The following is a 56,350-nucleotide window of genomic DNA, read 5'->3' as shown; positions in this document are numbered from 1 at the left end:
AAGACACGTCGGAATGTTAAATTGCATATGCCAGTAACTGTCTGGTGTGAGTAGAATTTAACGTATGTTCCTACATTGCCCCCCCTGTTTCAATGCTAGTGTTTCAGCGAGTAGTAGATTTTTTCCGCCAGCGCGAAGGAAATCCCCGGCACTTTAGCAATCTCATCCACGCTGGCATTCATCAGGGGTTGCAGGCCCCCCATGTACTTAAGCAGCTGTTGGCGCCGTTTTGGCCCGACCCCTTCAATGCTTTCAAGTGCACTGGTGTTCTTCACTTTCGCACGTTTTTTCCGGTGCCCCGAAATTGCATGATTGTGAGAGTCATCACGAATATGTTGAATCACATGCAGTGCAGGCGAGTCCGGCGGCAGCGAAACGCCTTCCCCTTCCGCCTCAAAAAACAGCGTTTCCAGGCCCGCTTTACGGTCAGTGCCTTTTGCCACGCCCAGCAGAATGGGATGATCTTTATCCCAGGGCACATCCAGCTCTGCAAACACCTGTTTCGCCTGTGCCAGCTGCCCTTTACCGCCATCGATGATAATCACATCAGGGATTTTGTCCTCCTCCAGCGCTTTACCATAACGACGACGTAATACCTGGTTCATCGCGGCGTAATCATCGCCAGGCGTGATGCCTTCAATGTTATAGCGGCGGTAATCCGAACGCAGCGGTCCATCGCGGTTAAAGACCACACACGAAGCTATCGTCTGCTCACCCATGGTGTGACTGATGTCGAAACATTCCATGCGCTTGATGCTGTCGAGTTCGAGAAAGACTGCCAGCGCCGCCAGTCGCTGCTGAATAGTGGAGTGCTGAGACAGTTTAGTGGTCAAAGCGGTGGCCGCATTGGTGCGCGCCAGTTTAAGGTAGCGTGCCCGATCGCCGCGCGGTTTGCTTTGAATATTGACCTTGCGGCCGGCCAATTCACTCAAGGAATCGGCCAGCAACTCACGTTCGGGCAGACTGAAGTCCAGCAGAATATCAGCTGGCAAAGTGCGAGCTTCGCTCCCCTGCAGATAAAACTGGCCGACAAAGGTTTGCACCACTTCGGTGAGATCGGTATCAGCAGGCACTTTCGGGAAATAACTGCGGCTACCCAGCACTTTGCCCTGCCGAATAAACAGCACGTGCAGACAAGCCATACCGGCGTCGAATGCCACCCCCATCACATCAAGGTCATCCCCCTGATTGGAGACAAACTGCTTCTCAGTGACACGTCGTACCGCCTGAATCTGATCGCGCAGACGCGCCGCTTCTTCGAAGCGCAATCCATAGCTGGCCTCTTCCATGCGTTTGACCAACTGGTTGATTACTTGATCATCTTTGCCGGCGAGAAACAGCCGCACGTAATCGGTTTGCTGCGCATACTCATCTTCACTGACCAAACCCGCTACACACGGCCCAAGGCAACGGCCAATCTGATATTGCAAACAGGGGCGAGAGCGGTTGCGATAAACACTGTTTTCACACTGTCGAATCGGGAACACTTTCTGCAACAGCGCCAGGGTTTCACGCACCGCATAGCCATTAGGGAAAGGCCCAAAGTATTCCCCTTTCGCGTGTTTGGCACCACGATGCATCGCCAGTCGCGGATGCGCGTCTGCACTCAGAAATATATAGGGATAGGATTTATCATCACGCAGCAGCACGTTATAGCGAGGCTGATAGAGCTTGATGTAATTGTGTTCAAGCAGCAACGCTTCGGTTTCGGTATGCGTCACCGTCACGTCGATGTTTTGGATGTTACTGACCAGGACTTCAGTTTTTCGGCTGCCCACCTGAGTGCGGAAATAACTGGTCAGGCGCTTTTTGAGGTCTTTCGCTTTACCGACATAGATCACCGTGCCTGTCGCGTCATACATGCGGTAGACGCCGGGCTGACTGGTCACGGTGCTCAGAAAGGCTTTGGAATTGAAAACGTCACTCACTACTGATTAACGGCTCCGCATTATAGAGACCATGTCGAATGGCCAGATGCGTTAACTCTACGTCGCCACTGATGTTCAACTTACTGAACATACGATAACGGTAACTGTTAACGGTTTTCGGGCTGAGATTAAGCTGCTCGGAAATTTCCGTCACCTTTTGCCCTCGGGTGATCATCAGCATAATCTGCAATTCCCTTTCCGACAAACAGCTAAAGGGCGATTCGGCTTTTTGCGGCTCGATTTGGCTAAGCGCCATTTGCTGCGCAATATCTGATGCGATATAGCGCTGACCTGAGTGCACCGAACGAATCGCACTCACCACTTCCTGCGGGGCCGCACCTTTGCTCAGATAACCCGCCGCACCGGCTTGCATTACTTTTGCCGGCAGCGGATTTTCGGTATGGATGGTCAGCATGATAATGCGGATGTCAGGATTGAAGCGCACAATTTTTCGCGTGGCTTCCAGACCGCCGATGCCCGGCATATTCATGTCCATCAGCACCACGTCGACCGGATTGCTGCGGCACCATTTCACCGCGTCTTCACCACAAGCCACTTCCCCGGCAATTACCAATCCCTTCATATCTTCCAGTATGCGGCGAATACCGGCGCGTACCAGTTCATGGTCATCAACAAGAAGCAGACTGATCAACGGGACGTACTCCGCAGGTTAGTGAGGGGAAAAATATATTTCAGGAGGGCCATCTTACCGGGTTTGACGGTGAAAAAACATCTGGCTACGCAGATAAATCTCAAATGAAATGATACACATCAAATTGAACTCAATCCCAGATATCTTTTGAGTGAAACGCTTAGCATGCAAGAATTAAAATGTGAAATTGTGACTAATATCATTATGTTATAATTTATGCTCTTTTCATTGACCGCTGGGCTTTGCTTAATAAAAATAACTTCAACGCCTGATTTTTCCTGCCTGTTAATAACGCAAACATCCATTTAATGTTGGTTTAATCTCCACCGCTTCGCCTGGGATAAATTCCTCATTCAACCATATGATATACTCTGTTTTTTACACACAGATATTGTGTCTACATTCAGTAACACCACCAAGGAGTCAAAGATGAGTGATGAAGACTTTTCAACATCGCGGGATACCCAGGCATTGGCCGATGAAGTCGCTTGCCTGAAAATGATGGTGACGCTGATTCTGAAAGGGATGGGTCAGGCGGATGCCGGTAAGGTGATCATTAACATGGAGCGCTATGTGCAAAGCGCGTTAGCGGATAAGCCGCAGGCGGAAGTGTTCAGCAACACCATTCGTCAGATTAAAACCGCCTACCGTCAGTAAGCGGTGAAGCCCCGCGCGATGCGCGGGGTGGTCAACTGTGTGACTGCCAGTTCACTGAAACACCCAGTGACGGCAGCACCTCTTCCGGACTAAACCGGCGTGTGCCACGATACTTGTCCGCCAGTGCCGGCTGATGAACCGGAATACGAATGGCAAACAGATTATCCTCAGATTGAATCAACCCGGGTGATAAAGGTTCGTACACGACGTGGTGCTGCTCAAACATTTTTTCCAGCATCGGCGTTGCTGAACTGATCAGGTACTCCATACCGCTGAGTTCCGCCAACTGCACCGCATGCCACAAAATCGTCAGTGGCAGTTCTGCATCCACCTCAAGGCGTGCTGAAAAGCGTGACATTTCCCAGACTTTTTCCTGATCGAACGGCAGCACCATGCCTTCAGGCACTTCTGGTTCATGCCAGGGCAACAAACGTGCACAGCCGCAAATCCCCTGGCGCGCATTCCAGGCGATCATCCAGGTGACATCGGAGCGATCAAAGCGATCATACTCCTGTCCGGGCGTACTTAAGCGCGGCGGGATAGACCAACCTTCACCCCGCGCAAAAACGCTATAGCGATACGTTCCTAATTCTGCCAACAGAGAGGACGGCATATCCTTAAGCTGTGTTTGAATTACTTTCATCATGCGCCCCTGACATCCCCATGTTTGCAATGATTTCTTTGCGCCAGCCTGGCAAAGTTCCGGCGCAGGGTAGACAACTGACTAAAGAGTGGGAACTACTAAAATTAGTAGTTGCCTTTTTGCTATATCAGGCCAATTGCCGCCGCATAACACGCAATCTGCGTTTTATTGGAAACATTAAAACGCTTTTGCATATTCTTTTGGTGAAAATTCACCGTATGTTCTGAAATCGCTAAAATCAGTGAAATTTCCGCAGAAGTTTTTCCTTCCGCCGTCCATTTCAAAATTTCCAGTTCGCGTTGGCTAAAATCATTAGATAAAACCGCCATTGAACTATCATTTAGCCGCTCCAGCACGCGCAAACTCAGTTCCGCCAGAAGGTGCAGTTTCACCTCTAGCTGAACGCGTAAGTGTTGAGTCTGACTGTGAAGCGATGATGCTATAGATAATATACCAATGGCACGATTTGGCGCCATTGCCGAACAAGAAAAGCCGCTGTTGAGCCCTGCCGCATTCGCTTCAGCCCATAAATTACCGGCACCGGTAAATAAATCCCGCGTCCATTCCACGCCTCGTCCCGGCCGCTGACAAAGCAACAGCACCGGATCGACAGCATAATAATTTTCGCTTTCATAGCGCTTAACCCAGCTTTCCGGGTAAGTACTGAACAAAAACACGCGCGGCCGGGTAAAAGGCACGGGATGTTGAACCAGGAAAGCGAATGAATCGAAACCCATCGCTTCAATGTGTTTTTGTAATAGCGTTTTTACTTGAATCACTTCCGTCAGCGCCTGAAATTCATTTTCAGTTTCGCCACGCCAGACGAAATAATTATCGGTCGTCATTATTGCCTCAGCGTTGTTTCACGCTTTAACTTGTTATTCGTTCTGATAAACACAAAAAATAAATTAACTAGAGAAAAAATATTGATTGAAATGAGAGCAGCCCGCGGGGTAACAATCATAACCATCCTGATGTCAATGCGTTACCATTATGGGGAACTGAAAGCAGATACATTTTGCCAACAGCTTCACAACTTTAATCCTCTTTCCTGATTAGAATAGGATTTTTCCGAAGGAGTTTCAATCACCCTATTCATCGAAAATCATCATTAGATTGATAAATTTTTAGCATCGTCATTAACTAAAATCACTCACTTTGAAAGCGGTTACTGAGGGTAATAGCGGTATTTGTGGAACGAAGGCTATTCGGTTCATTCTTAATCCCAGTGATTTCTGTGGTGAGCGGTATAACGTGATTTCCGTCACCCTCTTTTCCAGCTACGCTTAGAGGATGTGCGGGGGATGACGCTGCGGACTTTTCAGGGGAAGACGTTGCGCCCTCAACCATACTGGCGCATTGTCATGCGTATTCGAGCATCATAACGGGGCTGACTATGATGAACCAACTGGCATTACCTTTCCTTGTACTGGGCGGTTGTACAGCGCTGATGATCTTAAAAGATCTTTTCCGTCACCCGCATCCGGTGGCCATCATGAATATCATCTGGCCACTGACCGGCCTCTATATGCCGTTCATCGGATGGTTAGCCTGGTGGTATCTGGGCCGTAAACCTTCACGTCAGGTAAAACTTGCGCTGCTGGTTCCACAAAAAATTCAGAGTAATGCCAGCTGGCAAACAATATTTATTTCCACCTCATTATCTGCCGCGGCCTGTATATTTGGCGACATAATGACCCTACCAATAATCACCTTGCTAAATCAGTTCGCCATTATGCCAACGCTCTGGATGCAGGCAATTATTTGCTTGATAGTTTCTCTGGTGGTGGGTTTATTTTTCCAGTTCCTGGCTATCCGCCAACGTGAAAAACGTTCATTTGGCCGGGCGTTATTATTAGCATTTAAAACCGAAACGTTTCCCCTGCTGATTTATCAATTAGGTATTTTTATCTTTATGGCACTGGCACTAAAATTTGTTCTCAACCAACAAATCAATCCATTGCTGGTGGCTTTCTGGTTTATGTTACAACTGGCCATGATCATCGGTTTTCTATTCTCCTGGCCCGCTAATCATTTCCTGATAAAACGAGGGCTTAATCCCGCCGTCTGACTAACGACAGTATCCGGCGCCGCGCATGCCCAGGTGAAAATGTCCGGCATGCGCGGCGTTGTAATCCGGTCCTAACGCATTACCAAAGGTCGCACAGCCGTTGTGCCATAAAGCGCGAAGCCCTGCTGCCGCATCCTCAGGTTGATGCCAGTTTTTTGCCACCTGCAGCCAGCGTCCATCTGCAAGCTGAAACCCAGTCACATCCCATGCATCTGCTGTTGCATGCTCGCTTAAACGCCCCTGCTGGCGATGATAGATATTTCGACAGGCGTAACTGCCGACGTGGGTGATTCGCCGAATCGGGCTGTTGATACCTGCCTGCTGAAGGGCGTGAGTGCTGTTGAGGACAAACATTGTGCTGCTCACCGCCATCGGGCAACTGGCAAGAAAGCTGCTGCTCAATGTCACTTCACCAAAACCACTCACGCGCAAAGGCTGTTCAATAGGGCAATCACCTTGCAGTGCTGGCACGGCGCGAAATTGTACCCACCCCTGCTGACTGGCTCGATGCATCACCGCCATACAGGCCGCAGGATCGTGACTCAGGCGCTGCAATTTGTAGCGCATCATCCATCCTGGAGGGTCAGTCACCGACAGCGGTGTAAATGGATTCCACTGCGGCGGCAAATGCGTTTTCAGCCACGGCAAACTCCACCAGCCACATAATGCCAACAGAGCAATCGCTAATAATGCGCGCATCACACCTCACGTTTACTCATAAAAAGAAGACGTAAGTGTAGGTGGCAAAATGGAGAGATAACGCAGAAAAGGCTTAATTGCTGAAGATTTACGCAAATTCACCGTGGATTATGCCATGTAAATATTTACTGACAGAGTAAACCCCGCAAAAGGTCACAATTGTAAAAAAACAATTACCGAGAGTTGCAACCTTTCCACTATCTTATGCCACTTGCCCTATCAAACGGCACGTTATCTAACAGCCAGTAGAGCTGACACAACATCAAAACAGGAAAGATATATTTATGGTTGATCAATCCAAAGAGGCGCTTGTTGAGGCTGAACAGCCGGATAAGCTCCAGCGTAATCTGCATAACCGCCATATCCAACTGATTGCCATCGGTGGCGCGATCGGCACCGGGTTGTTTATGGGCTCAGGTAAAACTATCAGCCTGGCCGGCCCCTCGATCATTTTCGTTTATATGATCATCGGCTTTATGCTGTTCTTCGTGATGCGCGCAATGGGCGAATTGCTGCTCTCTAATCTCGAATATAAATCCTTCAGCGATTTTGCCGCCGATTTACTCGGCCCATGGGCGGGCTATTTTACCGGCTGGACTTACTGGTTCTGTTGGGTGGTGACGGGGATTGCTGATGTGGTGGCCATTAGTGCCTATTTCCAACTCTGGTTCCCCGACTTCTCCATCTGGATGAGTGCACTGCTGTGTATATTTGTGTTCCTGGCACTCAATATCGCGACGGTGAAATTGTTTGGTGAGATGGAGTTCTGGTTCGCGATTATTAAAATCGTGGCGATTGTTGCCTTGATCGTGACTGGCATCGTGCTGGTGAGCATGCATTATCCTTCGCCCAGCGGCAGCGCGGCAGCCCTGAGCAATATCTGGGATCACGGTGGTATGTTCCCGAAAGGATTGAGCGGCTTCTTTGCTGGCTTCCAGATTGCGGTGTTTGCCTTCGTCGGCATTGAGTTAGTCGGCACGGCCGCAGCGGAAACCAAAGATCCGCACAAGGTGCTGCCACGTGCGATTAACGCTATTCCGGTGCGTATCATTATGTTTTACGTTCTGGCACTGCTGGTGATCATGGCGGTGACGCCGTGGAATCAGGTCATGCCGGACCGCAGCCCCTTCGTTGAGATGTTTGTGCTGATCGGATTACCCGCCGCCGCCAGCATCGTTAATTTCGTGGTGCTGACTTCTGCTGCATCATCCGCCAACAGTGGCATTTTCTCCACCAGCCGTATGTTGTACGGTTTGGCAGAACAAGGCGTGGCACACAAAGCATTTGGCCGCCTGTCGGCACGCGCGGTTCCCACTACCGGGCTGTTTTTCTCCTGCTTCTGCCTGCTGTGCGGCGTTGCGCTGATTTACCTGATCCCCGATGTGATGACGGTATTTACCATGGTCACCACGGTATCGGCGATTCTGTTTATGTTCGTCTGGACCATCATCCTGTGCAGCTACCTGGCTTACCGCAAACAGCATCCGCAACGTCACGCTGAGTCGAAGTTCAAGATGCCGCTGGGCAAGCTGATGTGCTGGGTGTGCATGGCGTTCTTCGCCTTTGTGATTGTCCTGCTGACCTTGCAGGATGATACTCGTCAGGCGTTAATGGTCACGCCGCTGTGGTTCGTCATTCTCACCATGGGCTGGTTGTTACGTCGTCGTAAAGCCTGATAACCCTGCCAACAAAAAGCCCCGAAAATTCGGGGCTTTTTTTATAACCTTTCGCGTAGTTTATGCCATGCCTGTACCAGTGAAGGCCGCACCGAAGGCTCTCTTTCTGGTGCCGGTTCGGGAACATGTGCCGATCCCAGATTGAAGGTGAAGGTGTAATTGGGCGCTTCTCCCATCCTTAAATCCGAAATCAAGGTCTCTTCACCCTGCTGGCGCATGGCGTAAAAGCCATGGCTGAACCACGCCACTCGCTCGGCATACCAGTCGCCTTTAAACGCATCGAACAATTGCGGGTGGCGCGGATGCCAATGAATTTCCAGTGCTCGATCGGGTGACAACAGTGACCAATAGGCCTCACCGTAACGATCGGGGGTCATAATTACGGTTCGCCACACCAGAGTATTAAATGCCGTTGGCGTCACCAGCACCTGCTGCGGCTTGATGGATTGATCAGTTAAATCACGATCGATATGCTGCCTCGCCACGCCCTGCACCACCATGCTCCAGCCAAGATACAGCGTACTGATCAGCAAACCCGCCTGATTCCAGCGCAGTCCGACTCCATCACGCCGCCATAGCGCCACCCCCAGCGCGATCAGCAACGGCAAGGTATACAACGGGTCGATGATGTACATGCTGCCAATCGCGTAGGGGAAATCGGTAAACGGCAACCCCAGCTGCGTGCCGTACACCGTTGTCAGATCAAGCAACGGATGCGTGATCAGGGCCAGCCAAATTGCCAGACACCAGCCGCGCCAGTGGGAGCGACTGCGTGTTGCACCTGCAATCAGCCAGGCCAGCAGAGGCGCAACTAGCGTGAGCCATATCAGCGCATGACTCTCAGTTCGATGCAGCGTCATATTGCGAATCGCATCGCCATGATCGATAAATACATCCAGATCGGGCAAGGTGCCGGCAATCGCACCCACCAGCGCCGATTGCCATAGCGGCACGCGCTTGCCCATCACCGCGACGGTGATCGCCGCGCCCAACGTCAGTTGTGATAGCGAATCCATGCACTCTCCTGGCTAAAGCGGGATCAACGCACGCGGATCCCTTCAATAATCATGCGCTGAACATTCTCCAGCGTTTGCTCGAAAAATTCCGGGTCACTCAGGGTCTGGCCGGTGATCGCCTCAACTTGTGACGCAAAATCCGCGTAATGTTGCGTGGTGGCCCACAGCAGGAAAAACAGATGCTGCGGCTGTACCCCGGCTAACCGCCCTTCCGCAATCCACTGCTCGATGATCGCCGCCTTCTCATCCACCAGCGCTTTTAAATCCCCGGCCAGTTCACCTTTGAGTAACGGCGCACCCTGGAGCATCTCCAGACAGAACAAGCGCGAGGCTTGCGGGTGATCGCGCGACACCTCCAGCTTAAGACGGATATATTTCCGAATGGCGGTCAGTGGGTCCTGATCGTGGCGCAGTGCGCGCAGTGGAGCCAGCCAGACATCAAGGATCTCCTTCAGAACCGCGATATACAGCACCTCTTTTGAGGGATAGTAGTAAAGCAAATTGGTCTTGGAGACATCGGCACGCTCTGCCACTTTATCGAGACTGGTACCGTGAATTCCGAACTGCGAGAAGAAGCTTAACGCCGCTTCCAGTATCGCAGCCCGTTTTGCGGCAACGGCACGTGAACGTCGGCCCGGTTGTTTTTCATCGCTTTTCACACTGTTACCTCTTCAATCCTGCCTGTTCGCATCATAACAAAGCCCCTCTTTCCTGCCTAATCGCTCTCCCTGCACCTTTTTTGACCACCGCGCGCATGAAAAACGTGCAAAAAGTTTTGACCAAACGGTCTGATTTAGACCAACCACTCCACTTTCATCCTTCCATGGTTTTTAACACATTGTTGTACAAGGTATTTAAAAATGTGGCACAGGCTTTGCAATTTTGTGACTGAGCGCCGCGTGCAGGAAGCAGTGCAGCGCGTAAAGCAATGCCCGTTCAATGCAGAGAGGTTTCACATGAAAATTGGCGTATTTATCCCGATTGGCAACAATGGCTGGCTCATCTCCACCCATGCGCCGCAGTACAAACCGACTTTTGAACTGAATAAAGAGATTGTGCTGAAGGCCGAGCATTATCACTTCGACTTTGCGCTCTCGATGATCAAACTGCGCGGCTTCGGGGGTAAAACCGAATTCTGGGATCACAATCTCGAATCCTTCACATTGATGGCGGGGCTCGCGGCGGTGACCTCAAGAATTGAAATCTATGCCACGGCAGCCACTCTGACGCTGCCCCCAGCAATTGTGGCGCGCATGGCCGCCACCATCGATTCGATTTCCAATGGTCGTTTCGGTGTCAATCTGGTCACCGGCTGGCAGAAACCCGAATACGAACAGATGGGATTGTGGCCGGGTGATGAATACTTCTCCAGCCGTTACCAATACCTCACCGAGTACGTCACCGTGCTGCGCGATTTATGGGGCACCGGTCAGAGTGACTTCAAGGGTGAATTTTTCACCATGAACGACTGCCGCGTGAGCCCGCAACCGCAGAAACCGATGAAGGTGATCTGCGCCGGTCAGAGCGATGCCGGCATGGCGTTCTCCGCGCAGCATGCCGATTACAACTTCTGTTTCGGTAAAGGGGTCAACACGCCTACCGCCTTCGCCCCGACCGCCAGCCGCATGAAAGTCGCAGCAGATAAAGCCGGACGGGATGTCGGTTCCTATGTGCTGTTTATGATCATTGCTGCCGAAAGCGACGAAGCCGCACGCGCCAAATGGGAGCATTACAAAGCGGGTGCTGATGAAGAAGCGCTTGCCTGGCTCACCACACAAAGTCAGCAGGATACCAAGTCCGGCAGCGACACCAACGTGCGTCAGATGGCCGATCCCACATCAGCCGTGAACATCAATATGGGCACCTTAGTGGGTTCATACGCCAATGTGGCACGAATGTTGGATGAAGTCGCTGAGGTTGACGGCACACAGGGCGTGCTTCTGACCTTCGATGACTTCCTGCAAGGTATTGAAGATTTCGGTGAGCGTATCCAGCCATTAATGCAGTGTCGTCAAAACGTTATCACTTCGCAGAAGGAGGTTGCCTGATGAGTACCGTGACTTGCGCCCATACGTCGAGTTTGTCCAATATCACCCTGCCCGCCCGACCAGAAGCGATTGCACTGCCGTCGACGCAAAGCGCCTTGATCGTCGTCGATATGCAGAATGCCTATGCCACCGAAGGGGGTTATCTGGATCTTGCTGGCTTTGATGTCTCCGCCACAAAACCAGTGATCGCCAAAATTCATCAGGCGGCAACCGCGGCGCGCGCCGCTGGCATGCAGATTATCTGGTTCCAGAACGGCTGGGATGACCAATACGTTGAAGCGGGTGATGCCGGCTCGCCTAACTTCCATAAATCGAATGCACTGAAAACCATGCGTAAGCACCCGGAGTTACAGGGCACGCTGCTGTCGAAAGGCGGCTGGGATTATGCGCTGGTGGATGAACTGGTGCCGCAGGCAGGAGACATCGTGCTGCCCAAACCGCGCTACAGTGGCTTCTTCAATACGCCACTCGATAGCATGCTGCGCAGCCGCGGTATCCGCCACCTGGTGTTCACCGGCATTGCCACCAACGTGTGCGTTGAGTCGACACTGCGCGATGGCTTCTTCCTCGAATATTTTGGCGTGGTGCTGGAAGACGCCACTTATCAGGCCGGACCGGCATTTGCCCAACAAGCGGCGATTTTCAACATCGAAACCTTCTTTGGCTGGGTTAGCGACACGGACACTTTTTGTGAAGCTCTGAAAGCTTAGGGTCCATCTCACCTGCAAAACCATAACGATAAGGAACTGCGACGATGCCTAAAAGTGTGATTATTCCTGCCGGCAGCGGCACCCCGATTGCGCCCTTTGTGCCAGGAACCCTGGCCGATGGCGTGGTGTACGTGTCAGGCACGCTACCGTTCGATGCCAGTAACAATGTCGTCCACGTCGGCGATGCCGCGGCACAAACCCGACACGTACTGGAAACCATCAAAAAGGTGATCGAGACCGCCGGTGGCAGCATGAGTGACGTCACTTTCAACTCTATTTTCCTCACCGACTGGAGCCATTACGCCGCGATTAACCAGGTCTACGCCGAGTATTTCCCCGGCGACAAACCCGCGCGCTTTTGCATTCAGTGTGGATTGGTTAAACCAGATGCGCTGATTGAAATTGCCAGCGTCGCGCACATCGGGCCGCAGGAGGCGTAATGCACCTTGAGATTCATGGTTTAACCGCTGCCGACGCGCCAACACTGGTGCTGTCGTCCGGCCTGGGTGGCGTGGCGGGCTTTTGGCAACCCCAGCTGGCGGCGCTCGCTCCCCATTATCGCGTGGTGACTTACGATCAGCGCGGTACCGGTCGCAGTGCCGATACGCTGCCTGAAGGCTACAGCATGGCGATGATGGCCGCCGAACTGGCTGAGCTACTGGCGCAGCATGACATTCACCATTACGACATTATTGGCCACGCACTGGGTGGCCTGATTGGCCTGCAGCTGGCGCTGGATTATCCCGATCGTGTCGGCCGCGTCGTGGTGATTAATGGCTGGCTCTCGTTGGATCCTCACACGCAACGCTGCTTCCAGGTGCGGCAGGATCTCCTGCTCAACGTGGGCGTTGAAGCCTTCGTGCGAGCGCAGCCACTGTTCCTCTATCCGGCTGAATGGCTGGCGCGCCATCAGGCGCGCATCACCGCTGAAGATGCCCATCACGTGACCCATTTTCAGGGCATGGAAAATCTGCTGCGCCGCTTGCATGCATTAATGAACAGTAATTTCCGTCCGTATGCGGCGCGGATTCATCAGCCTGTGTTAGCCATTTGTAGCCAGGACGATTTGCTGGTGCCGTGGAGCTGCTCTCCACAACTGGCCCAGGCGCTGCCGAATGGCAGTCTGATTGAAATGCCGTGGGGTGGGCATGCGATGAGCGTGACCGATGCCGATAAGTTTAACGCTCTGCTGCTGCGGTGGCTGGCCGAAACGGCTGCACCTGCACAGCGCGCCGCCAGTTTAACAGAGGAGTGAAACCATGAGTGTGCATGAACTGCCGCTGCTACCGAATGTAGATCGCGATGCTTTCCGCCATGCCATGGCACGACTGGGCGCGGCGGTCAATATTATCACCACCGACGGTCCGGCTGGTCGCGTCGGATTCACTGCCTCAGCCGTCTGCAGCGTGACGGATACGCCGCCCACTTTGCTGGTGTGTCTGAATCGTTCGGCCTCAGTCTGGCCGACCTTTCGGGACAATGGCTATCTGTGCGTCAACACCCTGGCGGCCGGTCATGAAGATCTTTCGACACTGTTTGGCGGGAAGACGCCGATGGAACAGCGTTTTGCTGCGGCTAACTGGCACACGCTGGCCAGCGGTTCACCGCTGCTGGAGGGTGCCACCGTGTCGTTCGATTGCAAAATCACCCAGGTGGTCAGTGTTGGCACACACGACGTTTTGATGTGTGAAGCACTTGCGCTAGTACGTAACGATGATTCCCATGGCCTGGCGTGGTTTGACCGTGGATATCATCACCTTTTACGGCAGGACGCCCGCTAACGCCGCTCTGCGCGGCCCGGTTCCACCGATATCCTGGAGAAAACGATGGCGAATTCCTGGTTCCCCCGCTGGCAGAAAAAGTCAGCCATGACCGAAGATGGGCTGATTGCACCGGATGAAACCCTGCCGTTCGGGCAGACGTTTGTCATGGGCCTGCAGCATGCTGTAGCAATGTTTGGCGCGACGGTGCTAATGCCGTTGTTGATGGGACTCGACCCCAACCTGGCGATTCTGGTTTCCGGTATCGGCACGCTGCTGTTCTTTGTGGTCACTGGCGGACGCGTGCCGAGTTATCTTGGATCCAGCGCCGCCTTTGTCGGGGTGATTATCGCGGTGACCGGATTCAACGGCCAGGGGTTGAACCCCAATCTGGCCCTCGCGCTGGGCGGAGTCATCGCGTGTGGCGCACTCTATACACTGATTGGCTTGATCGTAATGAAAGTCGGCACGGGCTGGATTGAGCGCCTGATGCCACCCGTCGTCACCGGTGCGGTGGTGATGGCGATTGGCCTGAATCTGGCTCCGATCGCCGTGCACGGTGTATCTGCATCGATGTTTGACAGCTGGATGGCGGTGATGACGGTGTTATGCATTGGCGTGGTTGCAGTCTTCACACGCGGTTTGGTTCAGCGCTTGCTGATTCTGGTTGGCCTGATTGTCGCCTGGGCGATCTACGCCTTGCTCACCAATGTGTTTGGCCTCGGTAAGCCAGTCGATTTCAGCGGTGTCGCCAGTGCGCCCTGGTTTGGTTTACCGCACACCACCGCACCGGTGTTTGATATGCAGGCGATAGTGATGATTGCCCCTGTGGCCATCATTCTGGTGGCTGAAAACCTGGGGCATATTAAAGCCGTCGCCGGTATGACGGGACGCAATCTGGATCCCTGGATGGGACGTGCGTTTGTCGGGGATGGCCTCGCCACCATGCTGTCAGGTTCAATGGGAGGCAGCGGCGTGACAACTTACGCAGAGAATATCGGCGTAATGGCGGTGACCAAAGTCTATTCGACACTGGCGTTTGTCGCGGCAGCAGTGATTGCGCTGATACTCGGCTTTTCACCGAAGTTTGGTGCCTTGATCCATACCATTCCCGGCCCGGTGATTGGCGGTGCCTCTATTGTCGTATTCGGCTTGATTGCCGTGGCAGGTGCGCGGATCTGGGTGCAAAACAACGTTGATTTCAGTCAGAACGGCAATTTGATCATGGTGGCCACCACGTTAGTGCTGGGTGCTGGTGATTTTGCTTTAAAGATCGGCAGTTTTACCATTGGTGGGATTGGCACCGCGACTTTCGGTGCCATCATTCTTAACGCCATTCTTAAACGTCGGGGCGCCGCGCTGGCAGGCCAGGCGGCACGACAACATCCTTAAGGCTCCAGCGGTGCCTGCTCAGGCACCGCTTTCTTGCGGCGAAGTCGTAACTCGCTGACGATGACCCCACAGACGATCAGCGCACCACCCAACAGGGCTGCGGCCGGTAAACGTTCACCTGCAATCCGTCCTACTACCCCTGCCCAGACCGGTTCACCCGCGTAAATCACTGTGGCACGTGTCGGTGACACGCTGCGCTGTGCCCAGTTCATTGTCACCTGAATCAGTGCACTGGCCGCACCCAGACCCAGCGCACTTAACAGCAATGGCGTTGAGATCGTTGGGATCGATTCGCCATTAGGGATCATAAAGACAAAAGCGCAAGCCGATGCGACCATCAGTTGGATCAGCGTCACGCGACGCACATCAACCTGGCCTGCAAAGCGACTGATCAGAATAATTTCAGCCGCAATCGCCAGTGTACTGAGTAACGTCGCTATCTCGCCCGCGTTCAACGTCAGGCTACCGTCTTGTGGCCCGGCCACCAGCACTAAACCGGTAAACGCCAGCATAATGCCAATCCATGCCATTAACCCTGGCGGACGGCGCAGAAATACCCATTGCAGTAACGGTACCACCGGCACATACAGCGCGGTCAGAAACGCTGACTGGCTGCTGGAGATGGTTTGCATCCCCCAGGTTTGTAAGCCGTAGCCACCCGCAATCGACAGGCCAATCAGCGCACCGGCTTTCACTTCGAGCCATGTCATGTGTTTCAGGTAGCGACGAAAGAAGAAGGCCAGCAATAGCGATGCCGTGGCAAAGCGCAGCCCCACAAAGAAAAAGGGACCGGAATGTGCCATCGCCCGGTGCACCACCAAAAAGGTGCCACCCCAAACCATGGTAATGAAGATGAGAACGAGTTCCTGACGCGTAATACGCAGGCTGAGACGGGAGTTTGAAGCAGACATAATGCACCAAAATAATCGATTGGCGATCATTTTTGCCTGGTCAGGAGGGGAAAAGCAATCTTTGTTACCGCCGGGATAACCCGGCGGAGGGGGGAATCAAACACAATCACATTATTTCTTGCTGCGACTGCGTCCCCCTTTTTCACCTGCTTCGGAAGCGCGTTGCGGGTCATTCCTGAAATTACCGCCGCTATTTTTTCCGCCTTTACGACCGGCTTCCGCGGCTCTCTCGCGGTCTTCCGCGAAATTGCCTGATCCTCCACGATGTTGTGCCATCATTTCCTCCAGGGATTGAGCATCTGTGGTTAGGCCTTTTCATCCAATGTGGTGAAAAGCAAGGCGGCGGAGTATTCGCGCCACCTGATAAAAGGATAGCCAGGCCAGTCTGATATTCGGCTAATATTCATACTTTGAAACATATAATTCACTTATTTTTCTATCATAAACCAGATTAACATCCAGCTTACAAGCGGTTAGCCCGGCAAAAAGCGCAGCGCTAGACGTACCCATCTATCCTCCCTTCCGGCACCTTACGCAGTCTCTTCTATACTTCTGAATACTCATCACCCTCAGCAGGATAGAAAACCATGGCAAAAGTTTTGGTGCTTTATTACTCAATGTATGGACATATCGAAACCATGGCGGAAGCCGTGGCTGAAGGCGCAAAGAGTGTGAGCGGTGCGGAAGTCACCATTCTTCGTGTACCGGAAAGCATGGATGCGGAGAGATTTGCGCAGGTGGGCGGCAAGGTGAATCAGCCAGCGGCTGAAGCAAAACCTGAAGATTTAACCCAATACGACGCCATCATCGTGGGTACGCCAACCCGCTTTGGCAATATGGCCGGTCAGATGCGTAATTTCTGGGATCGCACCGGCGGATTATGGGCCTCAGGCGCGCTGTACGGCAAACTCGCCAGTGTATTCGCCTCTACCGGCACCGGTGGCGGTCAGGAACAAACCATCACCTCCGTTTGGACCACCCTCGCCCATCACGGCATGGTTATCGTGCCTATCGGTTATGGCACCAAAGAACTTTTCGATATTTCTCAGGTTCGGGGCGGTACGCCTTATGGCGCCACCACGATTGCTGGCGGTGATGGCTCACGCCAACCGTCAGCAGAAGAACTGGGAATTGCCCGCTATCAGGGCCAATACGTCGCCGGACTGGCGGTAAAACTGCAAGGATAAATCCACAACAGGAGACCTTTATGGCCACAGAACAGTCGAAAGCTCACCACGTGGGCGAATGGGCCACGCTGCGCCACACCTCACCTGAAATTGCTGAAGCCATTTTTGAGGTGGCGAATTATGACGAACGACTCGCGGAAGAAATCTGGCGTCAGCAAGGTAGCGACGATGTGCTGCTCCGCGCTTTTGATAAGACCGATCAGGACGTTCTGACGTGGGACGACAAAACAGTCGAGCGTAAAAACGTTTAACACGCAGGCGGGCATGTCCCGCCTTTGTCATTTTTTCTGCCAAGGAGCCCTTTATGTCAGCCTACCAAAGCATCAACCCGGCCAATAATCAGTTGCTGAAATCCTGGCCTAATCACGATGACACCTATATGCAGCAGGCACTCAGCGCGGCTGACGAACTCTACCACTCTACGTGGTGTAAAGGCGATATGCAGCCACGTCTGCAGGTGCTGCACCGACTGGCCGATCTAATTGATCAGCGCGTTGACGAATTAGCTGAGATTGCCAGTCGTGAGATGGGCAAGTTAATCGGGCAGAGCCGGGGGGAAGTAAAAATCTGCGCGCAGATCGCTCGGTACTATGCCGAACATGCGGCTCACTTATTGCAGGCACAACCTTATCCCAGCACGGTGGGCGATGCCTGGCTTGAGTATCACCCGATTGGCGTAGTGGTCGCCGTCGAGCCCTGGAACTTCCCATATTACCAGCTGATGCGCGTGCTGGCGCCGAATCTGGCACTGGGAAATCCGGTGCTAGCGAAACATGCCAACATTGTGCCGCACTGTGCGGATGTCTTCGAAAAACTGGTTGAAGAAGCGGGTGCGCCAAAGGGGGCGTGGACCAATCTGTTTGTCTCGAATCAACAGGTCGCCGATCTGATTGCCGATCCGCGCGTGCAAGGTGTCGCGCTGACGGGCTCTGAACGTGCCGGTAGCGCCGTGGCGGAACAAGCAGGTAAACATCTAAAAAAATCCACGCTGGAGCTAGGCGGCAATGATGTATTCGTGGTGCTGGACGATGCCGATATCGACGAAGCCGTGCGCCAGGGCGCGCAGGCGCGATTAAGTAACTGTGGTCAGGTATGTACCGCAGCGAAGCGCTTTATCCTGCACGAAAAAATCGCGACGGAGTTTATGGCAAAGTTTAGCGCGGCCCTGCAATCAGCTAAACCGGGGGATCCACTGGATGAAAGCACCACGCTGGGTCCGCTTTCATCGAAAGAGGCTCGCGACCGTTTAGTGAAACAGGTTGAGGATGCGGTTAAGCAGGGTGCGCATGTTGAAGTGGGCGGAAAAGTGATAGAAGGCGTGGGTTGTTATTATCAGCCGACGATACTGACTGGCCTCACACCGCAAAATCCCGCCTATTACCAGGAGTTCTTTGGACCGGTGGCACAGGTTTATGTGGTGGCTGACGATCGCACCGCCATTGCACTGGCCAATGATTCGCACTACGGTCTGGGCGGTTCAGTGTGGACGCGCGATATTTTGCGTGGGCGCAACATGGCATCGCAGATCGAGACCGGTATGGTGTTTATCAACTCTCAGAGCGATACCGCCGCGGAGTTGCCGTTTGGTGGCGTGAAACGCTCAGGCTATGGACGGGAGTTGTCCGATCTTGGCCTGAAGGAGTTTGCGAATCAAAAACTGGTGGTCGTCGCCGGTTAACGGAAATAAAAAACCCCGTCGCGACGGGGTTTTTTCATTACAGCGACGTTAGTTGCTGGCAGGAGCGGCTTTTGCTGCCTCACCTTCCGGCTTGGCTGGCGTCGCATCTGACTGCGCTTTCTGCGCTGCGGCGGCATCGGCTTTCGCTTTGTCATCCGCCGCTTTCTGTGCGGTGGTTTTCTCAGCTTTCGCTTTATCCTCTGCGGCTTTTTGGGCAGCCGCTTTGTCAGCCTTCACTTTCTCTTCAGCGGCTTTAGCATCAGCCGCTTTCTGCGCAGCTGCTTTGTCCGCTGCGGCTTTGTCGGCGGCCGCTTTATCTGCAGCGGCTTGATCCGCTTTCGTTTTAGCGTCGTCATTGGCGGCAGGAGGCGCTGGTTGTGCCGCTGGCTGTGCTGCTGGAGCCGGAGCAGCCGGCTGCAGCGGGGTACCCTGCAGTGCAGTATTCAACGCGGTAGCAAACTGATCCCAGCTGCAGTAGCCGTTGGCATCGGCATCACAGCCTGCCAGTTGCAGCGTGACACGCTTCGGCGGGTTTTTCAGGCTCAGCACATCAGCATTGCGCAGTTGCTCTGCGGTCTGATAAACGTATTCCACTTTCAGCAGATCTTTGTTGTTTTTAGCATCGTGCCAGCGCTCAAACACCACCTGGCCACCGATGGGCGTTTTCTCATCGTTACCCGGCAGCTCGTATGGCTTAACCTGCAATGCGCTCAGCAGCGAGGCAATATTCGAATCATGCCCCACCATCACTGTGACTTTCGGTGCGTTCGCTTTGTCCTGGTCCACTAGCTGGCTGCGGATGTAATCCACCAGCGGTGCGGCCACTTCACGCGCGACATCGGGAGAAGTGAACAGCGCATCCTGATAACCATTTTTGATTGCCGCGAGGGATTTCCACTGCTCAGGGGTTTTAATCTGGCCCCAGGCCACCTGATCGGCCGGGAAACCTTCGTAATATTGCAGCGTGAAGGCATCAACCAGCGAATTGCCGATTTTCAACGGTCCATTCACGTTAGGCTCTTTGCCATTTTCTGCGCTGAAGGTGTTGTCACCGCCGCTCAGATCACACTGTTTTTTGCCGTTACAGGCCGGTGCCGATTTGTAATCAACAATTTTTTCTAACTGCTGGAAAGCCGGTTTCAGCGCCAGCTTCTCATTCGCAGCCGTCATCGCCGCCAGCGCTTTCTTATTGAATTCGTCGCTGCCGTCCGTGATCACCGGATTAAAGATAGGATCCATGGTGCCCATCGCATCCTGATGCGTCACGGAAATATCACAACCCGGGAAAGCGCCAGTAATGAAGTATTGCGCGGTGGCGACCGTACGTTGCAGGCTGTTGGCATAGACAAAGATGTTGCTGCTGTCCGGGCAGGTGCCGCTTTCCACCAGACCCTGTTGTGCCAGCCACTGACGGGTATAGTTACCCATGTAGACTTCCAGCACGCCGCCTTTGGTGGTTAACTCGCCGCCGGGCACATCCCACTGCGGCCAATTCTTCTTGGTGGATTGTTCCAGCACGCTGCCGTTGTTGGCTAACGGTGCACGCAGATTGTGACGGCTCAGCATCAGCACTTGCTGTAACTGCATATCTCCATCTGCCGCGTAAGCAGACATACCGATCGGGAGCGCAGCGATAACTGACAACGCGCAAAGACTCAGTTTCTTGATCATTGTGCCTATTCCATAATTCATCAGTGAAACACTCTGGCATTCAAACGATTAGCTCGCCATTGAGCGAATTACCGCACAGTGTAACCCAGCTTGCCTCGGAAAATCGCCAGATGTTTACAAAAACCGTGAATGGAATATAGCAGTAAACGCGCGTGCCGTCGGTTAACGGCAGCAGATTGAAAAGCAACGGGATGTTTTTCGGAATTCCGGAACGCAGAAAAGCAAAAAGCCCGCATTTCTGCGGGCTTCTTTAATATGGCGGAGGAACAGAGATTCGAACTCTGGGATGGTTTCCCATCGACGGTTTTCAAGACCGTTGCCTTAAGCCACTCGGCCATCCCTCCGGAAATCTTTTTGTCACTTCACTCTGCAAGAGTGATGGCGGAGGAGGAGAGATTCGAACTCTCGGATGGTTTCCCATCGACGGTTTTCAAGACCGTTGCCTTAAGCCACTCGGCCACCCCTCCGCAATGAGGCGCACTATAAACATCCCCCCGAACGATGTAAAGCGCGGATTGAATCGTTCGCCTGAAAAACAGCCAAAATCCATTTTTTCGCTGTCAAAATCACCATTCTGCTCAGTGAAACAGCAATTTATCGCGTAAAGATGGGTAAAACGACTTTGCTGTCTGGTAGCCGTTGCGTATCCTCAGGCCATATTTGGTGTTCTCTCTCTATAATGGAGCGCATGATGGATAGAATAATTAGCTCGTCACAGCAGCAATCGCTGATCAGCACCCACAAAGTGCTGCGCAATACCTACTTCTTACTTGGCCTGACGCTGGCGTTCTCCGCGGTCACTGCCACGCTCAGCACCGTTTTTGCTCTGCCCTCTCCCGGATTAATTTTGATGCTGGTCGGTTTTTACGGTCTGATGTTCCTGACCTACCGTCTGGCGAATAGCCCGGCTGGTATTCTGGCGGCCTTCGCCTTTACTGGTTTCCTCGGTTATTGCCTTGGCCCAATCCTAAGTTCCTTCCTTGCTGCAGGCATGGGTGATGTGATTGCCATGGCGCTGGGCGGTACGGCGCTGGTGTTCTTCTGCTGTTCGGCCTACGTCCTGACCACGCGTCGTGACATGTCCTTCCTTGGCGGCATGATGATGGCTGGCTTCGTGGTGCTGCTGGTTGCGGTCGTGGCGAATATTTTCCTGCAATTGCCAGCGCTGCATCTGGCGATCAGTGCGCTGTTTATCCTGTTCTCAGCGGGTGCGATTCTGTGGGAAACCAGTAACATCATTCATGGCGGCGAAACCAACTATATCCGCGCCACCGTGAGCTTGTATGTGTCGCTGTATAACATCTTTGTCAGCCTGCTGAGCCTGTTAGGCTTCGCCAGCAAAGATTAAGCTACAGACGTAAATGTCCAAAACCCCGCTTCGGCGGGGTTTTTGCTTTTTAGCCGTTGGCGAACTTACAATACGCCGATTGATGCTGTGAGGAATGACTGTGATTTTTGCCGGTAAAGAGATCGCCACCGATGCGGAAGGCTACTTAAAAAATAGTGCGGACTGGAGCGAAGCACTCGCTGCGGTGATTGCTGAGAATGAAGCCATTGTGATGAGTGAGGCTCACTGGGAAGTGGTGCACTTTGTGCGCGCCTTCTATCAGGAGTTCAATACTTCCCCTGCGGTGCGCATGCTGGTGAAAGCCATGGCGCAGAAGTATGGCGAGGAAAAAGGCAATAGCCGTTACCTGTTCCGACTGTTCCCTGAAGGTCCGGCAAAACAAGCCACTAAAATTGCCGGTCTGCCAAAACCTGCCAAGTGTCTGTAATCAGCCAGTGGTAAATCGCGTGGGCATCGGCGTGGGTTGATGAGGTTCCACCAGCACCTTATCGACCCGTGCACTGGTTGGCCCGCCTGCTTTTAGCCAGGCGATTAACGCCTCCACTTTTTGTTCATCGCCAGCGGCCAGCACTTCAACACTGCCGTCGCGCAGGTTGTGCGCATAACCGGTAACGCCCAGTTTATTGGCCTGTGACTGGGTGTAATAACGAAAGCCTACCCCTTGCACTATACCGTGCACCCAGATTTTGTAGCACGTGTTCGCCATGGCTATCTCCCCATTGTGCGTTGCAATTTGCCGCCATCCACCGGAAAATGGCGCCTCATTTTTTCAGGTAAGCATAGCAAACATGACCGTTCGATTGATTCTCGCAAAGGGACGTGAAAAATCCCTGCTCCGCCGCCATCCGTGGGTGTTCTCAGGTGCCGTTGCCCGTATGGAAGGTAAAGCCCAGTCTGGTGAAACTATTGATGTCTGCGACAGCAATGGTAAATGGCTGGCCCGTGCCGCTTATTCTCCACAGTCACAAATTCGCGCGCGCGTCTGGAGCTGGCAGCAGGATGAGTCAATCGACATCGCCTTCTTTGTCCGCGCTTTTGAAAAAGCGCAGCAGTGGCGCAAATGGTTGGCGCAACGTGATGGCCTTGATAGCTATCGCCTGATTGCCGGTGAGTCGGATGGCATGCCTGGCGTGACCATTGACCGTTTCGGCAACTTTATGGTGCTGCAGCTACTGTCCGCCGGTGCTGAATATCAACGCCCGGCGATTCTCTCTGCCTTACAGCAGTGCTTCCCAACTTGCGCGATTTACGATCGTTCTGATGTTACCGTGCGCAAAAAAGAAGGACTGGAACTGACACAAGGCCCAGTCACTGGTGAACTGCCGCCGCCGTTACTGCCGATTACCGAACATGGCATGAAATTGCTGGTCGATATTCAGGGTGGCCATAAAACCGGTTACTACCTTGATCAACGTGACAGCCGTTTTGCCACGCGCCGCTACGCTGAAAACGCTCGCGTGCTGAACTGCTTCTCTTACACCGGCGGATTTGCCGTGTCGGCTCTGATGGGTGGCTGCCGCGAAGTGATTAGCGTGGATACGTCACAGGATGCGCTGGATGTGGCGAAACAGAACGTTGAGCTCAATGGCCTTGATCTGTCTCGTGCACAGTTCGTGCGTGATGATGTGTTCAAACTGCTGCGTCGCTACCGTGACAGCGGCGAAAAGTTTGACGTGATCGTGATGGATCCGCCGAAATTTGTTGAGAACAAGAATCAGCTGATGGGCGCCTGCCGCGGATATAAGGATATTAATATGCTGGCGATGCAGTTGCTCAACCCTAACGGTATTCTGCTGACGTTCTCTTGCTCAGGACTGATGGCCACCGATCTTTTCCAGAAAATTATCGCCGATGCCGCAGTGGATGCGGGTCGTGATGTACAATTTGTAGAGCAGTTCCGTCAGGCAGCCGATCACCCAGTGATCGCCAGCTATCCTGAAGGTCTTTATCTGAAAGGTTTTGCCTGCCGCGTGCTGTGACTTGAAAATCTGTACCCTGCCTCCATATTAGAGACAGGGCACAGTTTTGGGAGGCACCATGATTACCAGTAAATTTGGCATTGGACAGCAGGTCCGTCACCGTCTCTCCGGGGTGCTCGGCGTTATTGTGGATGTCGATCCGGAGTTTTCGCTCGATGAACCCGAGCAAGATGATGTAGCCGCCAGTGAAACGCTGCGCGCCGCACCCTGGTATCACGTAGTGATGGAAGATGAAGAAGGCGAACAGGTGCACACCTATGTTGCTGAAATTCAGCTCGCCGGTGAAACGTCGTATGAGCATCCTGAGCAACCTTCGATGGATGAACTTGCTGCTTCCATCCGGCAGCAGTTGCAGGCACCTAGCCTGCGCCATTAATGACAACGGCGACCTCGGTCGCCGTTTCAGCTTTACGACGCGATGGGCGGAATACCCAGACGCGGAATTTCAATCTTAGGACAACGATCCATCACCACCGTCATGCCCGCATCGCGCGCTAGCACTGCCGCCTGCTCATTGATCACGCCCAATTGCAGCCACAGTGTATCGGCACCAATGGCAATCGCTTCCTGCGCCACACCCCACGCGGCCTCAGCATTGCGAAACACATCTACCATATCCACTTTACCCGGAATTTCTGCCAGCGTGGCGTAAGCGGTCTGCCCCAGCAACTGCTGCCCCGCCAGTTTTGGACTCACCGGAATAACCTCATAACCCTGATCAAGCAAAAACTTCATCACACCATAGCTTGGGCGATCGGCGCGATCGCTCGCCCCTACCAATGCAATGCGTTTGGTGCGGCTCAATACATCACGAATCGTTTGATCATTCATTTTTTTCTCCTTGTTCGTTCGCCTGAGTGTAGTTGCCATTGCGTGACACAGTGCAAGCCCCTCAGATAAAAACTTTGCGCCTCAGCACGAATAAATATGTGAAAATGTAAATTTAATGCCATAATGTAATAATTTGCTACACATCACCCTTAATCCCCATCCTCCGGGAGTTGAAATGAAGCTGTCTTTGGCTGTTACGAGTTTACTCGTGTTACTCGTATCGGCATCCTGCCATGCCATCACCCTCAAACTCGATCCTGAAATCGACTTGCTGGTGCTCGATGGTCGCAAAATCTCAGGCTCGTTGCTGAAAGGCGCGGATAGCCTGGAGCTGGAGCGTGGGCAGCATCAATTCCTGTTTCGCGTTGAAAAACCTTGTGCGGATGCCACGCATTTTCAGTCGGTGCCGATGATCGTCACGTTCAATGCCAGCGCCACCTCAGTCGCGATTCGTTTACCCGTTCTGGCCAACCGACGAGAACGCAGCACGTTCGATAAGGCGCTAAATTTCCAGCTCGTTGATGAACGAGGGAATGAAATCACCAGCCTGCGCGATCGCTTACCACAGGGTAGCGATAGCGATCTGGAAAAGGCCATGCTGAATTATAACCGTACTGCCCAGGCGGCATCGGTTCCTCGCTTTGCACTGCAATCGGTGAGTGCGCCGGATGCCCAGATGAGTCTCGATTTTGCCTGGCAGGATGCGGGAGAGTTACCTTATCTGCAACAGTGGTTTCAGCGCTTTGATGCTGCTACACGCCTGAAATTTATCAGTTGGATGAAAACCTTACGCGCAAGTTGATAGTGTTGAAATGTCAGGGGTACACTCATGCCTTAAAATTAATGCATGAGAAGAAACAGGAAGCCCTATGGAGCAGACCGTTCGTACCCTTAACGTTCAGAAACACATTGCCCTCGTTGCCCACGATCACTGTAAAGCGACGCTACTGGAGTGGGTTAAAGCCAACCAGAGCGCGCTGCAACCGCATGTGCTCTATGCCACCGGCACCACAGGTAATCTGATTAATCGCCACACCGGTTTAGACGTCAACGCCATGCTAAGCGGCCCGATGGGTGGCGATCAGCAAGTGGGTGCTTTGATCTCCGAAGGGAAAATCGATGTGCTGTTCTTCTTTTGGGATCCGTTAAATGCGGTGCCGCACGATCCCGATGTCAAAGCCCTGTTACGTCTGGCCACCGTGTGGAATATCCCGGTGGCGACCAATCGCGCCACCGCGGATTTCATTATTCAGGCACCGATGTTTGCCCAGCAGTTTGAGATCCAAATCCCCGATTATCAGCGCTATCTTGCCGACCGCCTGAAAGCGTAATGTTCAGGCCTTTCGACTTTGCGGCACGCCCAATTCGCGGAAGTGTTCGACAAAAACGGAAGGCCGATCTTTATCAAACAGCATCCACACTTGCTGACGTGCGCGGGTAATCGCCACATAGGCCAACCGTCGCTCTTCAGCGTCAGGGAAATCTTCCGGCTGGGGTAATAACCCCTCTTCCATAATCGATTCACGCGCCTCAGCGGGGAAGCCATCACGCCCCTCATGCAGGCCCAGCATAATGACAAAATCTGCCTGCTGCCCTTTGCTGGCATGAATGGTCATAAAATCGATCTGCAATTTCGGCCAGCGCGTTTTGGCTTTATCGAGGATGGCAGGACGCAAATGGTGATAGCGCGCCAGCAACAGCACACGCTCTTCCGGTTTCGCATAGCCACTTAATTTATCCAGCAACGGTTCCAGTTGCTCCTGCGGCAGCAGCGTGACTGACTTCTTATTCCCCTTGCTCAGACTGTTGAGCGGCTTGCGCAGCTGATGTGGATTCTGCTGCACAAAGCGGTTGGCAATCTCACCGATGCGATCGTTGAAACGATAGGTGGTGTCCAGCACACAGCGATCGCCGTCACCAAAGTAGTGGTGGAAAGCCGTGGTCAGACTCATCTCGGCGCCGCTGAAACGGTATATTGCCTGCCAGTCATCGCCCACTGCGAACAAACTGGTGCGCTTATTCTGCTGACGTAACGCAGTCAATAAAGCGGCACGCTGTGGCGAGATATCCTGAAACTCATCCACGAGAATATGCTTCCACGGACTGATAAAGCGCCCTTTTTCGAGAATGGCAATCGCCTGATGGATCAGTCCGGAGAAATCGACTGCCCCCTCCTCTTTCAACGCACTTTTCCAGGCTTTTAATAGCGGCGCCATCAGTTTGACGCGTTTACTGAAATTATCGCGGAAATCTTCTGGTACATCGGCAATCATCGCCGCCTGCGCACCGCCGTGCATGCGCATCAGTCCCAGCCAGCGCTCCATGCGTGAGGCCAGCCGTTGCGCCAACTTGTCATCCTGCCAGAATGGGCCTTCAGCGACCTCCCACTCCAGTTCCTCCTGCAACCATTGACGCCAACCGCTCGCCTGCGCTTTTTTACTGTTGCACTGTTCGCGCCAGGTGTCGATCAGCAGTTGCCGCCGCGCCTTGCTGTCACTTTCAAGCTTGCTGATCACCGGCTGCTTATTGCTGCCTTCGCGGATGATGTGCAATGCCAGCGCGTGAAATGTTCGCGCCTGAATCGCACTCTCACCTAAGCGTTGCTGAATACGATCGTTCATCTCTTCGGCCGCCTGACGACCAAATGCCAGCAGCAGAATCTGCTCCGGCTGTGACAGCTTGCGTTTCAGCAACCAACCGGCACGTGCCACCAGCACCGAGGTTTTACCACTTCCCGCACCGGCCAGCACCAGTAAGGCGTCTTCACCGTTGACCACCGCTTCGCACTGGGAAGCATTAAGCGGTGTAGTTTCGACAGTGGAGAAAAATTCGTGGTAGTCCTTGATGACCTTCGTCGTCCATTCACGGTTGCGCTGGCGAATGGCGGTTTCACCTTGTTCTAACCACTGCTGGCAAAACTGCCAGCGCGCACGGCAATTATCAAACTCATTCAGGCGCGAAAGTGGCAGCGGTAAGGCGGAAAATTGGCGTTGAATGCTCTCCTTTACCGTAGCCAGTTCGCTGCGCTTTAACCAGCGATCCTGTTGCGTGAAGGCGATAATCTCCTGTTCCAAAGCCATCAGGACTTGTGCACTGACTTCGCTCATTTCCTGGCTCCACTGCTGCCAGGCATGCTGCAAGTAATGGAAAAAACGCTGCGTCTCCTGCCATTCCGTGCCGTGCAGGCGTACAACCTTATCTTCTGGCAAGTGAAATTCCAGCTCTCCCCAAACCATGCCGCGTTTACAGGCAATGCTGATTAATTGATTGAACGGGATAAGATATTCGTGACGATCGCCACTGACTTCCACGCCAGCGGCCAGCAGACGCACCCGATTATAGGGATGCTGAGCCAGACGTTTGCCCATTGATGTTGCTTTCAGTTCCATGTCCGCACCGTCTTGTGGAATTCGATTATCGCGCAGTTTACCTGTCAGACTCTTGGCGCTCCAGCCTTAAAACAGGCTAAACTGGGCGACACATATTGCGGATTGCAAAAGGAAAATCGTGTTATGCGCACCGTATTGAATATTCTTAACTTCGTTTTGGGTGGCGTGTTCACCACGCTAAGCTGGCTGTTTGCCACGCTTGTCAGCATTGTGCTTATCTTTACCCTGCCTTTAACGCGATCCTGCTGGGAAATCACTAAACTTTCACTTCTGCCCTTTGGTAATGAAGCGGTGCATGTCGATGTGCTACGCCCTGACAGTAAAAGCTATGTGCTGAATGCTGGCGGAACCTTCCTCAATATTTTCTGGCTGGTGTTTTTCGGCTGGTGGCTGTGTCTGATGCATATTTCTGCTGGCATCATCCAATGCCTGACCATCATCGGTATCCCCGTCGGTATCGCTAACTTTAAAATTGCCGCTATCGCACTCTGGCCCGTAGGCCGCCGTGTGGTCTCGGTGGAAGAGGCTCAGGCCGCGCGTGAAGCGAATGCGCGTCGTCGATACTAAGGCGGACAATTGATGCTTCTGAACGCGATGCCGGGATGGCGACGTTATGTGTTCAATAGCAGCCTGCGTTATTTATTGCGCATTTTCTTCGCGCTGGCAGGGTGTGCCGCCGTTCCGTGGTGGCTGCAGCAAATAGAGTGGACCATTCCTTTGACGCTCGGCGTGGTGGCGGCCGCGCTGGCCGATCTGGATGACCGATGGACTGGTCGCCTGCGCAATCTGATGATTACGCTGGTCTGCTTCTGCATCGCTTCGGTATCGGTTGAGTTGCTGTTTCCCTATCCGTGGGCCTTTGCCATCGGTTTGGCGCTCTCGAGTTGGGGCTTCATTTTGCTTGGCGCTTTGGGGCAGCGCTATGCCACTATCGCTTTTGGTGCGCTGCTCATTGCGGTTTATACCATGTTGGGAATTGGCTTATTCCCTCAATGGTGGATGCAGCCCGCCCTGCTATTGATTGGTGCGCTGTGGTACAACCTGCTGACATTTATCGGACATTTGATTTTCCCGGTACGGCCGGTACAGGAGCAACTGGCGGCCAGCTTTTCTCAGTTGGCGAGTTATCTGGAAGCCAAGGCAAATCTGTTCGATCCAGATGCAGGTGAACAGGATGATGCCAGTACCATTGCCACGGCGATGGTGAACAGCCAGTTGGTGGCGCAACTTAATCAGACGAAAACCACCATTCAGAGTCGCTTGCGCGGCGACCGTGGATCGCGCAGCACACGTCGCAGTTTGCACTACTATTTCGTTGCGCAGGATATTCATGAACGCGCCAGCTCATCCCATCTGCAATATCACCTGCTGCGCGATAACTGGCGCTATAACGAAGTGCTGTTTCGCTTCCAGCGCCTGTTGAATATGCAAGCTCAAGCCTGTCGCAAGCTGGCTGAGAGCATCCTGCTACGCCAGGCATGGCACCATGACAGCAGTTTTGAGCGCACCTTCTCCCGGCTGGAAACGGCTTTGGAACGATTACAACAGAATGACCCGCAGGATTCGCACATCCGCGCGCTATTTTGGCTGCTGCGAAATTTGCGTGCGATTGATGCGCAACTGGCCTCGATTGAGTCTGAACAAGCGCTGGCAGAACCGCCTTCCTCAGCCGATAACCATCTTTCGCGTGAAGGGCTGAGTGGATGGGCGGATATCCGGTTACGGCTAAGCCGTCATCTGACTCCAGGTTCGGCATTATTCCGCCATGCTGTTCGCATGTCCCTCGTGCTTTGCGTTGGCTACGCTTTTATTCAGATTACCGGTCTTCATCGCGGCTACTGGATTTTGCTCACCAGCCTGTTTGTCTGCCAGCCTAACTACAATGCCACGCGCCGCCGGCTTGCCTTACGTATTGGTGGAACACTAGCGGGCATCGCTATTGGCTTACCGGTACTATGGTTAGTGCCCTCTATTGAAGGGCAACTGATTCTCATCGTGCTCAGTGGCGTACTGTTTTTTGCCTTTCGTCAGATTCAGTATGCGCAAGCCACACTATTCATCACCTTGCTGGTACTGCTCTGCTTTAACCTGCTGGGCGAAGGATTTGAGGTGGCGTTGCCGCGCATTGTTGACACCCTGTTGGGTTGCGGTCTGGCCTGGCTGGCAGTGGCATTTGTCTGGCCCGATTGGCGTTTTCGCAAAATTAGCGCCGTGGCGGAGCGTACGCTGAATGCCAATTGTCGTTATCTCGATGCCATCCTTGAGCAATATCATCAGGGTAAAGATAACCGTCTGGCTTATCGTGTGGCGCGTCGTGATGCTCACAATGCCGATGCGGAATTAGCATCGGTGGTCTCGAACATGAGTAGCGAACTTAAGCTTCAGCAACCGCTGCGTGAAAACGCGTTCCGGTTACTGTGTCTGAATCACTCTTTCCTGAGCTACATCTCAGCGCTGGGCGCACATCGCGAACGGCTTTCTGATCCCGCATTGCTCAAAGTTTTAGACGATGCAGTGTGTTTTGTTGAAGATGTGCTGCAGATTGAACGCGTTAACGACAAGCAGGCAGTAGCCATGCAGCAGCAGGTGATGCAGCAGTTAAGTGATATCAAAAACAGTTCGGACGTGCAGGCGCCGCTGGTGATGCAGCAGTTGGGTTTACTGATTGCCCTGCTGCCAGAAATTGCCCGCCTGCGCCGCACATTATCCAGTCATTAATTTAACGTTGCTCCACCGCATTTTTGGGGTGGAGCGTTTTGACATACCACGCGTAGAGCTCATCTCTAATCGCTGCAGGCAATGCGGCCTGGTGATGTCCGGAAATCGCCCCTTCCAATGCCATTAACGTTTTCAGCCCGATATGTTTGTTAACGGCACGCAGTTTGAGCCAGCTCTGGCGCGATCCCATTTCATGCAGCACTTTCACTGAACTGATGCCAACTTTATGCAGCATCATCTCCATGCGCAGGCTAAGGTTAGGCAGATCCTTTAGCCGTAAGGTCACTGTCCGGTTTGCTAACTCATGCTGTGCTGCGTGCAGCGCACTGGCCGACAACCGCAAGAGTTGCTCAGGATCCTGCCAAAGCTTCGCATCCACCTTGAAGTAATTCAGTTGCACTGGTATGCCGCGTTTGCGATAGACCAGCGGTTCAAGAGCACGTTGGGTGTGGTAAGTCTGCAATGCCTCACTGGCACGCAGGTAAAGCGCGTCTTCATTGATATACGCAAAAATGACCTTTTCTACTGTCAGAGCATAGCCACCAAATTGCGTTCGGGATTCGATCTTTCCCAGCGGCGCCAGCTGTGTTTTGGATTGTTTAACGAGTGGATTGTTGGTTTTCATTACAGCTCCTTTCCGTGAATTCTCATTCGAGAAAATTCCTTAAAATCCTGGGTTTTCATCTGGTTAGAAGATAGAAAAAACCCATTAGCTGTTCAATGAATAAAAGCATTTGCTGTGTGCGATGTGCACAATTTGCGAGGTGTTTTCAGAAATTGAGGTTGATCTTTATCCAGGAAGACATTACTGTACATCCATACAGTTCATTACTGAGTGATTAAAACATGCGTACTCAATTCTCTGGCCTTGCTGATCGTTCTCAACGTTTTGCTTCTTCAAGCCTGACGCAGCCTTCTCTGGGTGGAATTACTGAACTACGTTACAGCGAACAACCTGGCATGATGCAGTTACTGCTGTTGCCGGTGTTAAAGCAACTCAGCGAACAGTCCCGCTGGCAGCTGTGGTTAACACCTGCGCATAAGCTGAATCGTAACTGGATGCAGCAGTCAGGATTACCGCTTGAGAAAAGTATGCATATCACCGAATCTGAACGACTCACGACAGTGGAAAGTATGGTGAAGGCTCTGCGCACGGGAAATTATAGTGTGGTTTTGGCCTGGATTCCGTACGAATTGAATGATGAAGAGCGGTTTGAACTCGAAATGGCAGCGGCAGAAGGTGAAGCACTGGGTTTAATTATGCGTCCGCAAGGTCACGATCGCGTCTTGTCCAGACAACCAAATACGCCAAAAATTCCGTCGGATTTGTTTCATTAAGTAAAACCAGGAATTTTCTCACGCTTTTTTTTCTTAAGGATGCTGCTAAGCCACTGATTCTTTTCCCGCCAGCTTTGACAATGGTTTAGCCGCATTTTCTCAATTCGCTGGCGAAGATTTTGCCATGTGATTTGTTAAAATGTGTGTATAAATCCCTGTTTTTTTGCTGGCTGGCCTCACATCATACTTGTAACTTTCCAATCTCGTTGTAGACTTTATCTCGCCAGGGTGCTCAATAACCTCCGTTTTTTCGGTAGAGTCAAAAGCGAGCGTTTAGACCCGGCGAAGGATTAACACAAAGAGCAACCTTTTTGCTCATTGCCTATTTGGATGATAACGAGGCGCAAAAATGAAAAAGACAGCTATCGCAATTGCAGTGGCACTGGCTGGCTTCGCTACCGTAGCGCAGGCCGCTCCTAAAGATAACACCTGGTATACCGGTGCTAAACTGGGCTGGTCTCAGTATCACGATACTGGTTACTACGGTAACGGTTACGCGAACAACGACGGTCCAACTCACGAATCTCAGCTTGGTGCTGGTGCATTCCTGGGCTACCAGGCTAACCCATACCTGGGCTTCGAGCTGGGCTACGACTGGTTAGGCCGCATGCCTAACAAAGGCGACCAAGTTAACGGCGCATTCAAAGCACAAGGCGTTCAGCTGGCAGCTAAACTGAGCTACCCAATCACTGAAGACTTTGATGTGTACACCCGTCTGGGCGGCATGGTATGGCGTGCAGACTCTAAGCAAGCCAACCTGAACACTGGCGACCGTATCAGCAACCACGACACCGGCGTTTCTCCGCTGGCTGCTGTTGGTGTTGAATACGCACTGACCAAAAACTGGGCAACTCGCCTGGACTACCAGTGGGTTAACAACATCGGTGACGCAGGTACCGTTGGTGCGCGTCCAGACAACAGCATGCTGAGCGTCGGCGTTTCTTACCGTTTCGGTCAGGATGAAGCAGCAGCACCAGTTGTTGCTCCAGCACCTGCTCCAGCGCCAGTTGTTGAAACCAAGCGTTTCACTCTGAAGTCTGACGTACTGTTCAACTTCAACAAAGCGACTCTGAAACCAGAAGGCCAGCAGGCTCTGGATCAGCTGTACAGCCAGCTGAGCTCAATGGATCCTAAAGACGGTTCTGTTGTAGTACTGGGCTTCACTGACCGTATCGGTTCAGAGCAGTACAACCAGAAACTGTCTGAAAAACGCGCTCAGTCTGTAGTTGATTACCTGGTCTCTAAAGGTATCCCTTCTAACAAGATCTCTGCACGCGGTATGGGCAAATCTAACCCAGTGACTGGCAACACCTGTGACAGCGTGAAAGGCCGTAATGCCCTGATCGACTGCCTGGCGCCAGACCGTCGCGTTGAAATCGACGTGAAAGGTATCAAAGACGTTGTAACTCAGCCACAGGCTTAAGTTATCACGCAATAAAAAACCCCGCTCTTGCGGGGTTTTTTTTATCTCTTTTCAACTGGCTAACAACACCATCATAGTGCACACATCAGCGCTATTCGTTCTCTGATCCGCCTTTACCCAGAATCGCCTGAAGATCCTGCTTAAGCGTTGACATCTGGCTGGCATACTTCTCTTTGCGCTCGGCATCTTCAATCAACTGCACAATGGTTTCTGATAGCGTATTACTGCGACGCTGCGCCAATCCTGCCAGACGCTGCCACACCAGATATTCCAGATCGATCGACTTCTTACGCGTATGCTGATGTTCCGCATTAAAGTGCCGCTTACGGCGCGCACGAATAGTCTGCTTCAGACGGTTCTCGAGATCGGGGTGAATGTGCTGAGCTATCCATTCCGCTACCTCTACTGGACTATTTTCCATCGCCAGTAAGGCATCCACTGCAGCCTGCGCGGCGCTAAGCTCAAGATGACGGGTGATCAATTCACCCTCCCGATGCTTTTTCACCAGGTATTTCCACTTCCATCCACTTTCAAGATTTTCGAGTTGCTGGTATTTCATCGGAATCTCATCGTGATCACGTAACAAACTAAGAATAACAGCTTTTTTCCCGGATGCAGCAAGGAAAAACATGTAGCGGTCATCACATTTCGGGCTGGAACTCCGCAGTGCTTAACAAGGTTGATTCCTGTATAATCGCGCTTTTCCTAAATCTGACTAATGCGAATATTTTGACCAGCACTCAAATTACGTGGCAAGCCCTGCAGCCGGATAGCATCCGCTACCAATCCATTTTCTCAAACGTCTCACTGGAAGATAGCGATAGTCTTGCCGCGGTTCAGCCGCGTCTGCTGAATGCGCTGGCGCATTTGCATCATCAAACCTTAGGTTTTCCTCTGTTGCTATTACGCAGTCAGGAAAACAGCGATTACCTCGCGTGCATCGCCGAAGCCGCACAGCGCTTCCAGCCCGAAGAGATCGCGCTGTATGGCGGTGACTATCATGTCATGGGTGACACGGTCAGCCTGATGCCGCCCAGCGATGCTAACCGGCCATTCACCAGTCAGGGCGGTGTTCACTTTGCCGACTGGATTGAAGCAGAACAACTGTTTGGTTGTGTGCGTCAGTACAAAGATCGTATTCAGCCCGAGCCGGGGTTGATTCATCAAGCCAATGGCGGCACTTTAATCCTTTCCGTGAATACGCTACTGGCTCAGCCACTGCTATGGCTGCGTCTGCGTAAGTGCATCGAGCAAGGCCGCTTTGACTGGTATTCGCAGGACGAACGCCAACCGTTGCCCGTGGCCATCCCTTCCCTGCCGCTGCAACTGCGCCTGGTACTTTGTGGCGATCGTGATGCGTTAGCCAGCTTCCAGGAATTGGATGCAGAAGTGCATGAAATGGCACTGTACAGCGAGTTCGAAGAGAACCTGCAGATCACCGATGAAGAGGACATGACTTTCTGGTGCCAGTGGACGCTCACGCAAGCTGAACAAGCCGGTCTGGATCAGCCTGCAGCCGATTTCTGGCCGCTCTTGATCAATGAGGCGGTTCGTTTTACGGGTGATCAAGAAACCCTGCCGCTCTGCCCGCGCTGGTTACGCCGTCAGCTGCAGGAAACCGCGCTGCACGGTGACGTCATCAATGCTGAAGCATTAAAAGAAGCACTGGAAGCGCGCGAATGGCGTGAAAGCTACCTGGCTGACCGCATGCGTGACGAAATTCTGCTCAATCAGATTATGATTGAAACTGAAGGTGAAGTGGTGGGACAGATTAACGGTCTCTCGGTGGTGGAGTTTCCAGGTCATCCGCGTCCGTGGGGCGAGCCGTCACGTATCACCTGTGTTGTTCATCCAGGTGATGGTGAATTCACTGACGTTGAGCGTAAAGCCGAGCTGGGCGGTAATATTCATGCGAAAGGCATGATGATTATGCAAGCTTATCTGATCGCTGAACTTGAACTCGAGCAACAGCTGCCCTTCTCAGCCTCGTTAGTGTTTGAACAGTCCTATTCCGAAGTGGATGGCGATAGCGCTTCACTGGCCGAACTCTGCGCGCTGATTAGCGCACTGGCCAATCAGCCACTAAGCCAGCATATTGCGGTGACCGGTTCCGTGGACCAATTTGGTAATGTGCAGCCTGTTGGCGGCCTGAATGAAAAAATCGAGGGCTTCTTCAACATTTGCCAGTCACGCGAGCTGACAGGTAAACAAGGCGTTATTTTGCCAGCCAGCAATGTGCGCCATTTGAGCCTCAGCGAAGCTGTGGTCGATGCGGTGAAGCAAGAGCAATTCCACATCTGGGCAATCGAAAGCGTGGATGAAGCGCTACCCTTATTAACCGGTATCGCATGGCAAAGTGAGAGCGGCGAGTCACTGCTCAATACCATTCAGGAACGTATTGCACAGTTGAACCAGCAGGAAATTCGTCATCGTCCGTGGCCATTCCGCTGGCTCAACTGGTTCAACCACAGCTGATTGATTTGCCCAGCGTACAACTGTTCGCTAATATTCGGGCTTCACTAAAAGAAGGCATATTGAGAACATGGTAGATAAACGCGAATCCTATAGCAAAGAAGACCTGGTTGCCTCAGGTCGCGGCGAACTGTTTGGCGAAAATGGACCGCCGCTTCCCTCTGATAACATGTTGATGATGGACCGCGTGGTCATGATGACCGAAGACGGCGGTAAATTTGACAAAGGTTTTGTGGAAGCCGAACTGGATATCCGCCCTGACCTGTGGTTCTTCGATTGCCACTTTAAAGGCGATCCGGTCATGCCTGGCTGCCTCGGCCTTGACGCCATGTGGCAGTTGGTTGGTTTCTACCTCGGCTGGTTAGGCGCTGAAGGTAAAGGCCGCGCACTGGGTGTGGGCGAAGTGAAATTCACCGGTCAGGTACTGCCAACCGCGAAGAAAGTCACTTATAAAATTCACTTCAAGCGCGTGATCAACCGCAAGCTGGTGATGGGCGTGGCTGATGGTGAAGTCTTCGTTGACGGTAATCTGATTTATACCGCGACAGATTTAAAAGTAGGCCTGTTTAAGGACACTTCTGCCTTCTAATTCCCCAAACGAAAACCTCCGCATTCAGCGGAGGTTTCTTCCTTCATTTATGGACATCCGACAGTGCTAGGCCACCGCCGACCTGTCCTCCATGGCTTGACGCCAACCTCCCAACCAGTAAGACCGCGCATCGATCATTTGATAGGGGCATATCTCTTTTGAGCGGCCAGTAATACCCGCTTGATAGCCTCGTGAATGTGCACGTTCCAGGCGGTCTCTTTTCTGTCTCTTCATGCCTCGATTCCCTCATTTCAGGTCTGGTGGATTCTGGGTGGAAAGAAAGAGTGGCGATATAATGTTCAACCACAGTAATGTTCTAACCCCAAGCAGAAGAAAGATCAATGCGCAAAATTCACGCCAATGTCATCATTTTGACGTTAAAACGACATCTATAATTGTCAATTACGTGTATATCTGGCTGATAAGACGATAAAAAAAGCCCCTGATTTGATGTCCGTCACACAACGGCAAATCAGAGACTTAGCATAAGCATCGAACAAATCTTAATTTAGCGAAATGACACTTTTTGCGATTTGTTGTGCCGTTTGCTGCCAGCCGATAGCCAGAGTACGCACCAGCGCATCATAGCCATCTTCGTTTTGCGGCAGAGTCAGATTAAAGCCATGTTTGATTAAGCGCCCTTGATGTTGCAGGAGCCATTCTCCGCTCACCACAACCTGGCCATCATAGCGCCCCTGGAAACCGGTCACATTCACCGTCAAAGTATCGTGGCTCTCACCCAACGGAGCACTGGCAACAATTCGGCCCGGCAGCGCTTTGCTGAGGTTGCTGATCAATGTCTGTTGTAGTTGTTGATCCAGCGGACTGGCCCACAAGTTATTGGCAGCAATCACATACTTTACATCGCTGGTCTGATACACCAAACCGTTCCCTGCCATAAAGTCCGGCACCGACACTTGCTCGACCCAAATCATTGGCAGGTTGCCGCTGGATGCGCTGTCTACACGCGCGACGTTGCTGCCCGCAGGCAGCTGATAATAGGTGTTTTCGATGGTGCTGCTACAACCTGCCAGGAGCAGCATCGCACCAATAATCAGCCCTTTTTTCACTATTTCGCCCTCTTTGGCTGGGGATCCTGGCCCGGTTTGGCTTCAAACACCAATGCATTGCTCTTGGTATTGAGCGTTTTCAGCACCGGTTGCAATTCGCGCAGCACCTGGTCAAGTCGCTGCATGTCTCCTACCAGTTTGTTATAAGCCGGTGAACCCGGCTGCAAGCCTTTCATGCTACGATTCAACTCGCGCAGCGTCTGCTGCATATCTTCTGGCAGCGTTTTCATCGCCGGACTGGCAGTGATGTGATTGAGGTTATCCAGAGTTTTCTGCAGCTGCTGCATCGTACGCTGGCTCTCTTTCAGGGTGCCTGTCGCTTCGGTAATCATCGGATTTAATGGCAGACCGTTGATCTTATCCAGCGCTGCCGTCAGCTTCTGCTGGATCTGACTCAATCCACCACTGACCGTTGGAATCACCTCCAGTCCCGCAATCTCATTTGGACCTTTATACGCCGGTGCGTTGTCATAGAAGTCCAGATCGATGTACAGCGCACCCGACAACAGGTTACCGGTTTTCAGCGTGGCGCGCAGACCTCGCTTCTTGCCATCCTGCAGATGCTGCTCAAGGTTGAAATCTCCGCCCAGACGGCTGATAAAGCGATCCGGTTCGATGCGAATCAATATCGGAACACGATAATCGTTATTCAACGCCTGATTAACACCTGGAATGGTGTAAGGCACTTGCGAGACAGTCCCCAGACGAATGCCGCGGAACTCAACCGGCGCGCCTACCTGCAAGCCACGAATCGAATCGGTAAAGAACAGCAGGAAGTCGGTGTGGGTGGTATACAACGAATCCTGGATGCTGCGCTGATCGTCAAACAGATGGTATTCCGCTTTATTCTCGGCGATCTGCCCCAGCTCCGCGCCATCTGGCACATCAAAACTTACGCCACCGCTAAACAACGTAGTCAGTGAACCCATTTCCACCCGCATGCCGGAGGCAGACATGTCGACGGCGATGCCGCTGTCTTTCCAGAAACGGACATTGGTCGTGATCAGACGATCGTAAGGGGCGGCGATGAACAGTTGATAGGTCATCATGCGTTTATCGGTATCAAAGGTGCTGGATTCAACCGTACCCACGCGATAGCCACGGAACAGCACCGGATCGCCCGCATTTAGCTGTCCGGCCTTTTTACTGTCGAGTGTGATGCGAATGCCTTTGGCATCCGGCGGTGCCAGAGGTGGTGCATCCAGCAGTTGATAGTGCTCAGGTTGATCGCCCTTCGCACCTGGCTGCAATTCAATATAGGCACCCGAGAGTAATGTGCCAAGACCGGTAATCCCTTCTCGCCCGATCTGCGGTTTCACCACCCAGAATACGCTGTCGCCATGCAACAGTTTTTCCATACCAGAATTGAGGCGTGCTTTGATCTCCACATGGTGCAGGTCGTCAGTCAATACCGCACTTTCCACCACGCCAACATTGACACTGCGGCTCTTAATGGTGGTTTTTCCGGCCTCAATACCTTCAGCGCTTTCGGTGATCAATGCCACCTCCGGGCCCTGATGGCTGAAATGATAAAATAAGATCCAGCCACCAATGAATAGCGTGACGATGGGTACAATCCAGACCGGTGACCAGCGTTTAATCTGGTCGACCTTAGCAGTCCCGTGATGGTTGTCCGTCAAGACACGGCTCCTTTCGTTCAGTTTCCCGTAATCGATCCCAAATCAGGCGCGGATCAAACGTCATCGCTGCAAACATGGTAAGAATCACCACCATGGCAAACAGTAGCGCGCCTGGCGCAGGGTAAACACTCATCAGCTGCCCCATCCGCACCAGCGCGGATAACACAGCGATGACAAACACATCAATCATTGACCAACGGCCAACAAATTCCACCACCTCATACACCACGTGCATCTTCTCATCATCACGCCGGCCACGACCACTGGCGTGCCAGCAAAGCCAGGCAATCGCCAGCATCTTGAGTGAAGGCACCATGATGCTGGCGATAAAGATCACCAGCGCCACTGGCCAGGATCCATCGCTCCACAGCAGAATCACCCCGGCCATAATGTTCGAGGGATACTGCGAGCCAAGCGTCTCGGTGACCATAATCGGCATGATGTTTGAGGGAATGTAGAGCATCACCGAGGTGATCAAGAGTGCCAGCGTCCACTGCAAGCTGTGCTTACGTCGCGGTGCAGCGACCACGCCACAGCGAGGACACTCAGCCTGCCCGACAGATAAGATAGCGGTACAGCAAGGACAACTGCGCAATCCCTGCTTCAACCCACTGATTCCGGCTTGCGGCACCATCGGCAATGCCGGGAGTGGACCCATGCTCTGCCACACCCATCGCCGATCTACACACTGAAATGCGCGCAGCTGTAATACACAGAATAGACACCACGGCCAGAAACTGCTGCCAAGGCCAATTTCGCCGTAGGCCATCAGCTTCACAAAGCTCACCAGCACGCCTGCCATAAAGATCTCGGCCATGCCCCAACTGCGCAGCTGGAATAAAATACGCGCCAGCCCAAGGCGCAGAATGTGCGGCATACGCACGCGATTCACCAACAGCAGAATGGTGATCATGCAGAACGCGGGAATCCCCTGTACAAACAGCAGAAACAGTGTCGCCAGGCTGCGGTAATCTTCACGATCCATCACCGCGGGAATTTCGAGCAGCGAGATTTGGCTGCTCAGCCCGGCCACATGCATATTGATAAAGGGAAATAGATTCGCCAGCACCAGCATAAACAGTGCCGCGAAAGCGTACCCGGTAGGACGTTTTCGCGGCTCATGCCAGTTAGCGGTCAGCGTGGTATGACAACGTGGGCAGCGCGCGCGACTGCCCACCGGCACGGCAGGCAATTTTACGGTTAAATCACACTGTGGACAGAGCATCCACTGGTGCGCCTGATCCGTTGCACACATACTGACTTCCTCTGTGTTACGCGCCGTTTTTCAGCGCTTCCAACTCTTCCCAGCGCTCAAACGCCACTTCCAGCTCTTTTTCCGTCTGCGCTAACGCATCCAGAACCGGTTGAGTTTTGTCGTGCGGCTGGCTGAAAAAGTCCGGATGGCTCATTTTCGCCTGCAGTTCGCCGATACCTGTTTCCAGTTGCTCCAGTTTTTGCGGCAGCTGTTCCAGTTCACGCGTCAGGTTATAGCTGAGTTTGTTCGCGCTACGTTTTGGCTCCTGATTTTTCTCTGCCGCTTTGGGCGCAGCGGATGCGGTTTTCACCGTAGCGGACTTGGTTTGCTTATAGGCGCTACGCTGTAACTGCGCATCGTGATAGCCGCCGACAAAGGCACCAATCTCACCGTTGCCTTCAAAGATCCAGCATTCGGTCACGGTGTTATCGACGAATTGACGATCGTGGCTCACCAGCATCACGGTGCCCTGATAACCATCCACCAGCTCTTCCAGCAGCTCCAGCGTTTCCACGTCAAGGTCGTTGGTCGGTTCATCGAGAATCAACAGGTTGCTAGGTTTCAGGAACAAACGCGCTAACAGCAGGCGGTTACGCTCACCACCGGATAACGCACGCACTGGCGTCATCGCACGCTTCGGATGGAACAGGAAGTCCTGCAGATAGCCCAGCACATGGCGCGGCTTACCGTTGACCATCACTTCCTGTTTACCTTCCGCGAGGTTATCCATCACGGTACGATCCGGATCCAGTTCAGCACGGTGCTGGTCGAAGTACGCGATCTCCAGCTTAGTCCCGCAGTGTACGCGACCACTGTCCGCTTTTAACTCATCCAGCATCAGACGCAGTAAGGTGGTTTTACCACAGCCGTTCGGGCCAATCAGGGCGATCTTATCGCCGCGCTGCACCTGAGTGGAGAAATCGCGCACCAGCGTTTTGCCATCCACGCTGTAATTGACGTTTTCCATCTCAAATACAATCTTACCTGAGCGAGCGGCTTCGCCGACCTGCATGTTGGCTTTGCCCATCACATCACGGCGTTCTGAACGTTCACGACGCAGCGCTTTTAATGCGCGCACGCGGCCTTCATTACGGGTACGGCGCGCTTTGATGCCCTGGCGAATCCAGACTTCTTCCTGCGCCAGCTTGCGGTCAAACTCCGCGTTCTGCATCTCTTCGACGCGCAGTGCTTCTTCTTTACCCAGCAGGAATTGATCGTAATCGCCCGGCCAGGAAACCAGTTTACCGCGGTCGAGATCGACAATACGCGTCGCCATATTGCGGATAAACGAACGGTCGTGCGAGATAAACACGATGCTGCCGGTAAAGGTCTTAAGGAAGGTTTCCAGCCAGTTGATAGTTTCAATATCGAGGTGGTTAGTCGGTTCATCGAGCATCAGCACACGTGGATTGCTCACCAGCGCACGGCCCAGCGCGGCTTTACGCAGCCAGCCACCGGAGAGTGAGGAAAGCTCAGTGTCAGCTTCCAGACCAATCTGCTGCAATACGTCATTGATACGGCTATCGAGCTGCCACAAATTCTGATGATCCAGAATGGTTTGCAGACGCCCCATCTCGTTGAGGTTTTTCTCGCTTGGATCTTCCATCACCAGATGGGAAATCGCATGGTAGGCTTTCAGATGCTCAGCCTGCTCTGCAACGCCTTCCGCCACGAAATCGTAGACTGAACCGGTAATGTTGCGCGGTGGATCCTGCTGCAGACGTGCCACAACCAAATCTTGTTCGTAAATAATGCGGCCATCATCCAGCGGTTGTTCGCCGTTGATGATTTTCATTAATGTGGATTTACCGGCACCGTTACGGCCCACCAGACAGACGCGTTCGCCCTCTTCGATGTGCAGTTCGGTGTTATCCAACAGCGGCGCATCGCTGAATGAGAGGTAAGCGCCATGGATACTGATCAGTGACATAAAACTTATTCCTTACCGGCGTGGCTAACCAGCCAGCAGTTGTGAATTTGACGGTTGCGTGAGAAATCTTGCGACAACGTTTTTTGGGTAATTTCCTGCGCCTGTAAGCCCAGAGCGGCTAAACCGTCCAGGTCCATTTTGAAACCGCGCTTGTTATTCGAGAACATAATGGTGCCACCGCGACGCAGCAGACGTTTCAGATTCTGCATCAGCATCATGTGGTCACGCTGCACGTCAAAATCGTCTTCCATTCGTTTGGAATTCGAGAAAGTCGGCGGATCGATGAAGATCAAATCAAATTGTTCGTCACTGTCACGCAGCCAGCTAAGGCAATCGGCGTGCATCAGTCGATGCTGACGTCCGGTCAGACCATTAAGACGCAGGTTGCGCTCGGCCCACTCCAGATAAGTGCGAGACATATCCACGGTGGTGGTGGTTTTCGCACCGCCTAGCCCGGCGTGCACGCTGGCGGTGCCGGTGTAGGCAAACAGGTTAAGAAAGTCTTTACCCGCGCTCATTTTGCCCAGCATTTGGCGGGCCAGACGGTGATCCAGGAACAAACCGGTGTCAAGATAATCGGTCAGATTCACCAGCAGACGCGCGTCAAACTCCTGTACTTCGAAGAAGTCGCCCTTTTCTCCCAGCTTCTGATACTGATTTTTACCCTTCTGACGCTCACGGGTTTTCATCACCAGTCGATTGGCCGGAATCTCCAGCACGCTCAGCGTCGCGCTGATCACATCAAACAGACGCTGACGTGCTTTATTGGCATCCACGGTTTTCGGTGGAGCATATTCCTGAATTACCACCCAGTCGCCGTAGCGGTCTACCGCGACGTTGTATTCCGGCAAGTCGGCATCATACAAGCGATAGCATTCAATGTTGGACTGCTTCGCCCACTTTTCCAGCTTCTTGATGTTCTTACGCAGACGGTTGGCAAAGTCTTCGGCAATCTGCGCACTGCCTTCACCGCTGGTCGCGGCCAGCTGATAGTTTTTCTGCACACATTCCAGTGGGCCATTTTTGGCTTTGAACTGACGGTCGGCGCGCAGTTGCAGGCAGCTTAGCAATTCCGGCGACGCACTAAACAGAGACAGATTCCAGCCGCCGAACTGCTGTTTCATAATGCGTCCCAGCAGGCTGTGCAACGCAATCAACGCCGGTTCGCTTTCCAGACGTTCGCCGTAAGGCGGGTTGCTCAGCACGGTGCCGGTGATCTCCTGGCCCGCCAGCGGGTTCTTCAGCTTAATCACATCCTGCTGGGCAAAAGTGAACAGTTCGAACACGCCAGCACGACGCGCATTGGCTCGCGCAGATTCCAGCACGCGGCTGTCATTGTCGTAACCGAAGAAGCGCGCGGTTGTGGCCGCCGTCCCCACACGGGCACGCTCTTTCGCCTCAGCCAGTACTTCCTGCCACACCGCCTGATTATGGTTTTTCCAGCGATTGAAACCCCAATGAGTACGCAGCAAGCCCGGCGCGCGATCGGTAGCGATCAGCGCCGCTTCCAGCAGTAAAGTACCAGAACCGCACATCGGATCGATCAATGGCGTGGTGCTCTGCCAACCAGAACGCATCACTATCGCGGCCGCCAGCGTCTCTTTCAGCGGTGCCTGACCGGTTTGCTGACGATAGCCACGCTGATGCAGCGCATCGCCGCTCAGATCCAGTGCGATGCTCACGCGATCTTTATTCAGCCACGCATTAATACGGATGCCTGGCTGTTCACGATCCACGCTTGGACGCTCCAGATTCTGACGCGTAAAGCTGTCAACAATCGCATCTTTGATACGTAATGCACCGAACTGGCTGTTGCGGATCACCTCATTGGTACCGCTAAAGTGAATTGCAAAGCTGGTGCTGCTGTCGAACATCTCGGTCCAGGGAATGCTCTGCGCGCCCACATACAGGTCGAGATCGCTCCAGACGCCAAATTCTCCCAGCGGCAGCAAAATACGCGAAGCCAGTCGGCTCCACAGCAGGCTTTGGTACATCACACGGTCATCGGCACGGAAGTGGACGCCGCCCTGCACCACCTGCAAATCCTGCGCACCCAGCGCGTCCAGCTCAGTTTTTAACAGCTCTTCGAGCCCACGCGCCGTACTGGCAAACAGAGAATTCATATCGTCACTTTTTACTCTTGCTAAAATTGTTGCGCATTATAGCGAATCAGCGTCCTATGTCATAAAGTTAGCTTCTTTTTGTCCTGTTGGAGTTTCGATGATTACGCTTTCTCGCCTCTATATTCATCCGGTCAAATCGATGCGCGGTTTGCAACTGTCTCATGCACAGGTGCTGGAGAGTGGTCTGGCGTTTGATCGCATCTTCATGGTGACCGAACTGGACGGCACTTTTATTACTGCGCGACAGTATCCGGACATGGTGCGCTTTACTCCTGCGCTGTTACCCGATGGCTTATTTTTAAATGCCCCGGATGGCAGCCAGGCCTTAATTCGCTTCAGCGATTTCACGGCACAATTGTCACCCACTGAAGTGTGGGGGAATCATTTCACCTCGCATATTGCGCCCGCCGAAATCAATGATTGGCTGAGTGAATTCTTTCCGCGTCCGGTGCAATTGCGCTGGACCGGTGTGGCTCCCACGCGACGGGTGAAAAAATTTGATGAGGTATCGCTGAGTTTCGCGGATGGTTTTCCCTTCCTGCTGGTGAATATGTCGTCACTGCAGGATCTGCAGCAGCGTTGCCCGGCCAGCGTTCGCGTTGAGCAATTCCGCCCTAACCTGGTGGTCAGCGGCGCAGCCGCATGGGATGAAGACAGCTGGAAGCAAGTTAAAATCGGCGAGATTGTTTTTGATATGCCCAAGCCCTGCAGCCGCTGTGTATTCACCACCGTGGGTACCGAAAGCGGGCGCAAACATCCCGAAGGTGAACCCCTGGCCACGTTACAACGTTTCCGCAGCGGTCAGGACGGCAGCGGAGATATCGATTTCGGTCTGAATCTGATCGCCCGCAACAGCGGCGTGATCCGCGTCGGCGATGAGCTGACGGTTTTGGCTCGTCAGACACCGCGAGCTTACGGAGCGGGCGCGGTGGTGGAAACCCTCAAACCGGCTGCCAGCCAACAGGCAGAAGTGATCATTGGCTATCAGGGCAGTGAATTTACCGGCGACAACCAGCAAGTGCTACTCGAACAACTGGAGATGCAGGGCTTTCGCATTCCCTACTCGTGTCGTGCCGGGATATGTGGTAGCTGCAAGGTGACGCTGGTATCGGGCGAAGTGAAAGCGCTGAAACAGAGCGCAGTGCGCGCAGACGGAACGATTCTCAGTTGTAGCTGTATTCCCGCAGGCGATATTGTTTTGGCTTAAACGCTTAAACCGCCCGCGCAAAGTGGGCGTTTTGTTCCTGCTGATGCGGCCGCAAACGATCGTTCATGATCTTTATCGCGTCGCCTAACTGCATACCTTTACCGGCTACCGATAATGTATTTTGCGCCAGCAGACACAACGCCGCATTTTCGCCACTCTCGACCACCAGCAATTGCGCCTGTTCGCCGCTATCGGCCAGCGTCACGGCTACCATATCGCCTGATGCGGGTTGCCAGCTCTGGGTATGGCTGGTGAAATGCCAGCTTTTTGGCATGAGCGGTTTTAAAAAACGACTCGCCACTAATGCGTTTAAGACTAATTCCGCGCGCTGATCGCCTTTTAATCCACTCTGTCGGCAACGCTCTTCAAACGTAAAATACAGGGCAGCGTCATCGACACAAAAACCACTGACATTAAAGGCATCTGGTGTCAGCATTTTACGCGAGAAGCGCGAACGAAATAGCATGCCATCGGCCAAATCCAGCATCATACGATCGTGCTCTGCGTCAAAATACCAACGCCAGTTATCATCAGGTTTGATTTTCATGATGTGCCCTGTGGTTAATCGCTGCGCTAAATGGCGCTCAATGAAAAAATAAAACTCTAAGGAAAAGCTGAAAAAAACATCAGCAGGACAAAATATAAACGAGCCGAAGGGATAAATAAACCCCCCGGCGCGGGAAAGTGGGAAATGTCTTAGAGATGGGTCACGATATCTTTAATTAAACCTGGGCCTTTATAAATAAAGCCAGAGTATATCTGCACCAATGTGGCCCCTGCGGCCATTTTTTCACGAGCGGAAACCAGTGAATCAATACCACCGACGCCAATAATAGGTAAACGACCTTGCAGCTCTTGCGACAAGCGGCGAATCACTTCAGTGCTGCGTGACTGTACCGGACGGCCACTTAATCCACCCATCTCATCGGCATATTTAAGTCCAGCAACTAAAGCACGATCGAGCGTGGTATTCGTGGCAACGACACCGTCAATTTCATGGCGCACCAAACTGTCGGCAACCTGGATCAATTCTTCTTCAGAAAGATCCGGCGCGATCTTCACCGCGACCGGCACATATTTAAGGTGCCGTTCCTGCAGCTCTTTTTGTTTTAATTTGATCGCCGAAAGCAGATCGTCCAGCGCTTCGCCATATTGCAGCGTGCGTAATCCAGGTGTGTTTGGCGATGAAATATTGATGGCGATATAACCGGCATGGGCATACACCTTTTCCATGCAGATCAGATAATCGTCTTTGCCTTGCTCCACTGGCGTATCTTTATTTTTGCCAATATTGATACCGAGCACACCTTTGAAACGCGCTTTTTTAACGTTCTCGACTAAGTGATCGACGCCGTGATTATTAAAGCCCATGCGATTAATAATCCCTTCCGCTTCCACCAGACGGAACATGCGCGGCTTATCATTGCCAGGCTGTGGACGTGGCGTCACCGTCCCGACTTCCACGAAGCCGAAACCCATCGCACCAAAGGCATCAATGCACTCTGCGTTTTTATCGAGGCCTGCAGCAAGCCCCAGCGCGTTAGGGAAAGTCAATCCCATGCAGGTCACCGGGCGTGACGGCAGCGACTGGCGAATCAGTCCTTCCAGCGGCGTTCCGCTGATAAAACGTAATTGTTGAAAGGTGAGTTCGTGCGCACGCTCTGGATCGAGCTTAAACAGCGCCGGCCGGACGATAGGATATAACATGCACTCTCCTGAATGGCGGAAGCGAAGAAGTCGGGTGCACGGAAATTTGTGCGCCAGAATGGTAAAGGCCTCTGGCGCAAAAGTAAATTTAATCAGCAGCGGGAGAATTGATCACGGTCAGCGACGTGCAGAATAGCGCCCGACTTGTTCACGAACATTTTGCAACCCGAGGTAAATCGACGGGCAATACCACAGCAGCTTCAGGCGCGAATCCTGTTGCAGCATCTTACTTACCACTTGATTCACCGGAGCCTGCCATTCATTGGGCACGGTCATGTGATTTTTACGGATTTGCGCGAGACAGCCCTTCATCACCGTCTGGTAGTAATCATCCAACAACAACTCATCAACGGGTTGCTGCTGGTCGCGTAAAAACTGCTCGCTGCTTTGTCGCGCAATGAAGTAATTTTTTACCCACGAAAAGTCACGCGTGCTCTGTGACAATGAACTGAGCATGAAGCGCTTGTAATAGTAGCTTTGGCTGGTGCAGTAGATTTGACGCGCGGCCATATAGAGCGCAAACATCCAGGGCGCATCTTCGTGGTTCTGAATGGGAAGGAACTGCAACGCCAGCTGATCGATTAAACGTCGCGACATGATCGAACTCCACACCACGCGATGTGCCGACTGGTGTTGCAGCAAAATGTGCAGACTTGCCCTGCCCCCGGGCAATAAACCACTGACATGACGTTGATGAATACGTTGATACTGGCGCTGCGCCACAGGCAGATCAAGAAACATCTTCGCGCCAAAACAGAACAGATCAATCTCCTGATGCCTGGCCTGTACCCGTCGAAAATCAGCAAACAGTTCAGTCGAAACGAAATCATCCGCATCCATGAAATAGACAAAATCACCGGTGGCTGCGGCGAGTCCTTTCATACGCGCCGCGCTGACGCCGCCGCGTTCACCGCTCAGCAGTGTGACCTGCGGATGCGCAGCAGCGAAAGCGGTGAGCCAGGCAACACTGCTATCACTGGAACCGTCATCAATGATAATGATCTCATCGGGCGGTGATGATTGACGTAACAATGAACCCATCGCTTCTGGCAGCCACGTGGCACAGTTCCAGTTTGGCACGATGACAGAAACGGTCGGCACGCGGCGAGATGTCAACATTCTCATCCTCTCTCCTCAACATTGAATAACGGCAAGCGCAGACGCTTTAGCACCAGGCTATGCAGCAAACAGCACACACCAAGATTGATTGCGCCAATCAGGCCTAACCACAGCAGGTTGATCCAACGGTTTTGATTCCAGTCGATAGGCAAGAAGGTGCTTAACCAGGCCATCAGCGCGGATGCCGCCCAAATCAACATCACATCACGCGTGAGCCAGGTGAAATGCAGACCGGGCGCGAAACGGCGATGTACCAGCCATGCCCAACCCACTAAATAGAAGATGTTTTGCCCCAGCCACAACCATCCGGTACCCAGCGCGCCAAAATGCATCGCGCACCAGATGTTGAGCGGTACCAAAATCAATGCGAACACGCTGAAGCCTTGCATATGCAATTTGAGATTGCCGTTGATGTATTGCAGGTGATACAGCAGGCCACAGATGGCCTGAATGCCGCTGCCCAGCGCGTAAAGACTGAGCACAAATGACATCTCATCAACAATCTGGGTTTTCTGGGTCCAGGCCCAAAGCAGCGGTCCGGCGTAGCAGGCAATGGTGATACTGAGCGGCGCCATAAATATCGCGACGGCCTGAGTGGTATAGCGATAGAGTTTTAGCGCTTCCGCATCGCCTTCATTACGGGTTTTCATGCCGGTCATGCGCGGCACAATCGCCTGCATGATCGGGCTGCTGAGCAGCAGAATGCCGGTAGCCGCGGTCGCCACCACGGTAAACGAACCGTATTGGCTTAGCGGCAGGGTTTTGGACAGGACCAGTCGGTCAATCTGTGAAATAAAGGTCCAGACCGCACTGGAGTAGGCCGCGCTGAGCGCAAAACGAATAAAGGGCCGCAATACTCCTTTCAGGTCATCACGCTTCTCTTTGCGCGCGGAACGTGGGACCAGTTGGCAGGATTTGTAAATACAGCATGCCGCTTCGGCAATCGATACCAGCAATTGCCAGATAAAGAAGGTCAGCACAGGGTTAGGGAAAAACTGAATCACCACCACGGCACCAAAAGTACGCAAAGTGGTGATGATCAGGTTAACGCCATTTAGCCAGACCTGATGTTCAAATCCGACAATCACGCTACGATACGGGCTGGTACGCCAGCGTATGGCCGCGGTAATGACCATAATGCCAACCGCAATCACCACATCCCTGGCTGGCAGATGTTGCGCATTGAGCCAATGAGCGGCAATCCACGGCGTGGCAATCCAACCCAGCACCACAAGGATAAGCGTTGAAATCAGAAAGAATCGCGTCAAGGTGGCAAACAGCGCCGGGAACCAGACAAATTCGGCTTGATTGGCACGATAGCGCGCAGCTTCACGCATTAAGGTAGTAGAAACCCCGGCATCCAGCAGTTGTAACCACGTCAATAAAATAGAAAAGAAGCCGACCAGACCGTAAGCTTCCATTCCTAAATGTTGAATATAAAGTGGTACCACCAAAATACCTGACAGCGTCAGATAGATTTGGCCAACATAGTTGGCAATCGCGTTACGTTTAATCGACATAAGTGTTTTGGTGTCAGGTTTTCTCAAGGAGAATTAGCGTGGCATAAAAACAGCTCGGCGCACACGGGACTAATTCTTAAAACCAACGTTGGTCTCATACAACAGAGGTTTTTCTGACTTTCATCAGATTGAAATAGATGTCCGGTTGTTTCAACATGAGTTTTTCCATGACACCCTGTGCAGGAAACTGCTCTGAAAAATAGTGAATGGCGTGCCGCACATTATCAGAGAGCTTGTCTGTGTGATTTAAATCCTGCTGAATCAGGTTCAATAACCCGCCCCTTAAATAACTTTGCCGATAAGCATTCCTTTCAGGCAGATAATGCGTCATTCGGGTCAATTTTTCATACTCTTGCATAAACTGTTGATAGCTTAACGTGGCACACTCTTCTTCGTCACTGGCGCTATTTAAGGTATCCAGTACCCAGACGGACTCCGTATTAATCAACCCAGCGAGCATCACATCCCGCATGCGATTCAAGGGTGTTGCGGCGTAAACAAGCGCAACACGCAGGATGAGGAGGTAATGTTGACACCAATGCTGCCCGGTCTGTAACTGCTGAAAGAGTTGTAATGAAGACTGCAATCCCGTTTTAAAAGTGTGCTGAGGGAACAGAGGTTGGATTAAACAGTTCAGCTCGGGACGCTGATCGCTGCATTTAGCGACCTCCAGCAACAGTGCGTCTGCAGGCGTAAAGCCAGCGGGTGCAAACAGTAAGAAGTCATCCTCATTCAAACCTGCAATCCTGTCAGGGTCTGTATTGACCAAATTAAAGCGTTGAGAGGTGATAACCGATTGGAGCTCATAGCAGCGAAGGGTTGAATCTGATAGCAGTCGATCTTCTTGCCCTGCGTTCATCGCTGGGCCAGACACATCGTGATCCGGAGAAAAGCGTTCCATATTTTATATCCCCAATAAAAGATGAAAACCTGAACCTTTCCCAATGAAATGCTCAAGTAAAAAAATAACAGACAAGCTGATGAAGATTTTTAGCGCAATTAATCTCAACAGATTATAAACAGGCTAAGGGCAGAGAATTCATTTTTTATCGGCCTTCCAGACGTCACCCTAATCTTAATTGTTAAAACTTTCTGAACCAGGGCTAAAGCATCGAGAATAAAGATAACAATTTTTAGCCAGAACAGAAGTAAGGCATGCCTTGTTTTTAATGTTTGCACGCTTTTGGAAACACTTAATCACGGATTAATCCATTATTTACCAGAGTTACACCCCCATCCAGAAATGACTAGCCGCTCTAAAAAGGGACTTCGATTTGATCCTCCCTCCTCTACCCTTTCATTCGTAAAAGAAAAAATATTCTTTTATCTTTTGAAAGGTTCGTTCATCCTTCATTTTTTCTTTCAAACACTCTATTAATAAGAAACTTCATCCAAATTAACCATTCCCCTGAGTGATACTCACGCCCGTGCTTAAGTGAGAAGCATTCATCTCACTCGGTTTTCAGAATATCCTTAGCCCAGAACACGACATGCCTTTCTCAAAAACATCCCCCTCACGCCAATCCCATATTTCGGCTTAAGTTTGCCAGATAAATCATTTATACCCGCGCACGCGCTCTGCCAGTATTGAACACATCAGTTCTCAATACCAGATAATCAATAACTTTCAGTTATAAGGAGTGACCATGCGAGTTATTACGCTGGCGGGCAGCCCTCGCTTCCCATCGCGCTCTACTGCAATGCTCAGCCTGTGCCAGCACGCGTTGGAAGCACGCGGTGTTGAAGTCATTCCCTGGAATATTCACAACTTCCAGGCGGACGATCTGCTCTATGCGCGCTTTGACTCCCCAGCCCTTAATGCGTTGAAAGACGACCTGGCGCTGGCAGACGGACTGATTGTTGCCACTCCTATTTATAAAGCTTCATTTTCGGGTGCGCTGAAAACCCTGCTTGATTTACTGCCAGAACGCGCCCTGGAACACAAAGTGGTGTTGCCATTGGCTAGCGGAGGTAGTGCATCTCATTTACTGGCCGTGGATTACGCGCTCAAGCCGGTATTGAATGCGCTGAAAGCCCAGGAAGTGCTGCATGGGGTGTTTGCCACCGATACGCAAATAGTGAATTACGACCGCCAGCCAGAGCTGGATCAACAACTGGCCAATCGCATTGATGATGCGCTCGACACTTTCTGGCACGCGCTACACCGACGCCATCAACCCTACGCACAAGCGGTATAAAGGAAAAATCATGAAAAGGATGTTTACGGGTTTACTGCTGCCAGCCTTTGCTGCGCTATTTGCCCTGAGTGCCAACGCCGTTGCCGCTGATGCCCCGGCGCAATTGCGTGTGGGTTATCAAAAAGGATCGGTGAGCATGGTGTTAGCAAAATCTCACCAGATGCTGGAACAACGTTTCCCCCATACCCAGATCAAATGGATTGAATTTCCCGCGGGCCCGCAGATGCTGGAGGCGCTGAATGTCGATAGCATTGATTTAGGCAGCACCGGTGATATTCCACCGCTGTTTGCACAGGCAGCAGGCGCGGATCTGCTGTATGTCGGTTCCGAACCACCGAAACCTCAGGCTGAAGTGATTCTGGTACCCAAAGATAGCCCGATTCACAGTGTGGCCGATTTGAAAGGCCATAAAGTCGCCTTCCAGAAAGGTTCCAGTTCACACAACTTGCTGCTGCGCGCGCTCGAACAGGCAGGCCTGAGCTTTAAAGATATCCAGCCCACCTATCTGACCCCCGCCGATGCGCGAGCCGCTTTCCAGCAGGGCGATGTCGATGCCTGGGCTATTTGGGATCCCTACTACTCTGCCGCCTTACTGCAAGGCAACGTGCGCGTACTGGCTGATGGCAGCAAGCTCAACCAGACCGGTTCCTTCTATTTAGCCACACGCAAATATGCCGAAGCCAACGGTTCATTTATCCAGCAAGTGCTGCATACCTTCAGCGATGCTGACGCGCTCACCCGCAGCCAACGCGAGCAAAGTATTGATCTGCTGGCACAAGCGATGGGCTTACCCAAGCCGGTGATTGCCAGCTATCTCGACCATCGTCCCCCCACCGCGATTACGCCGGTCAGCGCACACACTGCGCAGGCCCAACAGCAAACGGCCGACCTGTTTTATGCCAATCATTTGATGCCGGTAAAAGTGAACATCACTGACCGCATCTGGCATCCACAGTCCGCCCAGCCATAAGGAATTGAATCATGAGCATATCCGTATTTTGGTTTCTCCCCACCCACGGTGATGGGCACTATCTTGGCACCGCCGAAGGTTCGCGTCCTGTCGATCACGGTTATCTGCAGCAGATTGCTCAGGCCGCCGATCGCCTTGGCTTTGGCGGCGTGCTGATCCCCACCGGCCGCTCCTGCGAAGATGCCTGGCTGGTGGCCGCGTCACTGATTCCGGTGACGCAACGTTTGCGCTTTCTGGTGGCGCTGCGTCCGGGCGTGATTTCACCGACGCAGGCAGCGCGCCAGGCCGCGACGCTGGATCGTCTGTCCAACGGGCGCGCGCTGTTTAACCTGGTCACAGGCGGCGACCCTGAAGAGCTGGCGGGGGACGGCGTGTTCCTCGATCATCGGGAGCGTTATGAAGAATCAGCGGAGTTCACCCGCGTATGGCGTCGCGTTTCAGAAGGTGAAACCGTGGATTACGAGGGTAAACACGTCAAAGTGCGCGGTGCACGCCTGATGTTTAAACCGGTACAACAGCCACGTCCACCGCTGTGGTTTGGCGGTTCATCCGATGCCGCGCAGGATCTCGCCGCTGAGCAGGTCGATGTTTATCTCACCTGGGGCGAGCCTCCGGCATTAGTCAAAGAGAAAATTGATCAAGTGCGTGCCAAAGCGGCGGCACAGGGCCGTAAAGTGCGCTTTGGCATTCGTCTGCACGTCATCGTGCGTGAAACCAATGAAGAAGCCTGGCAGGCAGCGGATCGCCTGATTGCTCATCTTGACGATGCCACTATTGCCAAAGCGCAGGCGGCCTTTGCCCGTACCGATTCTGTCGGACAACAGCGCATGGCTGCGCTGCATGGTGGCCGCCGTGACAAGCTGGAGATCAGCCCAAACCTGTGGGCAGGCGTGGGTTTGGTGCGTGGCGGTGCCGGTACTGCGCTGGTGGGCGATGGCCCAACCGTGGCTGCACGTATGCAGGAGTACAGCGACCTCGGCATCGAGACCTTTATTCTCTCAGGCTATCCGCATCTTGAAGAAGCCTATCGTGTCGGTGAGCTACTGTTCCCACACCTTGATTTGGCCATCCCAGAAGTGCCGAAACCTCGCGTGGTGCAAGCACACGGTGAAGCGGTAGCCAATGATTTCACCCCGCAGAAAGTGTCTCAGAGCTAAGGAGTTCAGGATGGCAAAGTTTCAAAAACAGCTGAGTAATGCCCTACTGCCCTGGGCTTTACCGGTGCTGCTGGTTGCGGTGTGGCAGCTCGCTTCTCAGGTGGGCTGGCTCTCAACACGTATTCTGCCATCACCGGAAAACATCATTATTACGTTCTGGAAGCTGACGGTGAGTGGTGAACTGTGGCAAAACCTCGCCATCAGTGGCTGGCGTGCGGCGATCGGCTTTGCCATTGGCGGCTCGATCGGTTTGGTGCTTGGCTTGATCACCGGCACCTCACGCGTGGGCGAACGTTTGCTGGATACCTCAGTGCAGATGCTGCGCAATGTGCCGCACCTGGCACTGATCCCGCTGGTGATTCTGTGGTTTGGCATCGATGAGTCAGCCAAGATTTTCCTGGTGGCACTCGGCACCTTATTCCCGATTTACCTCAACACTTATCACGGTATCCGTAATATCGATCGTGGTCTGGTGGAGATGGCGCGCAGTTATGGTCTTTCTGGCTGGAGTCTGTTTATTCAGGTGATTCTGCCAGGTGCGCTGCCTTCGATCATGGTGGGCGTACGCTTTGCCCTCGGCCTGATGTGGCTGACGCTGATTGTGGCTGAAACAATCTCGGCCAACTCTGGCATTGGTTATCTGGCGATGAACGCACGCGAATTCCTGCAAACCGATGTGGTGGTGGTCGCCATCATTCTCTATGCGCTGCTCGGCAAACTGGCCGATGTCGCCGCTCAACTGCTGGAGCGCGTATGGCTGCGCTGGCATCCGGCTTATCAATTGAAGGAGAACGCATGAGCAACGCAACTTTAAGCCCGTCGCGTCTGAACAGCGGCACCCCGGTGGGCGTTAACGGCGTCAGCAAGCAATATGGTGATCGCACCATCCTGAACAACATCAATCTGCATATCCCGGCAGGGCAGTTTGTTGCAGTAGTGGGCCGCAGCGGATGCGGTAAAAGCACCCTGCTGCGCCTGCTGGCGGGACTGGAATCCACTTCGCGCGGTGAGCTGCTGGCAGGCACTGCGCCGTTAGCGCAAGCACGCGAAGACACGCGTCTTATGTTCCAGGATGCACGTCTGCTGCCGTGGAAGAAAGTTATCGATAATGTGGGTCTGGGTTTAAAGGGGCGTGAATGGCGGGCTGCCGCACTGGAAGCTCTGGAGGCGGTGGGTTTAGCCGATCGCGCTAACGAGTGGCCAGCGGCACTATCGGGTGGGCAAAAACAGCGCGTGGCGCTGGCTCGCGCGTTGATTCATCGACCCGGTTTATTGCTGCTGGATGAACCCCTCGGAGCGCTGGATGCACTGACGCGTATTGAGATGCAGGGGTTGATTGAATCGCTATGGCAACAACATAACTTCACGGTGTTGCTGGTCACCCATGATGTCAGTGAAGCCGTGGCGATGGCCGATCGCGTATTGCTGATCGAAGAGGGGCAGATTGGGCTGGATTTAACCGTGGACCTCGCGCGACCACGTCGACGTGGATCGGCGCGACTGGCGGAACTGGAAGCAGAAGTGCTGGATCGTGTGATGAAGCGCAGTCCGGCAGATCAGCCGCTGAAATTCGCCCAGCAGCGTTAGTCGAAGTCGAAGTCGAAGTCGAAGTCGAAGTCGAAGTCGAAGTCGAAGTCGAAGTCGAAGTCGAAGTCGAAGTCGAAGTCG

General features: G+C 52.9%; 57 protein-coding genes and 2 tRNA genes (1 of these 59 cut by a window edge). 30 read left to right on the top strand and 29 right to left on the bottom strand.

Annotated features, from left to right (window positions below; all coding sequences use genetic code 11):
• The 3 genes from pgsA to uvrY form a co-directional block, all read right to left on the bottom strand.
• Window positions 1–27: the start of a CDP-diacylglycerol--glycerol-3-phosphate 3-phosphatidyltransferase gene (pgsA, locus tag AC1MDE_RS24370; RefSeq protein WP_480345155.1), read on the bottom strand. It extends 522 nt beyond the left edge of the window; only the first 27 of its 549 coding nucleotides appear in the window; the start codon lies at window positions 25–27; the stop codon falls past the left edge of the window.
• A gap of 68 nt (window positions 28–95) precedes the next feature.
• The gene (gene uvrC / locus AC1MDE_RS24365) at window positions 96–1,928 is read right to left on the bottom strand and encodes an excinuclease ABC subunit UvrC (RefSeq protein WP_034820298.1); all 1,833 of its coding nucleotides are present in this window, start codon (window positions 1,926–1,928) and stop codon (window positions 96–98) included.
• Window positions 1,921–2,580 carry a UvrY/SirA/GacA family response regulator transcription factor gene (gene uvrY / locus AC1MDE_RS24360; RefSeq protein ID WP_034820300.1) on the bottom strand — a complete coding sequence of 220 codons (660 nt, stop codon included), beginning with the start codon at window positions 2,578–2,580 and terminating at the stop codon, window positions 1,921–1,923. Before uvrY ends, uvrC begins: the two co-directional genes overlap by 8 nt.
• Before the next feature lie 429 nt (window positions 2,581–3,009).
• Between uvrY and AC1MDE_RS24355 the strand changes: the two genes are divergently transcribed.
• Window positions 3,010–3,237, top strand: a complete 228-nt coding sequence (locus tag AC1MDE_RS24355; RefSeq protein WP_034820303.1) for a DUF2594 family protein — start codon at window positions 3,010–3,012, stop codon at window positions 3,235–3,237.
• 31 nt (window positions 3,238–3,268) lie between these two features.
• Here AC1MDE_RS24355 and AC1MDE_RS24350 read toward each other — a convergent pair whose 3' ends face one another.
• Both AC1MDE_RS24350 and AC1MDE_RS24345 read right to left on the bottom strand, forming a co-directional pair.
• Window positions 3,269–3,880: an acyl-homoserine-lactone synthase gene (locus AC1MDE_RS24350; protein WP_034820307.1), complete on the bottom strand. Its 612-nt coding sequence runs from the start codon at window positions 3,878–3,880 to the stop codon at window positions 3,269–3,271.
• A gap of 122 nt (window positions 3,881–4,002) precedes the next feature.
• Window positions 4,003–4,725 (bottom strand): autoinducer binding domain-containing protein, encoded by a 723-nt coding sequence (locus tag AC1MDE_RS24345; RefSeq protein ID WP_034820310.1) that lies wholly within the window; start codon window positions 4,723–4,725, stop codon window positions 4,003–4,005.
• A gap of 551 nt (window positions 4,726–5,276) precedes the next feature.
• Between AC1MDE_RS24345 and AC1MDE_RS24340 the strand changes: the two genes are divergently transcribed.
• Entirely contained in the window at window positions 5,277–5,951 is a 675-nt protein-coding gene (locus tag AC1MDE_RS24340) for a DUF4396 domain-containing protein (RefSeq protein ID WP_034820313.1), read from the top strand.
• On the opposite strand, the gene AC1MDE_RS24335 is transcribed toward AC1MDE_RS24340, so the two are convergent.
• Window positions 5,952–6,650 (bottom strand): extensin-like domain-containing protein, encoded by a 699-nt coding sequence (locus AC1MDE_RS24335; protein WP_058959631.1) that lies wholly within the window; start codon window positions 6,648–6,650, stop codon window positions 5,952–5,954. It lies immediately after the preceding gene.
• Between the two features lie 284 nt (window positions 6,651–6,934).
• Between AC1MDE_RS24335 and cycA the strand changes: the two genes are divergently transcribed.
• Window positions 6,935–8,326 carry a D-serine/D-alanine/glycine transporter gene (gene cycA, locus AC1MDE_RS24330; RefSeq protein ID WP_034820322.1) on the top strand — a complete coding sequence of 464 codons (1,392 nt, stop codon included), beginning with the start codon at window positions 6,935–6,937 and terminating at the stop codon, window positions 8,324–8,326.
• 41 nt (window positions 8,327–8,367) lie between these two features.
• Here cycA and AC1MDE_RS24325 read toward each other — a convergent pair whose 3' ends face one another.
• Window positions 8,368–9,342, bottom strand: coding sequence for a metal-dependent hydrolase (locus AC1MDE_RS24325; RefSeq protein WP_480345154.1), 975 nt, complete (start codon window positions 9,340–9,342; stop codon window positions 8,368–8,370).
• 23 nt (window positions 9,343–9,365) lie between these two features.
• Window positions 9,366–10,001 (bottom strand): HTH-type transcriptional regulator RutR, encoded by a 636-nt coding sequence (rutR, locus tag AC1MDE_RS24320; RefSeq protein WP_034820328.1) that lies wholly within the window; start codon window positions 9,999–10,001, stop codon window positions 9,366–9,368.
• 297 nt (window positions 10,002–10,298) lie between these two features.
• On the opposite strand from rutR, the gene rutA reads away from it, so the two are divergent.
• The 6 genes from rutA to rutG are packed head-to-tail and all read left to right on the top strand — an operon-like array spanning window position 10,299 to window position 15,252.
• Entirely contained in the window at window positions 10,299–11,390 is a 1,092-nt protein-coding gene (gene rutA / locus AC1MDE_RS24315; RefSeq protein WP_058959634.1) for a pyrimidine utilization protein A, read from the top strand.
• Entirely contained in the window at window positions 11,390–12,100 is a 711-nt protein-coding gene (gene rutB / locus AC1MDE_RS24310; RefSeq protein WP_480345153.1) for a pyrimidine utilization protein B, read from the top strand. Before rutA ends, rutB begins: the two co-directional genes overlap by 1 nt.
• 44 nt (window positions 12,101–12,144) lie before the next feature.
• Window positions 12,145–12,540, top strand: a complete 396-nt coding sequence (gene rutC, locus AC1MDE_RS24305; protein WP_058959636.1) for a pyrimidine utilization protein C — start codon at window positions 12,145–12,147, stop codon at window positions 12,538–12,540.
• Window positions 12,540–13,355 (top strand): pyrimidine utilization protein D, encoded by an 816-nt coding sequence (gene rutD, locus AC1MDE_RS24300; protein WP_479414615.1) that lies wholly within the window; start codon window positions 12,540–12,542, stop codon window positions 13,353–13,355. Before rutC ends, rutD begins: the two co-directional genes overlap by 1 nt.
• Before the next feature lie 4 nt (window positions 13,356–13,359).
• Window positions 13,360–13,881 carry an NADH-dependent FMN reductase RutF gene (gene rutF, locus AC1MDE_RS24295; RefSeq protein ID WP_479401012.1) on the top strand — a complete coding sequence of 174 codons (522 nt, stop codon included), beginning with the start codon at window positions 13,360–13,362 and terminating at the stop codon, window positions 13,879–13,881.
• 45 nt (window positions 13,882–13,926) lie between these two features.
• Window positions 13,927–15,252, top strand: a complete 1,326-nt coding sequence (gene rutG / locus AC1MDE_RS24290; RefSeq protein WP_058959639.1) for a pyrimidine utilization transport protein G — start codon at window positions 13,927–13,929, stop codon at window positions 15,250–15,252.
• Here rutG and AC1MDE_RS24285 read toward each other — a convergent pair.
• On the bottom strand, window positions 15,249–16,163 hold the full coding sequence (locus tag AC1MDE_RS24285) for a DMT family transporter (RefSeq protein ID WP_160868262.1): 915 nt from the start codon (window positions 16,161–16,163) through the stop codon (window positions 15,249–15,251). The genes rutG and AC1MDE_RS24285 overlap by 4 nt on opposite strands.
• Window positions 16,164–16,274: 111 nt before the next feature.
• Window positions 16,275–16,439 (bottom strand): con-10 family general stress protein, encoded by a 165-nt coding sequence (locus tag AC1MDE_RS24280; RefSeq protein ID WP_071845623.1) that lies wholly within the window; start codon window positions 16,437–16,439, stop codon window positions 16,275–16,277.
• Window positions 16,440–16,750: 311 nt separating this feature from the next.
• On the opposite strand from AC1MDE_RS24280, the gene wrbA reads away from it, so the two are divergent.
• The 3 genes from wrbA to AC1MDE_RS24265 are packed head-to-tail and all read left to right on the top strand — an operon-like array spanning window position 16,751 to window position 19,028.
• Window positions 16,751–17,350, top strand: a complete 600-nt coding sequence (gene wrbA / locus AC1MDE_RS24275) for an NAD(P)H:quinone oxidoreductase (protein WP_480345152.1) — start codon at window positions 16,751–16,753, stop codon at window positions 17,348–17,350.
• A gap of 20 nt (window positions 17,351–17,370) precedes the next feature.
• Complete coding sequence (locus AC1MDE_RS24270) at window positions 17,371–17,601, top strand: YccJ family protein (RefSeq protein ID WP_038647733.1); 231 nt, start codon at window positions 17,371–17,373, stop codon at window positions 17,599–17,601.
• Between the two features lie 53 nt (window positions 17,602–17,654).
• Window positions 17,655–19,028, top strand: a complete 1,374-nt coding sequence (locus AC1MDE_RS24265) for an NAD-dependent succinate-semialdehyde dehydrogenase (protein ID WP_058959655.1) — start codon at window positions 17,655–17,657, stop codon at window positions 19,026–19,028.
• Window positions 19,029–19,076: 48 nt separating this feature from the next.
• On the opposite strand, the gene agp is transcribed toward AC1MDE_RS24265, so the two are convergent.
• From agp to AC1MDE_RS24250, 3 genes are all read right to left on the bottom strand, one after another.
• Window positions 19,077–20,699, bottom strand: a complete 1,623-nt coding sequence (gene agp, locus AC1MDE_RS24260) for a bifunctional glucose-1-phosphatase/inositol phosphatase (RefSeq protein WP_201785662.1) — start codon at window positions 20,697–20,699, stop codon at window positions 19,077–19,079.
• A 256-nt stretch (window positions 20,700–20,955) separates the two neighbouring features.
• Window positions 20,956–21,043: transfer RNA gene (locus AC1MDE_RS24255), tRNA-Ser, on the bottom strand.
• 35 nt (window positions 21,044–21,078) lie between these two features.
• Window positions 21,079–21,166 (bottom strand) — tRNA-Ser (locus AC1MDE_RS24250).
• A 224-nt stretch (window positions 21,167–21,390) separates the two neighbouring features.
• Here AC1MDE_RS24250 and yccA point away from each other — a divergent pair.
• Window positions 21,391–22,047, top strand: coding sequence for an FtsH protease modulator YccA (gene yccA / locus AC1MDE_RS24245; RefSeq protein ID WP_034820380.1), 657 nt, complete (start codon window positions 21,391–21,393; stop codon window positions 22,045–22,047).
• Between the two features lie 100 nt (window positions 22,048–22,147).
• On the top strand, window positions 22,148–22,474 hold the full coding sequence (gene tusE / locus AC1MDE_RS24240) for a sulfurtransferase TusE (RefSeq protein WP_038647738.1): 327 nt from the start codon (window positions 22,148–22,150) through the stop codon (window positions 22,472–22,474).
• On the opposite strand, the gene yccX is transcribed toward tusE, so the two are convergent.
• Window positions 22,475–22,753 carry an acylphosphatase gene (gene yccX, locus AC1MDE_RS24235; protein WP_058959657.1) on the bottom strand — a complete coding sequence of 93 codons (279 nt, stop codon included), beginning with the start codon at window positions 22,751–22,753 and terminating at the stop codon, window positions 22,475–22,477.
• Window positions 22,754–22,835: 82 nt separating this feature from the next.
• On the opposite strand from yccX, the gene rlmI reads away from it, so the two are divergent.
• The gene (gene rlmI / locus AC1MDE_RS24230) at window positions 22,836–24,026 is read left to right on the top strand and encodes a 23S rRNA (cytosine(1962)-C(5))-methyltransferase RlmI (protein ID WP_058959658.1); all 1,191 of its coding nucleotides are present in this window, start codon (window positions 22,836–22,838) and stop codon (window positions 24,024–24,026) included.
• Window positions 24,027–24,084: 58 nt separating this feature from the next.
• Window positions 24,085–24,402: a heat shock protein HspQ gene (gene hspQ, locus AC1MDE_RS24225; protein WP_034820407.1), complete on the top strand. Its 318-nt coding sequence runs from the start codon at window positions 24,085–24,087 to the stop codon at window positions 24,400–24,402.
• Window positions 24,403–24,434: 32 nt separating this feature from the next.
• Here the strand turns inward: hspQ and AC1MDE_RS24220 are convergent, their stop codons facing one another.
• Window positions 24,435–24,857, bottom strand: a complete 423-nt coding sequence (locus AC1MDE_RS24220; RefSeq protein WP_034820410.1) for a CoA-binding protein — start codon at window positions 24,855–24,857, stop codon at window positions 24,435–24,437.
• A gap of 175 nt (window positions 24,858–25,032) precedes the next feature.
• Here AC1MDE_RS24220 and AC1MDE_RS24215 point away from each other — a divergent pair, with 175 nt between their 5' ends.
• Both AC1MDE_RS24215 and AC1MDE_RS24210 read left to right on the top strand, forming a co-directional pair.
• The gene (locus AC1MDE_RS24215) at window positions 25,033–25,659 is read left to right on the top strand and encodes a YccT family protein (protein ID WP_058959659.1); all 627 of its coding nucleotides are present in this window, start codon (window positions 25,033–25,035) and stop codon (window positions 25,657–25,659) included.
• 67 nt (window positions 25,660–25,726) lie between these two features.
• Window positions 25,727–26,188, top strand: coding sequence for a methylglyoxal synthase (locus AC1MDE_RS24210; protein WP_034820416.1), 462 nt, complete (start codon window positions 25,727–25,729; stop codon window positions 26,186–26,188).
• 3 nt (window positions 26,189–26,191) lie between these two features.
• On the opposite strand, the gene helD is transcribed toward AC1MDE_RS24210, so the two are convergent.
• Entirely contained in the window at window positions 26,192–28,246 is a 2,055-nt protein-coding gene (helD, locus tag AC1MDE_RS24205; RefSeq protein ID WP_058959660.1) for a DNA helicase IV, read from the bottom strand.
• Window positions 28,247–28,369: 123 nt separating this feature from the next.
• Here helD and AC1MDE_RS24200 point away from each other — a divergent pair, with 123 nt between their 5' ends.
• Entirely contained in the window at window positions 28,370–28,813 is a 444-nt protein-coding gene (locus AC1MDE_RS24200; protein ID WP_479398230.1) for a YccF domain-containing protein, read from the top strand.
• A 12-nt stretch (window positions 28,814–28,825) separates the two neighbouring features.
• Window positions 28,826–30,964, top strand: coding sequence for a YccS family putative transporter (yccS, locus tag AC1MDE_RS24195; RefSeq protein ID WP_480345156.1), 2,139 nt, complete (start codon window positions 28,826–28,828; stop codon window positions 30,962–30,964).
• A 1-nt stretch (window position 30,965) separates the two neighbouring features.
• Here yccS and AC1MDE_RS24190 read toward each other — a convergent pair whose 3' ends face one another.
• Window positions 30,966–31,589: a TfoX/Sxy family DNA transformation protein gene (locus AC1MDE_RS24190; RefSeq protein ID WP_038647753.1), complete on the bottom strand. Its 624-nt coding sequence runs from the start codon at window positions 31,587–31,589 to the stop codon at window positions 30,966–30,968.
• 221 nt (window positions 31,590–31,810) lie between these two features.
• On the opposite strand from AC1MDE_RS24190, the gene sulA reads away from it, so the two are divergent.
• Both sulA and ompA read left to right on the top strand, forming a co-directional pair.
• Complete coding sequence (gene sulA, locus AC1MDE_RS24185) at window positions 31,811–32,302, top strand: SOS-induced cell division inhibitor SulA (RefSeq protein WP_034820439.1); 492 nt, start codon at window positions 31,811–31,813, stop codon at window positions 32,300–32,302.
• Between the two features lie 349 nt (window positions 32,303–32,651).
• Window positions 32,652–33,725: a porin OmpA gene (gene ompA, locus AC1MDE_RS24180; protein WP_058959662.1), complete on the top strand. Its 1,074-nt coding sequence runs from the start codon at window positions 32,652–32,654 to the stop codon at window positions 33,723–33,725.
• A gap of 91 nt (window positions 33,726–33,816) precedes the next feature.
• On the opposite strand, the gene matP is transcribed toward ompA, so the two are convergent.
• Window positions 33,817–34,284 (bottom strand): macrodomain Ter protein MatP, encoded by a 468-nt coding sequence (gene matP / locus AC1MDE_RS24175; protein ID WP_141399037.1) that lies wholly within the window; start codon window positions 34,282–34,284, stop codon window positions 33,817–33,819.
• Between the two features lie 53 nt (window positions 34,285–34,337).
• Between matP and AC1MDE_RS24170 the strand changes: the two genes are divergently transcribed.
• Both AC1MDE_RS24170 and fabA read left to right on the top strand, forming a co-directional pair.
• Window positions 34,338–36,200, top strand: a complete 1,863-nt coding sequence (locus AC1MDE_RS24170; RefSeq protein WP_045831668.1) for an AAA family ATPase — start codon at window positions 34,338–34,340, stop codon at window positions 36,198–36,200.
• A 67-nt stretch (window positions 36,201–36,267) separates the two neighbouring features.
• Complete coding sequence (gene fabA / locus AC1MDE_RS24165; protein ID WP_034820448.1) at window positions 36,268–36,786, top strand: bifunctional 3-hydroxydecanoyl-ACP dehydratase/trans-2-decenoyl-ACP isomerase; 519 nt, start codon at window positions 36,268–36,270, stop codon at window positions 36,784–36,786.
• A 66-nt stretch (window positions 36,787–36,852) separates the two neighbouring features.
• On the opposite strand, the gene rmf is transcribed toward fabA, so the two are convergent.
• From rmf to rlmKL, 6 genes are all read right to left on the bottom strand, one after another.
• The gene (gene rmf, locus AC1MDE_RS24160; RefSeq protein ID WP_007887362.1) at window positions 36,853–37,020 is read right to left on the bottom strand and encodes a ribosome modulation factor; all 168 of its coding nucleotides are present in this window, start codon (window positions 37,018–37,020) and stop codon (window positions 36,853–36,855) included.
• A gap of 269 nt (window positions 37,021–37,289) precedes the next feature.
• The gene (gene pqiC / locus AC1MDE_RS24155) at window positions 37,290–37,856 is read right to left on the bottom strand and encodes a membrane integrity-associated transporter subunit PqiC (protein WP_058959663.1); all 567 of its coding nucleotides are present in this window, start codon (window positions 37,854–37,856) and stop codon (window positions 37,290–37,292) included.
• Complete coding sequence (gene pqiB, locus AC1MDE_RS24150) at window positions 37,856–39,496, bottom strand: intermembrane transport protein PqiB (protein ID WP_480345151.1); 1,641 nt, start codon at window positions 39,494–39,496, stop codon at window positions 37,856–37,858. The genes pqiC and pqiB overlap by 1 nt, the downstream gene beginning before the upstream one ends.
• Complete coding sequence (pqiA, locus tag AC1MDE_RS24145; RefSeq protein ID WP_058959665.1) at window positions 39,468–40,751, bottom strand: membrane integrity-associated transporter subunit PqiA; 1,284 nt, start codon at window positions 40,749–40,751, stop codon at window positions 39,468–39,470. The genes pqiB and pqiA overlap by 29 nt, the downstream gene beginning before the upstream one ends.
• Window positions 40,752–40,767: 16 nt before the next feature.
• On the bottom strand, window positions 40,768–42,681 hold the full coding sequence (locus AC1MDE_RS24140) for an ABC transporter ATP-binding protein (RefSeq protein ID WP_480345150.1): 1,914 nt from the start codon (window positions 42,679–42,681) through the stop codon (window positions 40,768–40,770).
• Window positions 42,682–42,686: 5 nt separating this feature from the next.
• Complete coding sequence (rlmKL, locus tag AC1MDE_RS24135; protein ID WP_058959666.1) at window positions 42,687–44,804, bottom strand: bifunctional 23S rRNA (guanine(2069)-N(7))-methyltransferase RlmK/23S rRNA (guanine(2445)-N(2))-methyltransferase RlmL; 2,118 nt, start codon at window positions 44,802–44,804, stop codon at window positions 42,687–42,689.
• Between the two features lie 97 nt (window positions 44,805–44,901).
• Between rlmKL and AC1MDE_RS24130 the strand changes: the two genes are divergently transcribed.
• Window positions 44,902–46,011 carry a YcbX family protein gene (locus tag AC1MDE_RS24130; protein ID WP_058959667.1) on the top strand — a complete coding sequence of 370 codons (1,110 nt, stop codon included), beginning with the start codon at window positions 44,902–44,904 and terminating at the stop codon, window positions 46,009–46,011.
• A gap of 4 nt (window positions 46,012–46,015) precedes the next feature.
• Here the strand turns inward: AC1MDE_RS24130 and AC1MDE_RS24125 are convergent, their stop codons facing one another.
• From AC1MDE_RS24125 to AC1MDE_RS24105, 5 genes are all read right to left on the bottom strand, one after another.
• Window positions 46,016–46,558, bottom strand: coding sequence for a cell division protein ZapC (locus AC1MDE_RS24125; protein ID WP_034820471.1), 543 nt, complete (start codon window positions 46,556–46,558; stop codon window positions 46,016–46,018).
• A gap of 149 nt (window positions 46,559–46,707) precedes the next feature.
• Window positions 46,708–47,718 carry a quinone-dependent dihydroorotate dehydrogenase gene (gene pyrD, locus AC1MDE_RS24120; RefSeq protein WP_479398222.1) on the bottom strand — a complete coding sequence of 337 codons (1,011 nt, stop codon included), beginning with the start codon at window positions 47,716–47,718 and terminating at the stop codon, window positions 46,708–46,710.
• Window positions 47,719–47,835: 117 nt separating this feature from the next.
• Window positions 47,836–48,837: a glycosyltransferase family 2 protein gene (locus AC1MDE_RS24115; protein ID WP_236699718.1), complete on the bottom strand. Its 1,002-nt coding sequence runs from the start codon at window positions 48,835–48,837 to the stop codon at window positions 47,836–47,838.
• A 2-nt stretch (window positions 48,838–48,839) separates the two neighbouring features.
• Complete coding sequence (locus AC1MDE_RS24110; protein WP_034820480.1) at window positions 48,840–50,357, bottom strand: lipopolysaccharide biosynthesis protein; 1,518 nt, start codon at window positions 50,355–50,357, stop codon at window positions 48,840–48,842.
• A gap of 94 nt (window positions 50,358–50,451) precedes the next feature.
• Window positions 50,452–51,258 (bottom strand): hypothetical protein, encoded by an 807-nt coding sequence (locus AC1MDE_RS24105; RefSeq protein ID WP_480345149.1) that lies wholly within the window; start codon window positions 51,256–51,258, stop codon window positions 50,452–50,454.
• Between the two features lie 745 nt (window positions 51,259–52,003).
• On the opposite strand from AC1MDE_RS24105, the gene ssuE reads away from it, so the two are divergent.
• From ssuE to ssuB, 5 genes are read left to right on the top strand one after another with little or no spacing between them, the layout of a single operon-like run.
• On the top strand, window positions 52,004–52,555 hold the full coding sequence (gene ssuE / locus AC1MDE_RS24100) for an NADPH-dependent FMN reductase (RefSeq protein ID WP_058959670.1): 552 nt from the start codon (window positions 52,004–52,006) through the stop codon (window positions 52,553–52,555).
• Between the two features lie 10 nt (window positions 52,556–52,565).
• Entirely contained in the window at window positions 52,566–53,525 is a 960-nt protein-coding gene (locus AC1MDE_RS24095) for a sulfonate ABC transporter substrate-binding protein (protein WP_072226499.1), read from the top strand.
• Window positions 53,526–53,536: 11 nt separating this feature from the next.
• A complete protein-coding gene (ssuD, locus tag AC1MDE_RS24090; protein WP_034820486.1) occupies window positions 53,537–54,682 on the top strand; it encodes an FMNH2-dependent alkanesulfonate monooxygenase in 1,146 nt (381 codons plus the stop codon).
• A gap of 10 nt (window positions 54,683–54,692) precedes the next feature.
• Window positions 54,693–55,481: an aliphatic sulfonate ABC transporter permease SsuC gene (ssuC, locus tag AC1MDE_RS24085; RefSeq protein WP_034820490.1), complete on the top strand. Its 789-nt coding sequence runs from the start codon at window positions 54,693–54,695 to the stop codon at window positions 55,479–55,481.
• Window positions 55,478–56,269: an aliphatic sulfonates ABC transporter ATP-binding protein gene (ssuB, locus tag AC1MDE_RS24080; RefSeq protein ID WP_058959672.1), complete on the top strand. Its 792-nt coding sequence runs from the start codon at window positions 55,478–55,480 to the stop codon at window positions 56,267–56,269. Before ssuC ends, ssuB begins: the two co-directional genes overlap by 4 nt.
• Window positions 56,270–56,350 lie beyond the last annotated feature (81 nt).

Source organism: Pantoea folii, from assembly GCF_056678875.1.
This window is presented reverse-complemented; position numbering and strand designations above follow the sequence as displayed.

Excerpts from the sequence above, each read along its gene's own strand:
- AC1MDE_RS24340 (WP_034820313.1), top strand. The coding sequence starts at position 5,277 with ATGATGAACCAACTGGCATTACCTTTCCTTGTACTGGGCGGTTGTACA.
- AC1MDE_RS24110 (WP_034820480.1), bottom strand. The coding sequence starts at position 50,357 with ATGTCGATTAAACGTAACGCGATTGCCAACTATGTTGGCCAAATCTAT.
- yccA (WP_034820380.1), top strand. The coding sequence starts at position 21,391 with ATGGATAGAATAATTAGCTCGTCACAGCAGCAATCGCTGATCAGCACC.
- AC1MDE_RS24220 (WP_034820410.1), bottom strand. The coding sequence starts at position 24,857 with ATGAATGATCAAACGATTCGTGATGTATTGAGCCGCACCAAACGCATT.
- rlmKL (WP_058959666.1), bottom strand. The coding sequence starts at position 44,804 with ATGAATTCTCTGTTTGCCAGTACGGCGCGTGGGCTCGAAGAGCTGTTA.
- AC1MDE_RS24280 (WP_071845623.1), bottom strand. The coding sequence starts at position 16,439 with ATGGCACAACATCGTGGAGGATCAGGCAATTTCGCGGAAGACCGCGAG.
- ssuE (WP_058959670.1), top strand. The coding sequence starts at position 52,004 with ATGCGAGTTATTACGCTGGCGGGCAGCCCTCGCTTCCCATCGCGCTCT.
- rutB (WP_480345153.1), top strand. The coding sequence starts at position 11,390 with ATGAGTACCGTGACTTGCGCCCATACGTCGAGTTTGTCCAATATCACC.
- AC1MDE_RS24210 (WP_034820416.1), top strand. The coding sequence starts at position 25,727 with ATGGAGCAGACCGTTCGTACCCTTAACGTTCAGAAACACATTGCCCTC.
- AC1MDE_RS24325 (WP_480345154.1), bottom strand. The coding sequence starts at position 9,342 with ATGGATTCGCTATCACAACTGACGTTGGGCGCGGCGATCACCGTCGCG.
- AC1MDE_RS24130 (WP_058959667.1), top strand. The coding sequence starts at position 44,902 with ATGATTACGCTTTCTCGCCTCTATATTCATCCGGTCAAATCGATGCGC.
- rutA (WP_058959634.1), top strand. The coding sequence starts at position 10,299 with ATGAAAATTGGCGTATTTATCCCGATTGGCAACAATGGCTGGCTCATC.
- AC1MDE_RS24265 (WP_058959655.1), top strand. The coding sequence starts at position 17,655 with ATGTCAGCCTACCAAAGCATCAACCCGGCCAATAATCAGTTGCTGAAA.
- ssuC (WP_034820490.1), top strand. The coding sequence starts at position 54,693 with ATGGCAAAGTTTCAAAAACAGCTGAGTAATGCCCTACTGCCCTGGGCT.
- AC1MDE_RS24190 (WP_038647753.1), bottom strand. The coding sequence starts at position 31,589 with ATGAAAACCAACAATCCACTCGTTAAACAATCCAAAACACAGCTGGCG.
- pyrD (WP_479398222.1), bottom strand. The coding sequence starts at position 47,718 with ATGTTATATCCTATCGTCCGGCCGGCGCTGTTTAAGCTCGATCCAGAG.
- rutG (WP_058959639.1), top strand. The coding sequence starts at position 13,927 with ATGGCGAATTCCTGGTTCCCCCGCTGGCAGAAAAAGTCAGCCATGACC.
- matP (WP_141399037.1), bottom strand. The coding sequence starts at position 34,284 with ATGAAATACCAGCAACTCGAAAATCTTGAAAGTGGATGGAAGTGGAAA.
- ompA (WP_058959662.1), top strand. The coding sequence starts at position 32,652 with ATGAAAAAGACAGCTATCGCAATTGCAGTGGCACTGGCTGGCTTCGCT.
- AC1MDE_RS24140 (WP_480345150.1), bottom strand. The coding sequence starts at position 42,681 with ATGTCACTGATCAGTATCCATGGCGCTTACCTCTCATTCAGCGATGCG.
- AC1MDE_RS24105 (WP_480345149.1), bottom strand. The coding sequence starts at position 51,258 with ATGGAACGCTTTTCTCCGGATCACGATGTGTCTGGCCCAGCGATGAAC.
- rlmI (WP_058959658.1), top strand. The coding sequence starts at position 22,836 with ATGACCGTTCGATTGATTCTCGCAAAGGGACGTGAAAAATCCCTGCTC.
- hspQ (WP_034820407.1), top strand. The coding sequence starts at position 24,085 with ATGATTACCAGTAAATTTGGCATTGGACAGCAGGTCCGTCACCGTCTC.
- fabA (WP_034820448.1), top strand. The coding sequence starts at position 36,268 with ATGGTAGATAAACGCGAATCCTATAGCAAAGAAGACCTGGTTGCCTCA.
- AC1MDE_RS24355 (WP_034820303.1), top strand. The coding sequence starts at position 3,010 with ATGAGTGATGAAGACTTTTCAACATCGCGGGATACCCAGGCATTGGCC.
- AC1MDE_RS24270 (WP_038647733.1), top strand. The coding sequence starts at position 17,371 with ATGGCCACAGAACAGTCGAAAGCTCACCACGTGGGCGAATGGGCCACG.
- AC1MDE_RS24200 (WP_479398230.1), top strand. The coding sequence starts at position 28,370 with ATGCGCACCGTATTGAATATTCTTAACTTCGTTTTGGGTGGCGTGTTC.
- ssuB (WP_058959672.1), top strand. The coding sequence starts at position 55,478 with ATGAGCAACGCAACTTTAAGCCCGTCGCGTCTGAACAGCGGCACCCCG.
- AC1MDE_RS24285 (WP_160868262.1), bottom strand. The coding sequence starts at position 16,163 with ATGTCTGCTTCAAACTCCCGTCTCAGCCTGCGTATTACGCGTCAGGAA.
- rutD (WP_479414615.1), top strand. The coding sequence starts at position 12,540 with ATGCACCTTGAGATTCATGGTTTAACCGCTGCCGACGCGCCAACACTG.
- AC1MDE_RS24115 (WP_236699718.1), bottom strand. The coding sequence starts at position 48,837 with ATGTTGACATCTCGCCGCGTGCCGACCGTTTCTGTCATCGTGCCAAAC.
- AC1MDE_RS24335 (WP_058959631.1), bottom strand. The coding sequence starts at position 6,650 with ATGCGCGCATTATTAGCGATTGCTCTGTTGGCATTATGTGGCTGGTGG.
- cycA (WP_034820322.1), top strand. The coding sequence starts at position 6,935 with ATGGTTGATCAATCCAAAGAGGCGCTTGTTGAGGCTGAACAGCCGGAT.
- sulA (WP_034820439.1), top strand. The coding sequence starts at position 31,811 with ATGCGTACTCAATTCTCTGGCCTTGCTGATCGTTCTCAACGTTTTGCT.
- AC1MDE_RS24170 (WP_045831668.1), top strand. The coding sequence starts at position 34,338 with ATGCAGCAAGGAAAAACATGTAGCGGTCATCACATTTCGGGCTGGAAC.
- helD (WP_058959660.1), bottom strand. The coding sequence starts at position 28,246 with ATGGAACTGAAAGCAACATCAATGGGCAAACGTCTGGCTCAGCATCCC.
- ssuD (WP_034820486.1), top strand. The coding sequence starts at position 53,537 with ATGAGCATATCCGTATTTTGGTTTCTCCCCACCCACGGTGATGGGCAC.
- yccS (WP_480345156.1), top strand. The coding sequence starts at position 28,826 with ATGCTTCTGAACGCGATGCCGGGATGGCGACGTTATGTGTTCAATAGC.
- AC1MDE_RS24125 (WP_034820471.1), bottom strand. The coding sequence starts at position 46,558 with ATGAAAATCAAACCTGATGATAACTGGCGTTGGTATTTTGACGCAGAG.
- yccX (WP_058959657.1), bottom strand. The coding sequence starts at position 22,753 with ATGGCGAACACGTGCTACAAAATCTGGGTGCACGGTATAGTGCAAGGG.
- rmf (WP_007887362.1), bottom strand. The coding sequence starts at position 37,020 with ATGAAGAGACAGAAAAGAGACCGCCTGGAACGTGCACATTCACGAGGC.
- pqiA (WP_058959665.1), bottom strand. The coding sequence starts at position 40,751 with ATGTGTGCAACGGATCAGGCGCACCAGTGGATGCTCTGTCCACAGTGT.
- rutF (WP_479401012.1), top strand. The coding sequence starts at position 13,360 with ATGAGTGTGCATGAACTGCCGCTGCTACCGAATGTAGATCGCGATGCT.
- agp (WP_201785662.1), bottom strand. The coding sequence starts at position 20,699 with ATGATCAAGAAACTGAGTCTTTGCGCGTTGTCAGTTATCGCTGCGCTC.
- AC1MDE_RS24350 (WP_034820307.1), bottom strand. The coding sequence starts at position 3,880 with ATGAAAGTAATTCAAACACAGCTTAAGGATATGCCGTCCTCTCTGTTG.
- rutC (WP_058959636.1), top strand. The coding sequence starts at position 12,145 with ATGCCTAAAAGTGTGATTATTCCTGCCGGCAGCGGCACCCCGATTGCG.
- AC1MDE_RS24095 (WP_072226499.1), top strand. The coding sequence starts at position 52,566 with ATGAAAAGGATGTTTACGGGTTTACTGCTGCCAGCCTTTGCTGCGCTA.
- AC1MDE_RS24215 (WP_058959659.1), top strand. The coding sequence starts at position 25,033 with ATGAAGCTGTCTTTGGCTGTTACGAGTTTACTCGTGTTACTCGTATCG.
- AC1MDE_RS24345 (WP_034820310.1), bottom strand. The coding sequence starts at position 4,725 with ATGACGACCGATAATTATTTCGTCTGGCGTGGCGAAACTGAAAATGAA.
- wrbA (WP_480345152.1), top strand. The coding sequence starts at position 16,751 with ATGGCAAAAGTTTTGGTGCTTTATTACTCAATGTATGGACATATCGAA.